Source organism: Aquimarina algiphila (assembly GCF_947494415.1).
Lineage (GTDB): Bacteria > Bacteroidota > Bacteroidia > Flavobacteriales > Flavobacteriaceae > Aquimarina > Aquimarina algiphila.
Map to the genome: position 1 here is coordinate 1,038,088 of NZ_CANLVC010000006.1, position 57,671 is coordinate 1,095,758.

General features: G+C 33.4%; 29 protein-coding genes and 1 tRNA gene (2 of these 30 only partly in view). 20 read left to right on the top strand and 10 right to left on the bottom strand.

The features are described from left to right. Window positions 1–236: the 3' portion of a 50S ribosomal protein L9 gene (gene rplI / locus PQF96_RS13865; protein WP_109437785.1), read on the top strand. 217 nt of this gene lie to the left of the window's left edge; 236 of the gene's 453 nt are visible here — the last part of the coding sequence; its start codon lies off the left edge, out of view; the stop codon is at window positions 234–236. 103 nt (window positions 237–339) lie between these two features. Further along, entirely contained in the window at window positions 340–3,561 is a 3,222-nt protein-coding gene (locus PQF96_RS13870) for a TonB-dependent receptor (protein ID WP_271766869.1), read from the top strand. 76 nt (window positions 3,562–3,637) lie between these two features. Here the strand turns inward: PQF96_RS13870 and PQF96_RS13875 are convergent, their stop codons facing one another. Beyond that, on the bottom strand, window positions 3,638–4,891 hold the full coding sequence (locus PQF96_RS13875; RefSeq protein ID WP_271767089.1) for a M20/M25/M40 family metallo-hydrolase: 1,254 nt from the start codon (window positions 4,889–4,891) through the stop codon (window positions 3,638–3,640). Between the two features lie 201 nt (window positions 4,892–5,092). On the opposite strand from PQF96_RS13875, the gene PQF96_RS13880 reads away from it, so the two are divergent. Then, window positions 5,093–5,572 carry a DUF6495 family protein gene (locus PQF96_RS13880; protein ID WP_271766871.1) on the top strand — a complete coding sequence of 160 codons (480 nt, stop codon included), beginning with the start codon at window positions 5,093–5,095 and terminating at the stop codon, window positions 5,570–5,572. A 30-nt stretch (window positions 5,573–5,602) separates the two neighbouring features. On the opposite strand, the gene PQF96_RS13885 is transcribed toward PQF96_RS13880, so the two are convergent. Beyond that, on the bottom strand, window positions 5,603–6,838 hold the full coding sequence (locus PQF96_RS13885) for an ABC transporter permease (protein WP_109437781.1): 1,236 nt from the start codon (window positions 6,836–6,838) through the stop codon (window positions 5,603–5,605). Window positions 6,839–7,064: 226 nt separating this feature from the next. Between PQF96_RS13885 and hisS the strand changes: the two genes are divergently transcribed. The 14 genes from hisS (at window position 7,065) to PQF96_RS13955 (ending at window position 34,783) form a co-directional block, all read left to right on the top strand. Continuing rightward, the gene (hisS, locus tag PQF96_RS13890) at window positions 7,065–8,435 is read left to right on the top strand and encodes a histidine--tRNA ligase (protein WP_271766872.1); all 1,371 of its coding nucleotides are present in this window, start codon (window positions 7,065–7,067) and stop codon (window positions 8,433–8,435) included. An 80-nt stretch (window positions 8,436–8,515) separates the two neighbouring features. Next, the gene (locus PQF96_RS13895; RefSeq protein WP_271766874.1) at window positions 8,516–9,022 is read left to right on the top strand and encodes a hypothetical protein; all 507 of its coding nucleotides are present in this window, start codon (window positions 8,516–8,518) and stop codon (window positions 9,020–9,022) included. A 526-nt stretch (window positions 9,023–9,548) separates the two neighbouring features. Beyond that, a complete protein-coding gene (locus tag PQF96_RS13900; RefSeq protein WP_271766876.1) occupies window positions 9,549–14,333 on the top strand; it encodes a hypothetical protein in 4,785 nt (1,594 codons plus the stop codon). Window positions 14,334–14,410: 77 nt separating this feature from the next. After that, window positions 14,411–16,465: a fibronectin type III domain-containing protein gene (locus PQF96_RS13905; protein WP_271766877.1), complete on the top strand. Its 2,055-nt coding sequence runs from the start codon at window positions 14,411–14,413 to the stop codon at window positions 16,463–16,465. 3 nt (window positions 16,466–16,468) lie between these two features. Then, entirely contained in the window at window positions 16,469–19,918 is a 3,450-nt protein-coding gene (locus tag PQF96_RS13910) for a T9SS type A sorting domain-containing protein (RefSeq protein ID WP_271766879.1), read from the top strand. 44 nt (window positions 19,919–19,962) lie between these two features. Then, window positions 19,963–21,312, top strand: coding sequence for a PKD domain-containing protein (locus PQF96_RS13915; RefSeq protein ID WP_271766880.1), 1,350 nt, complete (start codon window positions 19,963–19,965; stop codon window positions 21,310–21,312). 48 nt (window positions 21,313–21,360) lie between these two features. Next, on the top strand, window positions 21,361–23,559 hold the full coding sequence (locus PQF96_RS13920; protein WP_271766882.1) for a fibronectin type III domain-containing protein: 2,199 nt from the start codon (window positions 21,361–21,363) through the stop codon (window positions 23,557–23,559). A gap of 6 nt (window positions 23,560–23,565) precedes the next feature. Beyond that, the gene (locus PQF96_RS13925; protein WP_271766884.1) at window positions 23,566–24,006 is read left to right on the top strand and encodes a hypothetical protein; all 441 of its coding nucleotides are present in this window, start codon (window positions 23,566–23,568) and stop codon (window positions 24,004–24,006) included. A 66-nt stretch (window positions 24,007–24,072) separates the two neighbouring features. After that, entirely contained in the window at window positions 24,073–28,224 is a 4,152-nt protein-coding gene (locus tag PQF96_RS13930) for a hypothetical protein (RefSeq protein ID WP_271766886.1), read from the top strand. Further along, window positions 28,225–28,668 carry a hypothetical protein gene (locus PQF96_RS13935; RefSeq protein ID WP_271766888.1) on the top strand — a complete coding sequence of 148 codons (444 nt, stop codon included), beginning with the start codon at window positions 28,225–28,227 and terminating at the stop codon, window positions 28,666–28,668. Between the two features lie 13 nt (window positions 28,669–28,681). Continuing rightward, window positions 28,682–30,652: a hypothetical protein gene (locus PQF96_RS13940; protein WP_271766890.1), complete on the top strand. Its 1,971-nt coding sequence runs from the start codon at window positions 28,682–28,684 to the stop codon at window positions 30,650–30,652. 3 nt (window positions 30,653–30,655) lie between these two features. Next, window positions 30,656–31,384, top strand: a complete 729-nt coding sequence (locus PQF96_RS13945; protein WP_271766892.1) for a hypothetical protein — start codon at window positions 30,656–30,658, stop codon at window positions 31,382–31,384. Between the two features lie 176 nt (window positions 31,385–31,560). Then, on the top strand, window positions 31,561–31,995 hold the full coding sequence (locus PQF96_RS13950; RefSeq protein WP_143917947.1) for a lipocalin-like domain-containing protein: 435 nt from the start codon (window positions 31,561–31,563) through the stop codon (window positions 31,993–31,995). Between the two features lie 403 nt (window positions 31,996–32,398). After that, window positions 32,399–34,783, top strand: coding sequence for a porin family protein (locus PQF96_RS13955; protein WP_167571795.1), 2,385 nt, complete (start codon window positions 32,399–32,401; stop codon window positions 34,781–34,783). A gap of 102 nt (window positions 34,784–34,885) precedes the next feature. Here PQF96_RS13955 and PQF96_RS13960 read toward each other — a convergent pair whose 3' ends face one another. The 4 genes from PQF96_RS13960 to PQF96_RS13975 all read right to left on the bottom strand — a co-directional run bounded on the left by PQF96_RS13960 (window position 34,886) and on the right by PQF96_RS13975 (window position 52,437). Beyond that, window positions 34,886–47,014: a LysM peptidoglycan-binding domain-containing protein gene (locus tag PQF96_RS13960; protein ID WP_271766894.1), complete on the bottom strand. Its 12,129-nt coding sequence runs from the start codon at window positions 47,012–47,014 to the stop codon at window positions 34,886–34,888. A gap of 35 nt (window positions 47,015–47,049) precedes the next feature. Continuing rightward, the gene (locus PQF96_RS13965) at window positions 47,050–50,598 is read right to left on the bottom strand and encodes a hypothetical protein (protein ID WP_271766896.1); all 3,549 of its coding nucleotides are present in this window, start codon (window positions 50,596–50,598) and stop codon (window positions 47,050–47,052) included. A gap of 191 nt (window positions 50,599–50,789) precedes the next feature. Continuing rightward, on the bottom strand, window positions 50,790–51,485 hold the full coding sequence (locus tag PQF96_RS13970; protein WP_271766898.1) for a hypothetical protein: 696 nt from the start codon (window positions 51,483–51,485) through the stop codon (window positions 50,790–50,792). Between the two features lie 217 nt (window positions 51,486–51,702). Next, window positions 51,703–52,437, bottom strand: a complete 735-nt coding sequence (locus PQF96_RS13975) for a hypothetical protein (protein ID WP_143916506.1) — start codon at window positions 52,435–52,437, stop codon at window positions 51,703–51,705. Window positions 52,438–52,708: 271 nt separating this feature from the next. On the opposite strand from PQF96_RS13975, the gene PQF96_RS13980 reads away from it, so the two are divergent. Further along, window positions 52,709–54,379: an endonuclease/exonuclease/phosphatase family protein gene (locus PQF96_RS13980; RefSeq protein WP_271766900.1), complete on the top strand. Its 1,671-nt coding sequence runs from the start codon at window positions 52,709–52,711 to the stop codon at window positions 54,377–54,379. A gap of 279 nt (window positions 54,380–54,658) precedes the next feature. Here PQF96_RS13980 and PQF96_RS13985 read toward each other — a convergent pair. Continuing rightward, window positions 54,659–54,732, bottom strand: a tRNA-Met gene (locus tag PQF96_RS13985). Between the two features lie 146 nt (window positions 54,733–54,878). Here PQF96_RS13985 and PQF96_RS13990 point away from each other — a divergent pair. Continuing rightward, on the top strand, window positions 54,879–55,271 hold the full coding sequence (locus PQF96_RS13990) for an START-like domain-containing protein (protein WP_109437764.1): 393 nt from the start codon (window positions 54,879–54,881) through the stop codon (window positions 55,269–55,271). A 64-nt stretch (window positions 55,272–55,335) separates the two neighbouring features. Then, a complete protein-coding gene (locus PQF96_RS13995; RefSeq protein WP_271766902.1) occupies window positions 55,336–56,184 on the top strand; it encodes an aminotransferase class IV in 849 nt (282 codons plus the stop codon). Here the strand turns inward: PQF96_RS13995 and PQF96_RS14000 are convergent. The 3 genes from PQF96_RS14000 to fmt all read right to left on the bottom strand — a co-directional run. Beyond that, window positions 56,181–56,741 carry a YqgE/AlgH family protein gene (locus PQF96_RS14000; RefSeq protein WP_109437762.1) on the bottom strand — a complete coding sequence of 187 codons (561 nt, stop codon included), beginning with the start codon at window positions 56,739–56,741 and terminating at the stop codon, window positions 56,181–56,183. The genes PQF96_RS13995 and PQF96_RS14000 overlap by 4 nt on opposite strands. A gap of 141 nt (window positions 56,742–56,882) precedes the next feature. Beyond that, window positions 56,883–57,155 carry an HU family DNA-binding protein gene (locus PQF96_RS14005; RefSeq protein ID WP_027413194.1) on the bottom strand — a complete coding sequence of 91 codons (273 nt, stop codon included), beginning with the start codon at window positions 57,153–57,155 and terminating at the stop codon, window positions 56,883–56,885. A 188-nt stretch (window positions 57,156–57,343) separates the two neighbouring features. After that, on the bottom strand, window positions 57,344–57,671 hold the 3' portion of the coding sequence (gene fmt / locus PQF96_RS14010) for a methionyl-tRNA formyltransferase (protein WP_271766903.1). The gene runs 620 nt beyond the window's last position; 328 of the gene's 948 nt are visible here — the last part of the coding sequence; the start codon falls outside the window, past its right edge; it ends in the stop codon at window positions 57,344–57,346.

Here is a 57,671-nt window from a genome sequence, read left to right on the forward strand (position 1 = left end):
GTGGATTAGAAATCAAAATAGCAGCAAAAGTTGGATCTGGAGATAAATTATTCGGTTCTGTATCTAATGCTGATGTTGCTGAAGCATTTGCTAAGCAGGATGTAGAATTAGAAAAGAAATTTATTACTGTACCAGGTGGAACAATCAAACGTTTGGGTCAGTATGAGGCTTCTGTTCGACTTCATAGAGAAGTAATCGTTCCTGTTTCTTTTGAGGTAGTACCTCAAAATAAATAAGGTAGAAAACAGTTAATAACTGTTTTATAATATTTATAAAAATCGCTCTTATGAGCGATTTTTTTATTTTAAATTTATTTAATTAACATAAAGTTTTTGCTACATGAAACAAATTATCTTTTTTATTTTAGTATTAACAGGGGTTACAATCAATGCTCAGGTAACTACATCTAATATTTCGGGAGTAGTTTATGATAATAATAATCAATTGTTACCAGGTGTAAATGTAACTGCAGTTCATCAACCTACAGGAACAAATTATGGCGGAGTTACAAATTTTGATGGCCGTTTTGATTTGATTAACCTTAGAGTAGGTGGACCGTATCGAGTTACTATTAGTTATGTTGGGTTTAAAAAACATTTAGTAGATAATATTAATCTTCAGCTAGGTCAGACCTTTAATGTTGACGTAGTGATGGTTGAAGATGATAATCAATTAGAAGAAGTTGTTATTACTTCACAAAAGAGTACTACTTTTAGTAGTGAACGTACAGGTGCTGAAACGAGTATAGGCAGGAGAGAGTTAAAAGCCTTGCCAACAATTACGCGTTCTGCTGCTGATTTTTATAGATTAGAACCTACGGCTTCAAGTAATGGTTCTTTTGGAGGGAGGAATGACCAGTTTAACAATTTTAGCTTAGATGGTTCTATATTTAATAACCCTTTTGGATTGGATGCTGCTACTCCAGGTGGGCAGACTAATGCGCAACCTATTTCATTAGATGCGATCGATCAGATTCAGGTGTCTACAGCGCCATATGATGTTACACAGGCTGGATTTACAGGAGCTTCTGTAAATGCAGTAACAAAAAGTGGAACTAATCAGTGGAAAGGAACTGTATATGGGTTTTATAGAAATCAAGATATGACTGGTGATAAAGTTGGAGATGATGATATTATTGTACCTGATTTAATACAAGCTCAATATGGAGCTAGTATTGGTGGTCCTATCATTAAGAATAAATTATTTGTTTTTGGTAATTTTGAAAAAGATGACAGAGAGGATTTAGGTTCTAATTTTTTGGCATCAAGACCGGGTTTAACAGGAGCAAATGTATCTAGGGTATCTGCAGAAGACTTGGACTATGTGTCACAGCAATTAAGTGCTTTAGGATATGAGACCGGTGCATACGAGGGGTATACACACGATACAGAATCTATTAAAGGGATTCTTAAGCTAGATTGGAATATTAATGATAATCATCGTGCAGCTTTTATTTACAATTTTCTGGATGCTTCAAGAGATTTACCGGCAAACAGAGAAGCAATCGGACGTAGGGGACCAGATTTAACAACATTGCAATTTAGAAATTCTGGATATAGAATTAACAATAAAATTACTTCATTTCTAGTAGAATTAAACTCTAATTTTAAGGGTAATATTTCTAATAAGTTCCAGGCTGGTTACACTTTCTTTGATGATAGTAGGGATCCATTTTCTACTCCAGCTCCGCCAATCAACATCCAGCAAGATGGAGTACGGTATATTGTTGCGGGTCACGAACCTTTTTCAATCAATAATAGATTAGAGCAAAAAGTGTATCAAGTAACTAATAATTTAAATATAGTAACAGGTAATCATACAATCACGCTGGGAGGGTCTTTTGAGCGTTTTGAATTTGATAATTCATTTAATTTAGGTGTTTATGATTTTGGAGGAAATGATGCTTTAGGTCAGAGACCTGTTAGTACATTTTTTGATTCTTTTCAAAGTGTAAGAATTAATCCTGCATTACCAGTAGGGTCTAGTTTTGAAGAAGCTATAAATAATGGAACAATAGCAACGGCGTTGGCAAATGCTGAAATCGTATTTGGTACCAATAATGCTACAGATAATTGGGCTTTGGCTGAAACTAATGTAGGACAATTGGCTTTTTATGCTCAGGATAAATGGAAAATAAATGATAAACTAACATTAACATATGGTCTGAGGATAGATCAACCGTTATATTTTGATACCGAAGATAAAATTGCTGAGAATATAGAAAGAGGTGCTGGTGGAACATTCCCAGATGGAAATTATCAACCAGGAATTACCTACTTTGATGAAAATGGAAGTAGCTTACAGTTGAATAGTTTAGATCTCCCTACCAGAAGATTATTGGTGTCTCCAAGACTTGGGTTTAATTATGATGTAAAAGGCGATAAAACTTTTCAAATTCGAGGGGGAACAGGAATTTTTACAGGTCGTTTGCCTTTTGTTTGGATAGGGAATCAAGTGGCAAATCCTAATTTCTTTTTCTATACAACCTCTTCTCCAGACTTTAGATTTCCACAGGTATGGCGAAATAGTTTAGGTTTGGATTACAAGTTTAAAAATGGAATTGTAGCATCAACAGACCTTATTTATACAGAGGATGTGAATGCTCAAATGGTTAGGAATTATGGTCTTAGTACGCCATCAGGAACATTAAATGGGGTTGATAATAGACAAATCTATTTGCCATCTGATAGGGCTGTTAATGAATTTGGAGGACCTACAAATGCTTATGTGTTTACAAATACTAATGTAGGGTATTCTTTTAACTGGTCGTTTAAATTGCAAAAAAACTTTAGTAACGGAATATTTGCAAGTATTGCTTATAATTTCCTAGAAGCAGAAGATGCAAGTTCATTGGATGCAGAGATTTCTAGTGATGCATTTGATAGAAACCCGGCATTAGGAAATGTAAATCAGGCTGTAAGTTCTACTGCTCGTTATGGAGATAAACATAGGATAGTTGGTCAGATTAATAAAGCATTTAGTTATGGTAAAAACAAAGAATGGAGAACATCTATTGGTGCATTTTATGAATATGCTCAAGGAGGACGATTCTCATACACATATTCTGGAGATATAAATGGAGATGGTTCTCCTTTAAATGATTTAATCTATATTCCAACGCAAGATGATTTGGCAACTTATAATTTTAGCGGTACTTCTTTTAATGAAAGAGAAGCTCAAAGAGTTGCATTAGAAGCTTATATTCAACAAGACGAATATTTAAGAGAACGTCGAGGAAGTTATGCAGAAAAATATGGGATACTAAGTCCTTGGAGAGGACGTTGGGATGTAAAACTGCTTCAGGATTATGATATAAAGGTTGGTGATCGAACAAATACTATTCAGTTTAGTTTAGATATTTTGAATTTTGGAAACCTATTAAATTCTGATTGGGGAGTGATAGAGATTCCTGTTAATGATCAACCGATTGGAGTTAGTGTAGATAATACAGGTACTCCTACATATACTTTTGATGCTACACAAACCAGTACGTTTGCTAATGATTTTAGTTTAGATTCAAGATGGCAAGCACAAGTTGGATTGAGGTATATCTTTAACTAAAAAAAATAAAAATGATTTATAAAAAAGAGGCCTTATGTTAAGAGCCTCTTTTTTTATGATTAAACTACTTTAGTATCTATGGAGTAATTAATCGATAAATTAATAATGCTGTACGTTTAGTTAAGGCTTCAAAAGTAGTTAGGTCCAAAGTTTCTTTTGGAGTGTGCGCACCACTACCCATAGTACCTAGTCCATCTAAGCAATCTACATAATCTGCAACAAAGGAAGTGTCTGCAGCGCCACGTTTACCTGGGTCATATGCTTCAACAATACCTTGGTTAAGATCTTTACTCACTTCGTTTAAGAGTGTTAGTAGTTTTATGTTACCCTTAGTTGGTTGCATTGCAGGATAGCTGTCTTTAAACGAGATCGAAGCACTTGTATGAGGTAAGTTTTTTGATACTATTTCTTTCATTTTAGAACGTGTCTTTTCTTTTTGTTCTTCAGAAATAAATCGAAGCCCTCCTTTTACAAGAACAGTTTGAGATACTACATTACTTTTTCCAAAAGCAACTCCTTTTGCTGTGGAGTTGTTAAACTCTATATCAGTTCCTCCTAATATCACTCCTGGATTAAAAGTTAGAAACTTTTCTCCTCTTACGTCATTATAAAAAGAATTTAAAATTCTTGATGCTTCGAAAATAGCACCCGCTCCAACACGCTCATTAAATATTCCTGAAGAATGTGCTCTTTTGCCTTTAACCTGTAATTCCCATCCAGAAGACCCTCTTCTAGCTACAGTAGCATAATTGAAGCCTGTAGAAGTTTCAAAACCTAGCGCGATATCACTTTTTTTAGCGGCATCAATTAGATCTTTTCTGCTTATATCTAGAGGTTTGCCTGTGCTTTCTTCATCTCCCGTAAAAGCAACTATGATTTGTGAGTCTTTTAACAATTTATTTTCATAAAGAGCTTTTAGGGCATATAAAACAACTACGTCTCCGCCTTTCATGTCATTTGTACCGGGTCCGTAAGCAATATCTCCATCTCTTTTGTATTCTTGAAAAGGACTGTCTTTTTCAAACACGGTGTCTAAATGTCCAATAAGCAAGAGTTTCTTTCCTTTGGTCCCTGAGGTTTCTGCAAATAAATGCCCAGCACGATTTACTTCGGTTGGCATATCAATCCAACGGGTGTTGAAACCTATGTCATCAAATTCTTTTTTAAAGACCATTCCGACTTCTTTTACTCCCTCGTGATGCATTGTTCCGCTATTAATATTGACTACCTTTTCTAAAAACTTAATAGCAGATTCGTGATTTGTTTCTATAGTGGTAATTATCTTCTTTTCAGTTTTGGATAATTTTTGTGCGTTTATACTATTATACATGAATAGAAAAAGGCAGGTGTAAAAGGCGGAGATTACTCTTGATGAGTTCATTTTTTATGTAATATTTATGTGTTGATGTATAAATATAAGAACTTTACGATTTACTTATACATAAAGGTTGGATGAGTGTTATAAGGATTGGATTATTATTTAGTTTTTATCTTTTTATACTTATTTTTGCAGTCAATTTTTTTAGAATAGATGAAATATCAACGATTAAGTAAAGAGCAGTTAGAAGAACTGCATGTAGAGTTTATCAACTTTTTGGCAACACAATCTATTACTGCAGAAGAGTGGAATGAGATTAAAATCGATAAACCTCAGGTGGCAGAAGATGAAATCGATGTTTTTAGCGATCTGGTATGGGAAAAAGCACTGCAAAACGCAAAGTATCTTGAGCATTTTTCAAAAGATCAAATACATTTATTTGAGTTAACAGAAGATCAAATGCTTCTTATTGCTATAAAAATTAATAATGATGCAATTGATGTCACTACAAAAGAAGGGTATCAGTGGTTGCAACAAAATCTTTTAAATGACGAAGTGGTGTTTTATAATGCGTCCAAAGAGTATACAGGAGATAAAAACCTTGATAAGTTTAAACTGATACAAAAAGGAGCAAATATTACAAAAGGAGAATTGTATCATTACTTTGCTAAACTAGTTCAAGGTAGAGAGTAATTTTAAGATTCAACTGTTAGAGATAGGGTTTTATTCATAACGTAAAGACTCTATAGGATCTTGTTTTGCAGCTTTTACAGCAGGATATAGTCCAGATACTACAGCAATTACAAAAGAAATTGTAGTTGCTGCGATAATAGCTAACCAGGGTGTGCTAAATGAGAAATTTGCTAAGGATGATATTCCTCCTCCAATAAGTATTCCCAAGATAATACCAACAAGACCACCAATCTGGCCAATGATTATGGTTTCCATAAAAAATTGACCGGCTATAGTGTGTTTTTTAGCGCCTAATGCTTTTCTAACCCCAATTTCGCGTGTTCGCTCTGTTACAGAGACGAGCATGATATTCATTAAGGCAATAGAAGAACCAAAAATAGTAATAATACTTATTATCCATGCAGCATAATATAGATATACTGTAATGCTTGCAATACGATTAAGGAGGTCATCACTGCGTTCTAGACCAAAATTGTTTTCTTCAACAGGGTTAAGACCTCGAATGTTTCTAAAAGTAATAATAGCTTCATCCTGAGCGCCTTCAATAAATTGCTTGTCATCTACTTTTACACTGATTCCGTAATTAATATTAGGAAGTGTAAATATGGATCTTGCTATTTGCAAAGGAATAAGAACTCGTAAATCTTGATTGTTTCTAAAAGTAGCTCCTTTGCTTTCAAGAAGACCAATAACTTTAAATTTTACACCTCGAATACTAATCGTTTTACCAATCGGATTAATATTCTTGAATAAGTTTTTTTTAAAGTCGGACCCAATCAAACATACATGGTTATTGTTTTCAACATCAAAAAAAGTAAAATTTCGTCCATTGTCAATTTCAGTTCCGGTATTTTCAAGATAATTTTCGTTAATACCTACTACAGAAACCTCAGGATCTGTTTTTTCATTTTCATACTTTACTTCTGCATTACGAGTGCCTGTAAAATGAATAGAGGTTTTTGAAAAAGGATAGCTGAACCTATCTTTAAATTCCTTTACATTGCGATAACTGATAATCGGATTGATTTTTTCTCTATCTCTATTGTTTCGGGTATTGAATTCATAACGCTGAAGATTAAATGTATTTGCTCCCATAGAGGCAAAATCTCCAGAAATAGTGTTTTCTAAGGCTCCAACTAATGTAAGTATTCCTACCAATGATGTTATCCCAATTGCAATGATGAGTATGGTGAGGACAGTTCGTAAAACTTGACCTTTTATAGAATCCATTGCAATTCTGATATTTTCTCTAAAAAGTGAAAACATAATAGTTTTTAAAAGTGTGTTCTTGCTATAAGACTACAAAACATGATTAAAGTTACTCAAAAAAACTAGATTTTTTTGAGAGTATTAGTGATGGGCTTTATACTTTTTTTAGATATTTGCAGCTTCGATAGGTGGTAGTGGTAAATAAGATACATGCATTGAGGTATGTTTGTTTCTGATTATCAGTGTGCTGCCTTCTATTTATTATAGATCATAAACAAGTATAATGGCACAAAAACCGTCAATACCAAAGGGAACCAGGGATTTTTCACCTATAGAGGTGGCTAAGAGAAACTTTATTATAAATACAATCAAAGATCAATTTAAATTATTTGGTTTTCAGCCTATAGAAACACCAAGTTTTGAGAATAGTGAAACTTTGATGGGGAAATATGGAGAAGAAGGTGATCGATTGATTTTTAAGATATTGAATAGTGGTGATTATTTAAATAAAGTAGATGATGTTATATATGAAGCAAAAGATAGTTTTAGAATGACTTCTAAGATTAGTGAAAAAGCGCTTCGCTACGATCTAACTGTCCCTTTTGCAAGATATGTGGTACAACATCAAAATGAAATTGATTTTCCATTCAAAAGATTTCAAATTCAACCGGTTTGGCGAGCAGATAGACCTCAAAAAGGAAGGTTTAGAGAATTTTATCAATGTGATGCAGATGTAGTAGGAAGTAAATCGTTATTGCAAGAGGTTGATTTTATAACCTTGTATGATGCAGTTTTTACCAAATTAAACCTTAAGGGAGTTACTATTAAACTTAATAATCGAAAAATTCTTTCTGGTATTGCAGAAGTTATTGGTGCTAGTGATAAGTTAATCGATTTCACAGTAGCATTGGATAAGTTGGATAAAATTGGCGAAGATGGTGTAAAGAAAGAAATGCTTGGTAAAGGAATCTCTGAAGATGCAATTGAAAAGGTAAAACCTTTATTTCAGTTTACCGGAACGACATCAGAGAAGATAGAAAAATTGAGAAATATGCTAGCTTCTTCTCAAGAAGGGATGCAGGGAGTAGAAGAATTACAGTTTATTGTTGACGCGATTAATAAAATTCCTTTAAAAACTGCAATATTAGACTTGGATGTTACGTTAGCAAGAGGATTAAATTATTATACAGGTGCTATTTTTGAAGTGTCTGCACCGGATACTGTGAAAATGGGATCGATAGGAGGAGGAGGAAGATATGATGACCTTACGGGTATTTTTGGATTAAAGGATATGAGTGGTGTTGGAATTTCTTTTGGTCTCGATAGAATTTATTTGGTTCTGGAAGAATTACAACTATTTCCAGAAACGGTCGCACCATCAACACGAGCACTTTTTATAAATTTTGGTGAAGTTGAAGCATTATACTGTTTGAGTGCTGTAAATAAATTAAGAGCTGATGGTATTGTTGCCGAATTATATCCAGATAGTGCAAAAATGAAAAAGCAAATGGGGTATGCTAACAAAAGGACAATACCTTTTGTAGTGCTGGCGGGGACTTCTGAAATGAATACTAAAACATTTACTGTTAAAAATATGGAGTCGGGAACCCAAGAAGAGGTGGATTTTGAAGAATTAAAATTACTTTTGCAATAAAAAATTAGTATCTTAAAATTATAATAGAAAGTACCTATATAAAAAATACTTTAACCATTGATAGTCCTAAAATTGAAATTATGAAAAAAACCATTTTAACTATTTTTCTTAGTGCAGTACTACTATCTGCGTTTTCCTGTAAAAAAGATCCTAAATCAGATACTTTGGATACAGTAGAAGTTGCCAGAGGAGATACATCTGATTTTGTTGAAGAGGTTGATAAGGAAAAAGAACCCGAAGTTGAAAAAAAGAAAAAACCTAATAAGAAAAAGAAATCGGACTTAGATGGAAAAAAGGATTTTGAAAAAACGAACAAGTTAATCCCTATTCCAGGTACATCTGGTTATACCAAAAATTCTGCTGCAAAAAAATATATTAAAGACTATGAAAAATATGTAGCAAACTATAAAAAAGCGGTAGAAGCACATGATATGGAGTCTTTTTTAAAGTTAAACGAAGCGAGTAGTGATCTTACCAAACAGTATAATAGTTTAATGACAAAACTTTCTGGTGAAGAAATAGAAAATATAAGTAAGTACATGCAAGCAAAATCCAAACAATTAAATGCATTGTCTGCTAAAATGTAAAAACTACGGTAGTTTTAATCATAAGCCATCTTGACTCTGTTAAGATGGTTTTTTTGTTGACTAAAGTTTTTAAAGTTATTGTTTATGAGGTTTTTGGAGGGTTTGACTTTTTTGAAATGTACTCTAATTCTTTATTTGCGAATAAAAAGCAAATATTATCGAATATTGATTCAGATAAATCATATTTATGTTTCGTCTTCTGGTTAATCCTTATATGGTCTACTTTAGCAATATTAAATCAAACAAGCTTTGATAATGAAGATAGATCTTAGATATGAAATATTTAAGAATTAACGGTGGATTTCAACAAAAAATAAGTTCTGTATCTTAAACATGTTATATATTCAGAACTTTTCTTTGTTTTTTATGTACTATTATCGTACTTGAATAGGTGTCGAAAATACACTTTTTTTTAATGAAAACCTTACTAGAAAACTAGTCTTTTATGTGTTATGTTGATTGGTTTTCAGTTGTTAAGGTTGCATATTTTTCGTATTATTGCAATCCTGAATCTTAACATTGTTTTATGAAAATAAAATTATTACTACTTGTTATATGTTTTGTTAGTTTAAACTCTTTTAACCTTTATTCAAACGAAAAAGATTCTTTATCCTTAAAAAAGAATACTCATCCTACAAGTGAACAAAAGACAGCACAATTTGTCCAATTTCCAGAGTTGGATAAAAAATTCCCAATAGAAAATTTAGTTAATAAAATTACTTTGCCAGAGTTTACTTTTGCTAATCTCAAAAATGAATTTCCAGCTCCGGTTACTAGTGTTAACGATTCTAGATCAGAAGCTGAAAAAGGATTTAATGAGATTGATAGCACGGGTAGATGGATTTCTTCTTTTCGAAATGAAGATATTCAGGTATTACCAGTAGGAATTAAGCATAAACTTAATGAAGTTGAATATCAATTAGGGTTTACTAAAGCAAGATTTACCAAAGAGTATACAGAACTTACTGTTTTTGTAAAAATTATTTTACCTCAATCAGATGAAGAAGGGTTGCCAATAGAACTCTTTTTTGGAGCAAACAATGTTAAGTTATCTCATCAAGGAGGGATTATTGGAGAAGCTAATCTTGTTTTACTTGGAGATATATTTATACCTTTTAATGGAGGTAACTGGTTACTTATCCTCAAAGGAGGATTTGATTATAAAACTGGAGACACTCAAAACAGAACCTATGTTACTATAGATTGTGATGGTGTTAAAGAAATGGGAATAGAAGGAGAGGTGCAATTCTCTCGTAATATGATTTTACCAGTAGATGCTGCAGGAAAACCTTTACCAGAAACAGTTTCTTACCAAGGTGCTCTTAGAGAACCAATACAAATACCTAATAGAGTTAGAGGAGCTTTTAAAGCAGTTGCTTCAGACTGGAACGATATGATTGTCGAGATTAGTCTATCTCCATTTGTTATGGCTAGTCAACCTGATAAATTTATGTTTTCTGTAAATCAAGCAGTATTTGATTTTAGTGATTTAAGAACAGAAAATGTTAATTTCCCTCAGCATTATTATGATGAAGGGTTATTACTGCCCAACCCAGATACTTGGAGAGGAGTGTATGTACAATCATTAAAAGTAGGTCTCCCACAAGAATTCAAAACAGAAGAAAGTATATCACAAAAAAATAGAATAACTTTTGAAGCGGCTAATCTATTAATTGATAGTTATGGTGTTTCAGGGTATTTCTCTGCAGAAAATATAATTCCAATAAAATCAGGTAGAACTTCAGAATCCAAATCTTGGGCATATTCTGTAGATAAGATAGGTATTGAATTGGCATCAAACCGATTGATTGGTGCCGATTTTAATGGACGAATATTACTTCCTATTTCTGATAAAGGGGATAAAAATGGAACAACAGCAGAAGGTGAAGATGGTAGAATGGGACTAGGTTATGCTGGTATCATTTCTGAAAATGAATATGGATTAGTAGTTTCTACTTTGGATACCTTAAGTTTTGATGTATTTAAAGCAAAAGCAGAATTATTACCTAACTCATCGGTAGAACTAATGGTAATCGATGGAAACTTCCGTCCTAAAGCTGTTCTTAATGGTCGTATGGCCATTTCTGCTAGTCAGAAAGAATCTTTGGCTAATGAAGGGAGTACATATACAACTGGTGAAGGGGATAAAAAGGAAAAACATACGGTTCAGTTTAAAGGAATAGAGTTTCAAAATTTGGTATTACAAACCACATCTCCCGTTATTCAAGTCGATTATTTTGGTTATAAGGATGAGGTGAAGCTTGCTAATTTTCCGGTTTCTATTGCCAATATCGCTTTTATGTCTAATGAGTATGAAGCGGGGATTGAGTTTGATCTCATGCTTAACCTTATGGGTAAAGAAAGTAAAGGTTTTGCTGCAGATGCACGCTTAGGAATCTTCGGTAAATTTGAGGAAGAAAATTATAAGCAACGATGGAAATATGATCGGTTAGATCTATCTAGGATCAATATCGAAGCAAATATGGGTGCAATCCAGCTAAAAGGTGGATTGGAGCTTATGAATAATGACCCTGTATATGGAGATGGTTTTTCTGCAGAAATAGAAGGTACATTTGGTAGTTTTGGCCCTATTACCTGTAAAGCAATTTTTGGGAAGAATGAATTTAGATATTGGTATGTTGATGCAGCAGTAAGAGGGTTAAAGATACAAGTTGGGCCATTACAAATATCGGGATTTGCCGGAGGAGCATTTTATAAAATGACAAGAAGACCAAATGCGGGACCAGACTTTTCACCTTCTGGACTTTCGTATGTTCCTAGTGAAAATTCGAGTCTTGGTGTAAAAGCAATGGTTTTTGCCGCTATAGGAGATGAAAGTGCAATAGCAGTAGGGGCTGGTTTCGAAATAGAATTTAACAATAGCGGAGGAGTAAATAGGTTAGGATTATTTGGAGAAGCTCAACTGATGAAAGCATTTGATTTCCCTAATCCTGTAGGTAAGCTTACAGATAAGCTAAGCGGAATGGTTGATAGTGAGTTGATCAATGGAGTGATGGATAGTAAAGCAGGTAAAACATTTTTGGATAAGGCCGATTTAGAATATGAACCAGAAATAGTTGGAGAAGCTGCTATTAGTGCAAAAATGGGAATGGAGTTTGATTTTGTTAATGATTCATTCCATGCAACTTTTGATCTATATGTAAACGTAGCTGGAGGTATTGTACAAGGAAGGGCTTCTGGTGGACGTGCTGGTTGGGGTGTAGTACATATATCTAAAGAAGAATGGTATGTACATATGGGTACACCGACAGATCGACTAGGTCTCAAGATGGGAGTAGGTAGTTTTTCTATTGAGACAGGAGGGTATTTTATGATGGGAGATCGTATCCCAGGTAGTCCGCCACCACCTGCAATTGTCGCAGAAATATTAGGAGTAGACGCTGAAGAATTGAATTATATGCGTGATGAAAATGCGTTGGGAGAAGGTCGAGGATTTGCTTTTGGTGCTGATTTTAGTATCGACACAGGTGATCTCCGGTTTTTGATATTGTATGCACGTTTTCAAGCAGGAGTAGGTTTTGATATTATGCTTAAGGATTATGGAGATGCTCGATGTGTAAATACAGGAGATGAGGTTGGTATTAATGGATGGTATGCTAATGGACAGTCCTATGCCTACCTGCAAGGAGAATTGGGTATAAATATTAAGTTATTTTTTATAAAGAAAAAGATCCCGATTATAAAAGGAGGAGCAGCTGTATTATTACAAGGAAAAGGGCCAAATCCATTTTGGTTTAGAGGATATGCCGGTGGATATTATAATTTACTTGGAGGGTTAATAAAAGGAAGTTTTAGATTTAAACTAACCATAGGAAAAGAGTGTGAACTTGAGAATACAGCTCCAATGGGTGGTATTAAGATGATTACCGATGTAACTCCAAAAGAAGGTGATGGGGATATTGACGTTTTTGCCGCACCTCAAGCAGCATTTGCAATGAAAATTAATCAACCTATTGTTATTCCCGAAGATAGTGGAGATAATGTGTACAAGGTAATTTTAGAAAAATTTAATGTCACCGATGAGTCTGGAAAAGAAATTGTAGGGACATTAGAATGGGGACAAATGAATGATCGTGCTACTTTTATATCAGATGATATTCTACCTCCAGCAACAAAACTAAAAGTTACTGTAGAAGTTAGTTTTCAGGAAAAAGTTAATGGTTCGTTCCAGACAATTTTAGAAGATGGTCAAAAGGCCATTGAAGTAGAAGAAAGAAATTTTACTACGGGAACTGCTCCAGATCACATTCCTTTGCATAATATTCAATATTCTTATCCTGTTGTAGATCAGCAACTATTCTATCCTGATGAACATAATAATGGATATATTCAATTACAAAGAGGTCAAGATTACCTTTTTGATAATAGTCAATGGGAGAGTGTTGTTAAGTACATAGATGAAAATGGAGACGTTTCTACAGCAGATTTTAACTATAGTAATAGTGATAATAAGGTAAGTTATAAATTTCCAAAAGTAAAAAATGATTTTGGTTATAATATGTCAATTATAAGTAGTACAAAATCTTCTGGAGATTCTTCTAGTAATGAAACAAGTTCTGAAACTACAGATTATGGAGATGATAATACTTTAGAAGTAAGAACAAATAACGCAGAAAATGTTTTAAAAGAAGGAGAAATAGAACGATTGGCTTATGAGTTTAAATCAAGTCAATACAAAACCTTTGCCGATAAAATAAAGAGTATAAAAGTAAATGACGACAATTGGGGTAAAATAAACTCTGTTGTAATTTATTTAACATCACAGATAAAATACAATGAAGGATTTGATATCGTAGAACTTCTTGGTAATTCTTATTCTGATAATAAAGCATTGGTAGAAGTAGAGTCTGATTTACAAGATGATTATTTCAAAAAAGATATTAATCCTATACTTTATCAAAAATATACTCAAGGTTCACGATATAGTATTAGTAGAGATGCTTCTGAATATGGATACACACCTAAAAGAGCACTACCTATTTTAAGTAATTATATAACCAGTTTAGAAAATAACGTAGATTTAAATTGGAGGGCTACACGTTTTCCATTTCGTTACAATCTTCCAGATATATATTTTATTGATTATTTGGACGTTAGAGATCGAGTGATTAATGATTATGCAAATGGATTGATCTCAAGTGGCTCACAAGAATTAAGTATTATATCAGAGGAGTATAAATTTATGTTGTATGGTAAATACAATATAAAACTACAATATAATTTGCCAGGAGGAATAAAAGGAACTTCTGCCAATTATAAGTATAAAAACCCAATTTTGGGAAGACAGTAAAGAAATAAAATTAACAACATAAATTAATAGAATTGATTATAATCAATAAAATAGATTTTAGATACATTTTTAAATGTGTGATCGTATTATTTACATACGGCATATCCATTACTGGTTTTAGTCAAGAGGATAATGAAAAAAATGAAATAAAAGTTATTGCCAGAGTCCAAACAGATAAAGTTCTATTGAGATGGGCTGCTACAACACCTTCTTCATGGTTAAGAGGAAATAAATATGGATATTTAATTGAAAGATATACTGTTCTTCGTGATGGAAATTTATTAAATCCTCCAGAAAAAAAGAGTTTAGCTACTGCAATACCGATGCCACTTGAACAATGGAAGGAAGCAGTGGAAAAAAATGATTATGCTGCAATTATGGCACAAGCTTTATATGGAGAAACTTTTGAAGTTGAAGAAACTCAAGGCGGACTCGCGCAGATTATCAATAAATCCAGAGAAATAGAGCAACGATTCTCATTTGCATTATTTGCAGCAGATTTAAACTTTGAAGCTTCAAAAATGGCAGCTCTTGGTTATGAAGATGTGGATATTAAAAATAATGAAGAATATTTATATAAGGTAATTTCTTTAGTTCCAGAAGAATTAATGAAGATAGAACCAGGTATAGTAACTATAAAAATTAAAGAAGCAGAACCTTTACCTGCTCCTATTGATCTAATTGCTGTTCCTGATGATAAAAACATACTACTTACATGGGAGTATGCAATGTTTAAGTCTATCTATAATGCTTATTTTGTAGAACGTTCTGAAAATGGAATAGATTTTAAAAGATTAGGTGGAGATACGCCATTAGTGAATTTAAATGATAAACCAGGCGCTCCTGCGCGTAGAATGTTTTATGTAGATACGTTATCTCAAAATAATAAAACATTTCATTATAGAGTAATAGGGGTTTCCCCTTTTGGAGAGCAAGGAACACCTTCAGAGGTGGTTTCTGCTCAGGGAATTAAAAAATTATCTTCTGTGCCTCATATATCTCGTCATGAATTTGATAACAATGGAGGTGTAATTATAAATTGGGATTTTGCAAAAGAAACTGAAAATGAAATAACAGGTTTTGAACTAAATTGGGCTGCACAGGAAAAAGGGCCTTATAAAGTGGTTAAAACAGGAATTCCAGCAAGTAGTAGAAAAACAACCTATGCAGAACCAGAACCTTCTAATTACTTTAGAGTTACTGCTCTGGGGAAAAACAACCAAAAGACAACATCACTAACAGCATTTGTGCAAACTATTGATTCAATACCACCCGCCGCACCAATAGGTCTATTAGGTACCGTAGATACATTGGGTTTGGTGAAATTACAATGGGAAGCAAATCTAGAAAAGGATATGTTAGGGTATAGGGTGTTTAGAGGAAATTTAGATAAAGAAGAACTTTCTCAAATTACAATTGATCCAATAAATAGAACTACGTTTATAGATACGGTACAGGTTAAGTCATTGAATAGTAGTGTGTTTTATCAAATAGTTGCTGTGGATAAGCGATTTAATATGTCTGACTATTCTGAAAAATTGCGTTTGAAAAAACCGGATGTAGTTCCTCCTTCATCACCAGTTTTTAAGGGGTATAAAGTTGATCCTAAAGGCATATATTTAAAATGGATAAATAGTACAAGTGATGATGTTGTAGCTCATAAGCTTTTTAGACAACGTATGGATCAATCAGAAAAAGGTTGGCTTCCAATTTTTGAAACAGACACGATAACCCAATATATTGATAGTAGTATAGAATCAGGAATTAAATATAGATATGCGATTTTTGCTGAAGATGATAGCGGTTTGCAATCCGTTCCATCAACACCAATAACGATAACAAGTCAGACCTCTACAGATGAAGATTTAATAAAAGGTTTTTCATTGGTTGCGGATAGAGTAAATAAAAATATTTCAATTTCTTGGAGAAAGTTGCCTGAAGATGTCCTTGAAATTACGATATATAAGTCAAAAAAGGATGAGAAACCTATTTTGTTTAAACAGATGCCGAATTCAACGAATAAAGTTATAGATAATTCGATATCTCCTGGTAATACCTATGTGTATAGCCTTAAGGTGATTACAAAACAAGGAAATCATTCTAAAATGAAAACAAAAGAAGTAATTTTCTAGAATATGAAAAGGATTTTAACCATAGTATTTGTAATATTCTTCTGTTCAATGTCTTTTGGACAGCAGACTATAATTAAAATTAATGAGTACGAATATGATTCTTATTATAGAGATCGTCGATGTGGAGAAGAATTACGCCTTACAGCATATTATCAAGGAGGAGGTTCAGATGATTTCTTATACTTAACAAATGGCCAACCTAAGGCATTTGAAGGGTCTAGTACAGCTGAAAGAACTTTTACATTAAATGGAATTGTAAACAGGGTAGAACTATATGTTTTTTCCAGCGATGCTAGGGATCAAGTATTTGGTGATACTTGTGATGGAGCAAGAGTAGCACAGGATACAGATGATAGAAATGTACCTCTTAATCCTTGTAATGCAAGAGTTTTAAATGTTTCTGCTTCTAATAGTAGTGATGTTTCTGTTAGTAGTCGCGTTGTAGTTGAGCTTATATCTTTACCTTCAATTGCGAGAGCACCGGGTGCTTCAAATATTGCTGGTTTTGAAGATCCAATTAATATTATAGCTTCTCCTGGTTTTGATAATAGTGTATATAATTGGCAATATGGCTTTCAAACAGGAACAGTTTCTGTACTTTGTGGAATTTTACCTATTCGATTTTGTGATGTTCCTGTTTACGAATGGTTTGAATTACCTATCGCAAACACTGCAAATGCTTCGGTAGTTTTAGAAGATTTTTTAACAGAAGATGTTATAGGAAGAGAGATTTTCTTTAGAATTCAATCCTGTGGTCAAGAAGCATCAAATCTAGTAGGATATCAAGTTAGGAAATCGGCACCTCATATTACTGGAATAAGTACTAAAGATGTCACATGTTATGACTCAATAGACGACAGTGGTAATGGAGATGGATCAATTACCTTAACTTTTGACAGACCATTAGACCCTGCTAGAGATCAAGTTAACTTTTCTGTCATTGATCTTAGAACTAATAGTGTAGTTAAAAATGATAATAATATTACTTCATTTGGACCTGGGAATACACATACCATTTCAGGGCTTCCTGCTAGTGCAGTTGGTTTTGGGTTTCGTGTAGACGTTTTAGGATTCTATAATGGCAGTAATTATTACACCGAAGGTGTAGATCATTTTAGAGATTTTAATATTAACAGACCTTCTCCAGTGGCATTTGTTGGAGAACCTAATGATGATGCAAATAAAGTAGATGTTTGGTGTATCAATGGAAGTGATGGGACTATAGATCTTAGAGCAGAAGGAGGAGTAGGAGGTTATAGATATATTATTCGAAAACCGGGAGAACCTTGGAATGACAACGATGATACCCAATGGATACCGTTCTCAACGCAATTTACTCATACGATAACAGGACTATCCGCAGATACCTATGAAATAAAAATACGGGATGCTAATAAATGTGTTGCAAAAGAACAAGTAGATGTAGCAGGAGAAATTAAACTCGGTCCTGAAATTGTAAAGACTGTAATAATAGATGAACCTGATGCGCCTCTTGATTTTGAGTTAACATTAATTAATGAACCAAGAGCTTTTGGATTTGAAGATGGTAGAATAAGAGCAAGAATTTTTGGAGGTACTGCAGAAAGTGATGATACTTATAGATTTGAATGGAGGGATGCTGTAGGAACACTTTTAACAACAACGATTACAAATGTTTTGCCAGGTGATCAAGGATATGAGGTAATACTTCATTCTATTGGAAAAGGAGTGTATAGTTTAAGTGCTTGGGATGCTAATTTTGATTCTGCAACAGATAAAAATGGTTGTTTCTTCATCAACGCGGATTATAATTTAGGAGAACCTAATCCCCTAGAAGTAACTATTAATATTGATAACCCTATTTCATGTCATATAGAGAATGAATATAGTGATGGTGTTGATTTTAATGCTCCTTTTGGTATACCAGATCAATTTCAGGATGGAGCATTAATTGCTACAGTAACAGGTGGAGTTCCTTTTGATAAAACAAGTGGTAATACTACAGGGCAATGTAGAACACCATTTAGAAGGTATTGCTATCGATGGAAAAAGAATGTGGGAGGTGTATGGCAAGATATTCCTGTGAATGATAGTATTATAACCTATCAAAGCGTAGGTACATATGCACTTAATATTGAAGATAGTAATGGAATTGTCTTAGGAAGATATGAGTCATTTACAGATACTGACGGTTCGCGAGAGTATAGAATTGTAGAAGAAATTGATAGTACTAGATATTTGCCACAACCAGATAAATTAGGAATTTCATTTACTAGTTCTGTTGTTACCTGTGCAAATGGAGACGATGCGCAAGCTACAGCATTGGTTGTAGGAGGAACAACACCATATACTTATGAATGGAGTAATGGCGAAACAACGGCGACAATTGATAACCTTATTGCGGGTACATATATAGTTTTTGTAACCGATGGTAAAGGATGTCAAATAGAAGGTAGTATCAAGATAGAACAGCCTAATGGGCTGGAAATAACCGCAACGACTGCAGTCTCACCTACTTGTTTTGAAGGAGATGACGGTAGAATAGAAGTAGATATTACAGGAGGTAATCCACCTTATACTTATAAATGGAATACAGGAACAGAATCAACTTCTATTAATGGTTTATCATCAGGTACATATAGAATAGAAGTAATTGATAGGAAGGGGTGTAAAGCTTTTTATGAAGAAACACTTGTTGATCCGGATCCAGTTGTGGTAAATATGGAGGATAAGCGTTCCCTTTGTGGTAACCAATCACTTAATCTAGATATTGCTATTGATGATTCTGGAGCTGTATATTCATGGTCTAGTGAAAATGGATTTACAAGCTCAGATAGTAGTGTCGAGATTACCGAATCAGGCAGATATATTGCTACAATTACTAGTAGTCTTGGCTGTATTGGAATTGGAGAAATAGATGTTGAAGTCTTTGATGTTCCAATTGATTCAGATTTTTTATTAACTACACAAGCCTATAGTAAGGAAGAGGTGATATTAGTCAATGTAAGTGAGCCTATGGGAGAAAAAGTAGAGTGGACCATACCAGAAGGAGTTGAAATCGTTTCTGAAAGTGATGAGAAATTGGTGCTTAAATTTGAACAAGAAGGCGCTTATGATATTAATTTGAGATCGTTTCAATTAGATTGTTATGAGGATTTTACAAAAACAATTTTGGTGCAACCGGCATTAGAAAGCCCAGAAGTATTTGCATCTCAAGGAGAATTTATAGAAGAATTTATAGTGTATCCTAACCCAAATAATGGAACTTTTCAAACAAAAATAAGTCTAGCTGAGGAATCTAATATCAAATTAAAAATTGTGAATCTTATATCGGGAGCAACGATGGATGAAAGAACAGAAAAGAATAATATAGACTTTTTATTAGATTATTCTCTTGCATTACCAACGGGCGTATATTTAATGTTATTAGAAACACCCAAAGGATCAGAAACACGTAAATTGGTATTTGAATGATTTTTTCAATTTTTTTACACTTAATATAAGAGATCTTTTATACGATGAATAAAATAGGATTTATATTAATGATACTAGTGCTTACTCTCTATGGCTGTGCCAAAGAAGAGGCAGTACCTGTCATTGTAGATTTCGAATTTGATGTGTTTAATGATGATTTTTCAATTCCGGTGCAAGTAGTGTTCTTTAATAAAACAGAAGGAGGAGAGGATTATGAATGGACTTTTGAAGGAGGAGTGCCATCAAGATCAGTGAACCGTAATCCAGGAGTGATACAATATGAGGCAAAAGGAACATATACTATAGAATTAACAGCTAGTAATCAGGATGGGTCAATGGATACCAAGATATTAGAAATTCAAATAGATGATCCTGTATTAATTGATTTTGAAGTAACAAATTTGGTGGATAATTTTTCTCCAGCAACATTTAGTATTCAAAATAATTCTTCAGGAGCCGACAGTTTTTCTTGGACATTCGAAGGAGGAACTCCGGCAAATTCTTCTAGTGAAAACCCAGGTGAAGTTGTATTTACAGAACCAGGTGATCATGAAATAACTTTGGAGATAAGTAATGGAAGAGAGACATATAGTCAACAAAAAACAATTACAGTAGCGCCATTTTTAGTTCCTGATTTTGATTTTGAAATAGCTTTTGATGATGATGATCTTCAAATACCCGTACGAATACAGTTTGAAAATAAGTCAATAAGTGCAACCTCATATCAATGGAATTTTGAGGGAGCTAATATATCAACATCTAATGAAGAAAACCCCGAGGTTGTTTTTAATCAAACGGGGGCAAAGACCATTCTTTTGACAGCTTCAAATGGAAAAGAGACTAAAAGACTTAGTAAAGGGATTTTATTTTTTGCGAATACTAACCTTAGAGAATTAAATGATATTAGGTTAGGAATAAATACAGCGCATACTTCTAATACTACAGGTAGTTTTTATAGTATAGCGGATCGAACAGTGTACACAGCAGAAGAAATTACTTCGGCGATATCAGAACGTATTGATATTGTGTTTTTTGGACTAAGTAGTACATTTGTACGTAATCGTTTTGTGAGCCCTGATGAGTTGTCAGGAACAACATTTGATGCTTTGCAAAATCCTAAGAATACAATTTTTATAAATTCTCAAGAACTATGTGGTTGTTCTGCTTCATTATCGGTTGCTCAATTTGATGCGATGCAAGATGATACTTTATTAAGCAGCTTGCTGATAGAAGAAACTCCAGGGGGACTTCAGGATTTTGATAATAGTGTATTGCCAAGAATTGTTCTTTTTCAGACTCAAGAAGGAAAAAAAGGAGCAATAAAGATTAAGAACTTTGTCAATGATGGACAAAACTCTTTCATCTCCGTAGATATTAAAGTCCAAAAAGAATAATTGATTTTTATGGATCTAAGTATAATAAATAGGATAAAAAAATCATGTATGTTTACAAAATATAGATGCATAATAGCACTTGTTGTTTTAATGTTTTCCTATGTGGCACAGGCGCAAGTTTTTCCTGTAAATGTTACTCCTCAAGTAATACCACCATATAGTTTAAAACTATCAGAGTACAGTACTTCTGTTACAGATAAGTTAATACTTAATTTATTATTGACTGATATTACAGAATCTAATCGTCAGGTTAATCTTAAATTCTATGTAGAAAATAATGCAGGACTATCTATCCAAAGTAACGATGTTGTTATTGGAGCAAATCCAATATTTTTAGATGGGGGAGTGCCATTACGTCTTAGTAATATTGATCTACAACCCTATTTTCAGCTTCAAAACCTGAGAGGAATTAATCCACAACAATATAGTATTCCTTTGCCAGAAGGATTATATCGTTTTTGTTTTGAAGTATACGATGCACAATCTGGACAACAAATTTCACGAAAAAGTTGTACCGCAGTTTATTTGGTACTAAATGATCCGCCTTTTTTAAATATTCCTAATAGAGGGGAACAAGTATTAATGCGAGATCCTCAAAATATTATTTTTCAATGGACTCCTCGCCATCTTAACGCAACTAATGTAGAATATGAATTTACTTTAGCAGAAATTTGGGATAACCAGATGGATCCTCAGGCAGCTTTTTTAGCAAGCCGACCATTGTATCAGACGAATACTTTTGCTACGACATTGTTGTATGGGCCAGGGGAAACGCCACTTTTGCCAGATAAGACATATGGATGGCGCGTAAGGGCAATGGTTAGTGATGGAATTAGTGAAACTTCGATTTTTAAAAATGATGGATATAGTGAAATATACTATTTTACATATACTGGCAGTTGTGGAGAGCCAGAATATATTCTTGCAGAGGCTAAAAGCACTACTTCAGAAAAAATTCTTTGGCAAGGTGTAGAACATTTAAGATATAATGTGCAATACCGTAAAAAAGATACAGAAAATGCAATTTGGTTTGAAAATGGAACTATAAATGAAAATACTACGATTTATAATCTCGAACCAGGTACTACTTATGAATTTAGAGTAGGAGGGCAATGTCTTGATAATGGTCCATATACCTATTCCCAAATTTATCAATTTACAACTACAATTACCTCTGATGAAACATCTACTTATAATTGTGGTATAACCCCTGAGATTGTAATTACTAATCAAGACCCTTTAGAGCAACTAGTAGTAAATGAAGTGTTTACTGCAGGGGATTTTCCAGTAAAAGTTAAAGAAGTAGAAGGGACAAATGGCTCTTTCTCTGGTTGGGGATATATCGTTGTTCCTTATTTGCAAGATACCAGACTTAAAGTAAGTTTTGACGGTATTCGCATTAATACAGATTACCAGTTAATGGATGGTGTAGTTGTGACTGATTATGATGAAAATTGGGGAGGGGTAGACGATATTCAGAATGAAATTGATGCGGTTATAGATCTTACTGAAAGTATTTTGGATGTGTTAGAAGATGTTGCAGATAAAATTAGAGAAGGAGAATTGACTGGAGAAGATATTGATGCTTTATTGGATAAGATAAATGGAGATTTACCAGCAGACGAGATAGCAGATGTAAGAGAGTTGAGTGATCAGGTAAGTACTCTTGAAGATGATTTGGCAGCGGCAGAAACAGAAGAAGAAAAAGAAGAAATACAAAATCAAATCGATGCTTTAAATGAAGAGATAGCCGATAAACTGGATGAGGTTAAGGATAAGATTTCTGATTTAATTATTAAGGCAATAGAAAAGTACTACAGACAAAATAAATCACAAGAATCAAATTTATTAAGTGCATATGAAGAAATTTATAATTTAGGAGCTTCTTCATCTGATACAACAACACAAGAAGAAGATAATGTAGATGGCGAGTTTGAATTTGAATTCGAAGGAGAGGCTGAAATCAGCAATGTTCCAGAAGAGTTTGCTCAAGCGTTTGATGTTCAGGAGAAGTTTCATCTTTACTTCTTTTCTAAAGCTATAGCTGAAAATAAAGAGGATAAAGAAACGGTTAAAGAGTTTATAACCAAAGCTCTAGAGACAGATATTGACTTACCTAAAATTTTGAAGAAATCTCAAGATGATGGAGATTCTGAAATTGAGACAATTGATACTCTTATGGAATCTGTAGAAAAAGCACTAAAAGGCTTAATCAATAAGTATAAATATAATTATTTGGAACAGTAGGAGATTATGCAGATACATAACAATAAAGAATATTCATTACCAAATAATTTGAAACTTATCATTTATGGTAGGAACTCTGAGCGTAAACATCCAAAAAATGCTGCAGTCTATTATGAAGATAATACTTTGAAATCTTGGATAGAAGCACCATATTTTAAATCAGATAAAATGATACATGGTATTAAAAATGAAGAACATTCAAGACAAGGAAGAGATGTTTGGATTATTCATCCGCATAAGGAAAAAGTGAAAAATTTTTTGGGAAAGGTTCTTGAAGAAAAGCCTCAACAAGGGTTTTTGGATACTCTTACCGGAATGAAAACAATAGAAGGGAAGGAATATGCAGAAATGATGATTTCTGATGGCGGAATGTATTTTGAATTACAATATTTAGATCTTGAGACCTGTCAGTTTATAGAGTTGGCAAATTGGGGAGGAAGATTTTAAAATTAAGGTTTTTAGAAAACTATGATATATAAAAAGTTTACTATGTCTATATACTATACGAAAACAATGATTAGGTTTTTTTGCACAGTATTATTCTTTTTGGGGATACAGTCAACTGTTTTTGCAAACGATAAAACTCCATCTGCTAATACTGTTGATTTTAAAACTATAGAAGAAGTAAATGTTGGTATTTCCAATCAATTAGAGTTTTTAATAAACTACAATAAAAAAAACGAAGCAAATAATAAAAGTGATAAAAATTGGTATGTTTATATTGTAGGAGATGATACCTTTAATCCGGCACTCCTTTCTGGTTATGTAGAAAACCAATTAGATTTAACCGATATTGGAGTAAGTAATACTCCATTAAAAATAGAAGAACTTAATCAAAAACTTATTGAAGTCAATGAAAAATTGACAAATGTTGGCAAACCGGTAATCTATTATGGGGTAGCAAATCGAAAAAAAGCTATTGCGGCGCCTTTTTTTCCATTTAGAGATAAATACAAAGTTTCATCTTCTTCCACAACAGAACTTAGGGATTATTACAAAAAGGCATTTGACAGTCCGGTAAAGACAGATAATTCTGAAGCCGCAGGAAAAACGTATGAAACGCTAAAGGAGTTTTTTAAGAAAAATGGAGAAGCTGATAAAAACAAAAAAGCTCTTATACAACAAACTTTAAGTAAAGGAGGGGCAAAGGCTATTGCATTATCACGATATTATTTTGCTATCTTAAAAGGAGGTAAAGGGAAAGAAGGTAGTAAAGCAAATATTTCCTGGTGGTCATTTAAAAACTACTTACTTGGGGATGATGTCAAAAAAATAGATGGGGATTTACTTAAGGCTCATTTTGCAAACCTTTCAAGTACGAGTGGTGATAAAAATCATAAAAGAATTAATGCCTGGTATAATTACCTAACAGATGCAGATCTTCCAGAATCTCAATTTTTAGAAGAGATTCTCAAAGGAATGATTAATAACAGTAAATGCAGTAGCCTGAGCAGTGAAGAAGGAAAAAGTCAAAAAGCTAAGTTTATTGCAGCTGTTAATACCGAAAATATTGATGAAATTGTTGATGCGACCAGACGCTTATGTTCTAACGTATTAAAGGATGTCGAATATTCGGTAGTAATAAAAGCAATTAGAAGTATTGCTAAAGAAACCATAAAAGAGAAACAAGAGGCAGTTGTATTATATCTTTTACATAATATAAAGAGTGCTAATTATAAAAGTTTGTTTGCGGATTTTAAAGAAGATAACAATAAACTTTTTTTAACGCTCATAGAGGAGATGGATGATAGATCCATTAATCCTTTTGATGGAGATAACTATACTTCGTTTTTAGGAGAGCTTATGTATATATGCTCCCAAAATAGCAGTGCTTATTTGAAATCTGAAAGAGCGTTTCTTGTTGATGTTTTGTATGAGTATTTTAAGAAGACTGCAGGAGAAACGATTAGACCATATTATGTAGTTCCTACGTTGAAGAAAATTATATCTTTCAATCCAAATGAAGTAGATGCCAATTTTCATAATTATTTGAAAGGAACGAATAATGATTATAGTAATTTATTAAAAATTGTAGATGTTGTTACCTCAAACGTTAATTCAAATCATATTAAAGAAGATTTAAGGATATTTGGAGACAGCTTAGGAGAATTGTTTGCGACTAGAGATGATCCGGAAGCGTTTAAAAAAATGCTGGATATATCCTTCTTTAGTACACCAACCTTTCTAAATCTAGATCCTGGACAAAGAGAAATAGTTAGGGCTTTAACGTTTAGAATGTTTAATTATATTCCTGAAAATAACAAGGCGATTTATGATTTTTTAATTGCTGGTGATGAACCTCTCGGAAACTTCAAGAAAATAATTAAAAATTCTAATGACAATGATTATAATTTATATTCTGACATATTTTATGATGGAGTAACTAAAATTCTTGATAAAAACAATGCGGTAGATATAAGAATCGAGCTTGCTAAATGGGCAATTGATAAAGATGCAAGTGTTCTGGCATTAACAGATATCGAAGAACAATTAGTTGTAAATATTTTTAACAATCTTTCTTCAAAAGAAGACAAAAAAACTGTTTATAATTTTCTTACGTATGATGATGGTGATGTTAATACAGGTGTAAAGAATTTTGAATATTTAAAAAAATGTACAGATCAAGGAGTGTTAAGTTCTAGTAGTTTAATGAGCTCTTTTATTTCTGATTATGCTAAACTATTAAGTGAAGATGGTATTGGTGTAGTACAAGATAGATTAGATTTATTACAATATGCTTTAGATAAAGGAGATGATAGTATATTTTTAAATGATACAGAAAGTCTTATAGGTTATATTTTTGACAATCTCCATGATAATTTTGAAGATGCAGAAACCATTCTTAATGCATTAAAAGGGACAGATAATAATTATACTCTTTTTTCCAAAATATGGACAGTCCTTAAAGGTTCAAGTATTACAGAAATTTGGAACACAGATAATCGGTACGCAACAAATTTCATTTTACAACTATCAAAAATTATGCAAAAAGCATATGGTGATCCTAACAAAGAATTGTCAAATGATATAAAAGACCATATGATGGCTGAAGTAGATTATCTATCGGCCAAAACGAGTAAGATTCCAAAAATAGATATAGACAATGCTACAGAGCGATATTTCCCTATGGCGCGTAATGGAAATTTTACAGACAATGTAGGAAATAGTCTCAATGATTATGAATATAGTTCTAACATTGTACTTACCTCTAATTCTGCTTCTGTAAGTGTAAATCTAGCAATCCAGAATGAAGGTAAAAATAGTAAGACAATAATTGAAACTGATAAATTAAAACCATTAGATTTTGTAATTGTCGAGTTTCTTGCTGATACAGAAATCACGAGGGAGGTTGAGTTTAAAAAAGGCACAGTCATAGCAGTACCTGCAATGTACTTGGCATGGATGAGCAATAATATAGATGCCCAACAAAATGGAGTTTTAGGTAGAGTTATTCTAGATGCAGTTGTTATAGCTGGTTCTGCGGCCACTTTTATACCTTCTGGAGGTACTTCTGTTGCTTTTGCAGCAAAGTTTTTGGCAGGAGCCGAAATTGTTTTTGCCACAACAGACATTGTTATCGCCGTTAATGAAAAAGATTTAAAAGAAGCTATGGGAGATGATTTTGTAGAGGGTGTAGAAACTGCAAACATGATTTTTGGAATAGCTACATTACCAGCAGCAGTTCCAGGTATTGTTAAAATAGCTCAGAAAACGACAAGTGGTATCAAAAATATAAGTTTGGCTAGTAAAAGTGCTCTTACAAAGTTTGTAAACGATATCCCATCTTTCAAAGGACATAAGATAGATTTTAATGGAGCAAAGCTTATAGAATCACTTAAAAATATAAAAACACAAACTCCAGCAAAATTTAATGAGGAGTTGAAGAAGGTAAAAGATTTATTAGCAAGACAAAGAATTAAACTTAATAATATTCCTTCCGCTGCCAGACAAAAATATCAGAAGATTTATGATCAGGCCTTGGCATTGAAAAAGGCTTTTGATGCCGTAGATAATACAGCAGATTTTGTAAGAGGTGTTACAAAAGAAAAATTCTTAGCTTCAGTTGATGAATTCGCTCAAAACCCCACATTAGGAGATGAGGCTTGGGTACATTTTAGTAATAGTGATTGGACAAAGCTAGAGAACTTGATGACCTCTAATAATTTAAATGGGGGATGGCCTCCTTTTAATGGATCAAAGGGAGATGTTATTGCCAAAACTGGTTCTGATATTGCTCAAGAAACTAAATTTTATGATAGATTTCAAGGTCCTGGGGATATAAGTGGAGAATTTGCAAGCCCTGTGTATGGAAATGAAAAAATAGGAGATTTATCATTTACATACGATTCTAGAGCACTGAAATATGATATTGGAGAAGGGACTCACTATATCAAATTTGAATTTGTACAAGCTCCACCACCAAACCTTAAATTTGAATTTTCTGAAGTGATGCCGTGGTTTGGTAAAACAGGACTTGGAGATCAGGTCAAATCATCGATGTCTCTTAAAGAATTGGCAGATAGAAATATTATAAAAATCGTAGAACGCATGGAATTTAAAGGTGGTAAATGGGTTAAGGTAATAGATAATACATCTTCTGCTGCTCGCGCAGATAATATTATTAACAAAATCAAACAAGTCGTTAATTTACCAGATTGTAATTAAATGAAAATCTTAAATAATATAAATTCTTATACGTATTATGATCAGGATGATAAGATAGATCAAGCGTTAGTTAAAGAAAGATTTATTGCTCCTAACCCTATTGGTTGGGTTAGTAAACAATTGATCAGTTTTAGTATTGGACAAAATGAAATTACCCTCGATCTCACTGGAAATTTTGATACAGAAAACTTTGTATTAAACAATACGGCTTTTGATGAAGATGTGCTCACTTTGTTTTCTAAGATATTTGATTTAGAGCTGTTTAAAGATCCAATTTCTGGTTATGTAAGTTTGGGAATCGAAAAACACCAAACATTAAAGGTAATTATTAAGGAGATAAATGATATCACTGTTGCAACTGTATTTGACTATACAGATGGTGGAGGAAGACAACCAGCATCTATGTATGTTCATGGTATTTGGCAAGTGATGTTGGATCATTAAAAGTATAAAACAAATGAAAAGATTAATCAAATCAATAGTAGTATTTTGTCTAATTGGAATAATTGGATTAGGAAATACGTATGCTTCTACAGAGGATTGCTTAAGTAACGATTGTTTATCCGCGTTACTTAAATCTGATTTGCTTGGGGCAAATTCTGATGAGGTTTTTAAATATTTTGATGATTTCCCAGAACAAGCATTTAAGTCCTGGAAATCGATGAAAGATTTTCCTGGTGTTAGAATTGATTTAGATCATTTACAAACCTTATCAAAAGTGAGTGATAGATTTACTTTTGCTAATAAAACAGGGTATGAAGGTTTAACAGAACTTTTTAAAATAGCTAAAACATCTAATGTAGATGCTGTACTGGAAGGACTTAAAAAGGCTGATGAAATTTTTGATACTTCTTTACCTGTAATCATTGGTGCAAAAAAGTCAGGATCTCAAATTTTTGCAAATGTAACAGATGGAGATGGTAATCTAGTGTGTAGAATTGTTGGCGGTAAACTATCAAAAAAACAAATTATTCCTGATGGAACAAAAGTGGGGAAATATGACGGTCTTGATATCGTACAAAGTGGCAACAGAGTTGGTTTCCTAGAGGAAGTGAATTGGGCTACTACTGGTGATTTATATAAAGACGCAAAATTAGGAGCTGAAATAGGTGGCGGAGCAGGAGCGAATAAAAAAGTATTTGTCATAGATGACGGTAATAATGATAAGGTAATTGCTCTTTTACGAGAAGGTAAAAATGTAAATGTACTTAATAGTGAAGTGGAAGCGCTTCAACAATTATCAAATAGAGGGTTTCCAGTAGTCGAAATCATTGAGAAAACGGTCCATATTAATCCAACGACAAAAATAGGGACGCCCGCTATCGTGATGAAAAAGTATGCAAAGGGTTCAGAACAAATTGTAGATGTTTTTGGAGATGAGATTAAAATAATAGCCGATGCAGATGCCTTAAAAGTAGTTACGGATAAGAGTATCGATGATCTCAATGCTATAAAGCAAATGATGATTGATAAAAATGTATCAATCGATGATTTACAATTTTTAATTGGTTCTGATGGTCGTTTCGTTATAGCAGATCCTGTTGGAGCTAATTTTGCGAGCACACCATCGAAAGTTAATTTAGATCTTATAGACGAATTGATTAATCAGGTTAGAAAAGTTGTGGGTAGTACCTCTAGTACTGGGGTTAAGTTAATAGATAAGATTGATGATTCGTATGCTTCTTTAAAAGGTTGGATTGGGAGTCTGGATGATGTGACGGATGCTAACTTATTAAATAAACTAGATGAAATTGGAAGTGATTATTGGAAACTCCTGGATAAAGATTTACTTTCAGCAAGTAATGGGTCTGAATTAAGAGGCTTGCTTAAAACAGCAGAGGATATTGATGCATGGAAATTGTTAAAGGAAAATCCAGCTTATGCTTTTGAAATTTCTAAAAATGGAGGATCTCTATGGACAAAATGGTCAAAAGCTAATTTCTTTAAGGTGGTAACTAAAAAAGGAAAAGATTTCGAAGCACTTATTACAGGGCTAATAAAAACAAAAGAACCATTTAAAACCTTATTTCAAAATGGCTATAAGCATCTAACCCAGATATATATAAAAGGAACTTCTAAAGTAGTTATTGCAGATGATTTATTTGTTACAAAGCAGTTTGATGAAATTTTAGAAATAGACTATTTTAGGGCTGTGATTAATGATAGTAAATTAAGTAAAGGTTCCCCTTGGACACCTAACCAAAAAAGTGAATTGATAGATGTGTTTAAAAACAATCCTAACAAAAAGTATATTAAATTTGAAGTAAGAAGTACTAAAGGAGAGTTAAATAAGTTTGATTTACCTGATGAATCTTTTGTTCAGGGAGTTGAGATTAGAATTTATAGAGAAGATGTATTTAAAATTATTAGTGATGGAAATGATAGTTTTGGAGAAGTTTTAGATATGAATAAATTAAATTTTAAATAAATAATGAATTCAGAAGTTGTATACAAGGAGTTGTTAAACCTTTTTGAAGAACAAAAAATAAATGATTTTCAAGGTAGTTTTGATAAACATGGAGGAGAATTTATAAAAAAAAATAATAAACATTTTTTTACGTTTGGATACAGTATTACAGAGGATTATAAAGTAGTGAACAATGATGCTAAAGATTTTGTTGTTATTCATAGGTTTTGGCTTCATACCGCTTTCCCGGAATTAGAAAAAATAGTTCATCCTATTCTGTCTAAAAATGGTCTTTTCGGAACAGAGATTACTTATCAGGAGGTTTATAGTTCTTTTAGTGTTGAAACTAATTTCAGAAATATTCTTCCTAACGAAGGTGTACAAATAGAAAAAATAGAAGAACTAGAGAAAATAAAAGAAAGTTTTATGAAGTTTTTTCATGAAGATGCGCTTCCTTTTTTTAACCATTGGCATAGTTTACCTGTTCTTAATGAATATATGCAACAAGATTCTTCTAGGGAGTTTTTGAGTAATTTATTAGGAACTCTTCATCAATTTAAAAAAGCTGCGATTCTTAAATTATGTAATGACCCATCTTATTACGAATTTATGGATTCTTTTTACAACAAAAGAAAAATGATTTTTGAAGAATATCCTGAAGAAAAAGTTGCTGAACAATATTATAAAGCTTCAAAAGAACTTAAAGAAGTATTAGATAATACAGAACCTATTTATAATATGAGTAATTCCTGATTTCTGGTTTTTATTATATAAAACATTATAAATGAACACTATAATTTAAAGATTAATATAAAAAAAATACCAACAGGAGTATATTTAATGAATACAATAAAATACTATTAGAAGACGTTCTTTTTTTTTACTTTTGACCCACTAATTAAATACGTAAACTTAAAACCTTATTAAATATGAAAAAGCCTTTTTTATTATGTATCCTACTTGTAGCAATAGCATTTACTTCTTGTAAAAATGACGATGATGATAAGATCAATAACTCTATAGTAGGTGCTTGGAAATTAGCCAATGCAACTGATACTGATGGTGCTCCAATTAATCTGCTGGATTGCGAGAAAAATACAATATATACATTTACTGATAATACTTTTAGTCAAAGAAATTTTGAAGCAAATCAGGATAGAACAGATTGTTTGCCTGTAGTAGAAAGTTCTGCTAGTTATAGAACTAATGGGGATAAAATTGAGTTTCTTGATGCCCAAGGTGCAGTAATTACATCAACTGAATCACAATTTACTTTTTCTGTAGCAGCAGATAAATTAGAAATAATAGACACAGATCCTTCGACTGGAAATGTCGTTATAGAAAGGTCTTTTGATAGACAATAATCATATTGATTTTTGTTACTAATAAAGTATCTGTCAAAATAAAAAACCACTCTATAATAGAGTGGTTTTTTATTTTGACTTTTGAGAGATAGAGTTTATCGTTCTAATATATACGAAATCAAAGCGAATATAAATTGATTCTATAATAAATATATAGAATCAAATACTTTTGATATCATGACTTGTTCATAGAAATAAACAAGAAATGTTTTTAGTAATATAATAAAGAAAAACAGGATTCATTTATAGGCATTTAAGTTGAAAAAATCAATTATAAAAGCATAAGATTTTGTTATTATTATATGTTTTTTTTAGTAAATTCGCGCCTGCAATTTCTTTGTAATGAAGAGATTGAAGGGATTAAGCCTAAATTATTTTGAGTACACCTGCTAATGTTAAGTATTTGAAAAAACTGCTACTAGTATTCTTCGGATTACCTTTTTTGACTATCGGTCAAACATTAGACTATGAATCTATAACTCAAAGTAAACCGCTTAAAGTTAGTGGACAAGTATCTGCTACAGGAGTGTATTATAATTCTAATCAAAATAATAACAGAGAACCTTTTACCTATTTTTTACAAGGAGCACTTAATATCAATATCTATAGCTTCTCTATTCCTATTTCCTATAGTTTCTCTAATCAAGGAGAAGATTTAGGATATCAAATACCTTTTGATTTTAATCGTATAAGTATACATCCAAAGTATAAATGGGTGACAGGACATATAGGTAATGTAAATATGACTTTTTCTCCTTATACATTAAGCGGTCATCAGTTTACAGGAGGTGGAGTGGACCTTACACCACCTGGCCCGTTAAAGGTTAGTGCCATGGCTGGTCGTTTGCTCAAAGCAACAAATGATGATGATGACCCCAGAACCATCCCGGCTTTTAATCGAATGGGTTATGGATTGAAAACAAGCTTTGAAAAGGAACGATATAAAATTGGAGTAATAGGGTTTTATGCAAAAGATGATCAAAATTCTATTGATTCAATACCAGAAGTTAAAGGAGTTTTACCACAAGAAAACCTGGTGATAAGTCTGGAAGGAGAGGTTAAACTAGGAAAAAGTTTTAGCCTACAGGCAGAATATGCATCTACAGCGATAACCAAAGATACCAGAGCAGAAGAAGCAGATAATTCAGGGATTTCACCAATAGCAGCAATTTTTAATAACCGTGCCTCTACAGAATATTATAATGCGGTAAAAACTCGCTTAGGATATGCTTTTGGCCGGGTAAATCTAGGTGTGGGATATGAGCGAATCGATCCAGGTTATGAGACGCTTGGAGCATATTTTTTCAATAATGATTTCGAAAATATCACTTTGGATGCTTCTAATACTTTTTTTAGAGATAGATTAACCTTGGCTCTTAATATAGGCTACCAAAGAGATGATCTAGATAATTTAAAAGCTAATAATACAAATCGCACTGTAGGATCATTAAATGCTACACTCTCAGTATCAGAACGATTAAATATTTCTGGATCGTATTCTAATTTTAGTACGTTTACTAATATTAAACCCAATCAATTTGATGAGATTAATGATGGAGATCTTTTAGACGAACAGATTGAAGAGTTGGATTATAAACAGTTGTCTCAAACTGCTACCCTTACCGTTAGTTATGTTCTTTCAAATAAGAAAACCTCACGACAAAACCTTATTACTAATTATACGTTAAATGATGTATCTAATGAACAAGGAGGTATTGTAAGACTTGGAGATGCTTCTACTTTTCATAATATGAATATAGGGCATACCATAGATTTTTCAGAAAGAAACCTTAATATTAGTACTTCTGTAAATGGTACATATAATACCATTGGTAGAGAAGAATCTACTACGTGGGGACCTACCATAAGCGTTGGGAAAAGGTATTTTGAAAAAACCTTAAACACCAGACTTTCTGCAGGATACAATAGTTCAAATAGTGCAACAGCAAATACTAATGTCACCAATTTTAGGGGATCGGTAACTTATACTTTGAAAGAAAGGCACAATTTTAATCTTAACGCTGTTCAACTGTTTAGAAATGGCGGGAATAGTGGTGGTTTAAGTGAGTTTACTGCTACTTTTGGATACAACTATGCTTTCGGACTTAAGAAACCAAAAATTAACTTCAAGAAGAGAGAAAAGAAGGAGAAAAAACCGAAGGAAGATAATGATTCGATTAAAATTCAATATAGAAAATATCGCTACGAAGGTTTACCAAAAGATATTACCCCTCAACTGTTAAATTTACCAGAAAAAGAGGGATTTGCACATATTATTAAAGATAAAAAAGGAAGGCTAAGTGAATTAGGAGAGCAACTTAAAGAAACTGAAGAAAAAGATAAAAGAGTATATAAAGAAATAGCTATTAGTTATCTTAAAGCGATGGACGAATATCTTGATTTTGCAGAATTTTATAATAAAAAAATCTATGAATCTTACGTTAAACTGGTTAATGAAGCAAGAGAAATAGATCGCCAAATACGAGATGAGTTTACAGTATTGAGTGCCAGAATTAATAGTGCAGAAGAGAAAGATCCAGAAGATCTTGAAAAACAGAAAATACTCGAAAAACGATATGAATCGCATACAGAACTTTTACAATCGTTGTTAAAATGGAATTTGAAGCTTGAGGATATCGAGAACCCAGAAGGTGATATTAAACTGCTCAAAAAGCGTAATGCTTCAAAAGTGTTTACAATGTATCAGAATGAAGTTTCCGAAGAAAAGATCATAAAATTTATTGAAATACGATTAGCGGATTTATTTCATAAAGTGCTCAAAGAATAAGAGTAATTATAATTACTTCTTATTTTCCTATAAGATGTAGGTATACTGTATTGAAGCAAATACCCTATGCGCTTATTAGCATAGGGTGTTTTTATGTTCAGGTTATCCTAATGCTGGTTTGATATAGTTTAAATTTAAAACCAAATTCGTCAAATGTAATAATGGATATGGTTGTTGAGTCAAATTAGAAAAAATAACTAAATCAAAGTTTAGAATACCACTTACTCTGCTAGGGTTATTGGATTTAAACCAATCATTAATGGCATCTGCCCAACTTTGTAACATTGGATCTAATTCACTTGTCAATTCTACCAAAATAAGGGATTGCATTAATATTGGTAAATTAATCGGGTTTAATCCACTATTAATTTGATAATCATAACTACAAGTCATCTGAAACCGTAAAGATGGTTCTGTGTTTTCTTTTAATAGTGCTTGCATTAATACCTGTAATTGCTCGTATAATGATCTTACCGTAGGAGAACCTTGGTTATTAGGTAAATTAGCAATCTTAATAGTTTGCATATTCGTTATTGTGGGTAACAATGGATTAGAGAATGATAATTCTCCTGTAGTATATACAAACTGTGAATTAATGGTTTTACCAGGAATTAACCCCTCATTACGTGTTAAATACATAGATGTCATCGCATCCTGACGTTGTAAGATATTTAGTTTTGGTAATATAACAGTTCGTTTCTGTATACTTTGTGCCTCATCACTTAATAGCGGTTTCCCATCAGAATCAGTATAATAATAACAAACAATACCATCACAAGTACCTTGTGTCCATAGATGCATAGTGTAATTATCAATATGTATCTCAGGAATACCGACACCACTAGGTGGTTTACCATATACTGTAATGACCTGTACCTGCTCTATGTTTTCTCCAACTTTTAGGCTTTGGCCGGCTTCTCGGATCTGGAAGTCATAAGATAAATCCTCATTTCCTGCTTTGTAGATACGATTGGTGTTGTTAATTAACAATCCACCAGCTTTATTAGCAGATTGAGTGACATTATCGATGAGTTCTGTGAATGAACTAATGGCGATACCGGCATTTGTAAAGAGTTCCTCAGAACTTGAGTTGCTCTCATTATATACCTGGGCATCAATCTTGGTAACCAAAGATTTTAGATCTTTATCTACAGAAGGGTATACCATAATAAACTCTGCAAGAGCATCAAATATATCCATTTCTAGTGCCATTGCCCTGAGATCATTTGTTTTTATATTGAATGCTACGGTACAATAAAGCGTATCCTGGGGATAGTGGAATGGTTGGGAATATTCGAATTCATAATTCCATTCTAACAATTTACTAATATCGGTTGATTCTGGGTTGTTGGCCTCACCTAATTGGTTTACTAAAGAAGGATTTTGAGGGAAAGCTCTTAAAATCATTGGCACTTCAAACCCTCCTAATTCATTTTCTAATGGCATATTTTTGTCTGGTATGACAAAATTTAACCAGGTAGAAGGTGTAAATCCATTAATAGGAGTTGCAATCTGATGTTCTATATTCGTTCCCTTATAATTCAGGTTCAGGTTTATTTTGGATAATACCTCTCCACCTTCACTACGTACAATTTCCGGAGTATTCAATAGAAAAGCTAATGATTGATCATCATTATTCAGCTCAATTTTTGCTGAAGTTATGGTTAACTGGTCTGGTTTGGAGTAACTTACGAAATTAGTTGTTATAGTTAAGGTTTTAGTTCCTTCGATGGGTCTTAAATTAACATCAAGTAAACCATCGCCAATAGTTACGCTGGTATTATTTAGTACAACATTACCAGAAATGGTTAGTACCACACTCTTGGCATCATCATCAAGAATTGCTGATTTTACTGTTAATGGATCTGTAATTGTATAGTTGACGATATTGGTTGCACTAGTTTTATCCAATGGAGCACTAAAATACAAGCTTACTATAGTCAATTTATCTTCAGAAGAAACTGCACCTTCAAACACAGTATTTTGAATGACATTACCAAATAAGTTAGGTGCAGTGTCCACAGGTTTATCTGCCTTAACATTAACATCAAACTGGATACCAGAACTGGTATTGTATAAATTTGATAATTGTGATAGTAATGATTGTAAGAAAGCTTCTTGTATAGCAGAAGCGCTTCCTGTTTCATCTTTGAAAACATGGACCATTAGCATTTTTGTAATTTCTGCCAACGATTCCTTTGTATCTTGTATATTTTTTAGGTTAGTAGCGCCTAATTTTTTATCAATTAACTGTATTGGACCGGTAAATTCGGGTGTGAGAATATCATCAATCGCAGTAAATAACTGACTTACCCACTGATCCATATCAATCTCTGTGAAATCCTTTTGAGAATCTGGTTCAGTACTGATTCCTTTTCCGGTAGTATAGTTATAGATTGAAACTCCATTTCTACTTTCAAGTTTATTAGAAACAGGTCTAGGCGCAAATAACTGAGGTACTCCAGGAGTATTTACCTGATATGAAATAGGTTGTTTATGATCTATTCCTAATCGCACCGCCCATATGGTTCGATCTGATTTTTGTTGGTTGTTGTTCTCTCTATTGGCTCCTGTTGCTATTTTTAGATAATATTGGTTGTCTATAGTCATTATCTCTTCAAAAGCCTCTGCAAATGCATTCAATGCTCTAGAGTTATTGTTACTATCATTAGATGATGGTGCAATTTCAGTTATTACTTTTTTGATACCTCCAGTAGTTTCAAATTCACCCATAACTGCACCTCCAACTCTAGAAATGCTCATATCAAGTGTCAATTCTATAATTTGATCACTAATTACCTGAGTGGGGTCAATAGCAAATTTGAATGTAAAGACCGGAGATGGAGGAGCAACGCTTGTTCCTCCTTGTTTTCGATCTTGTAAGAAATTATAAATAGATGCAATCCAGTCATATACCAAATCAGAATACATAGCATCCCCAACTTCAAAAACCGAATCAAACAAACTGGTTCGCATATTTATAATTATCCCGTTGGGATCTGTAAGTTGATATGCTAATTTTTCATAAACTATAAAGTCGTTTGTTGCTCGTGACAATACTGTAGAGCTAGATTCTTCGCTCATATCAGGGTAGCTGTATGTAGCTTGACCATTAAACGTGGTTTTCTTTGATTCGTTTTGAATGTTTCCTATACCCAAGGTATATTTTACACCTTCAGACATCTCATCTACAGTGAGTACTACCGTTTTTGTATCAGCACCTAATTTTGCATTGTTGATGACCAGGTTTGGACCGATTTCATAATTACCTAAAGAAGTTGCTGTAGTAGCATCTAAAGTTTCTGTGAAGGTCAATAGTATCGTGGTGTTATCTGTTGCCTTTGCAGAAAGTAATCCATTATACGCAGAGATATCAAAAGTCAACGGAATCTGAATTTCTGCAGTAGTATCTTTGGCTACGATCCATTGCGAAGATACCGAAGGCCATTGGTTAATTCCTAAAATAGCATCAGTATACCCTGTTAATATTGGAGTTTTGTTACTAATATCATCCGACGTACGAGGTGGTTCTGAAATAGTAGTTAATGCAGTATTTCCATAAATATCCATCCACATGAAGTCTGGTTGTACAAGATATCCAATGCCTTTATATGGGCTATTAGAAGTATCTGGTAATCCATTCCTTCCTTTATTTTGCAGTGTATTGGCAAATTTGCTGTATGGCACGGATTGCTGGAACATCCATTTTCCACTAGTATCGGGTTGTTTACCACAACTGTCACCATCATTTGATTTAGGAGCTGTTGGTCCAGTTGGTAAACTTGGTTTACTGGCTTTGAACCAATCATTGTTGATCAATTGAAAACTCAATATAGAAAAATCATTTTGCAAGAAGATTTTTGCATAATCAGGGTCACTATACTTATCTGGTACTTCAGCTGGTTCTATACGTTTACCTTCTAGAGATACTACTCCTGCAGGTACAGCGGCAACACGTGTAATAGGACCACCAATCATTGTTAATTGAGTACCATTAGAAAATAAATTAACCAATGTACTGTTATAATGTGCCAGAGCAGCTAAATCCATGCCATAATACGTAGCAATATCTAGTAATGTTTTACTATTGTCTTCGCCCGAAGTTATTGTTAATAAAGGTAACCTAAGCCCAAAATATAAGGGTAGTACATCCGGCCAGTTAGTCACTAAAGGATTTGCTTTTTTGATAGCATCTGTTGTAGTTCCAAACTTAATTGCAATAGCCTCTAGAGATTCCCCTTGTCCACTACCATCTTGTCCAACCTGATAAGTTCCTTCAGGCACGTCTATTGATAATCCTGCCGTTAGTATAGCGGTTAAATTGTCTTCTACGACGTCTGCAATATTAGTATAGTATTGGTACGCCAAATCACTTAGCGTATCTCCCGTATTAAAAACTACTGTTTTACTTACCGGGTTAGCCTTGGCGTATACAGAACTATTATTAACATTAATAGCTTCTCCTGTAACAAAGGTATTCATATATGGTTGTAATATATTCTGCTCGTCTCTTAGTACAGGAGCAGTATACAATACTATCAATGATAGACTGGCCTCTCCTTTATCATTAAAAATATGATCTGGTAAACCGGTACCATTTTCACTATTATAATAGTATAAATAATATCCTCCATCCCTAGTAATACTGGCTTGCCATAACAAAGTAATCAAGTCTGTTGGTTTGTTTAAAAGATTACTAGCCTCACTATTAATTTGTAATGTTTTCAAAAAAGCTTGTATTGTTGCCGTATCTGGTCTTGTAAAGGTAGATAAATTGGCCTGTGCAACACCTATTGTCAGATCATTTATTGGATCTGTTTGAACACCCGGATTATCGCCATTAGACTGGTTTGGAATATATCCAAAAGCTAATTGATTGATCAGGTTATCATTGTTCTCTAAATAAGTAACCATTTGTTCTAACAATAAAGCATTATTACCATCTGCACCACTAATCTCATAGGTAGTTAATGAAGCTGGACTGTTGTCTACCGGAGGTACTTTTTTGATTGTAAAAGTTACTTGTGTTCCCCAACCATAATTAGTAACTGGCGTCGATTTCATCGCATTCGTTGTAGGATCTACAGCACCTGTTACTACTTCAAATCGGGGTTGCACAGCTCTTCCTGATGGATTTGCGATCTCCATCAAGTTTGCTGGTAATGACCAAATATTTAAAATTTGTGATTCATTTGTCGATCCGTTATAAGGTAACGCAATGGCCGAACCAGCTTTCCATGGACTTACCGTACTAAAGGTATAATGTCCACAGCTATTACTAAACATATCACCTAATCCCAGATGTTGAATTTCCAAATCCAGATAATTCTTAGTTGCATAACTTCTAACCGTATTGATTTGTTCGTAAGATGAAGAATCATCAGTAATCTCTATGATTAAGGTATCTCCCGTTTTCTCAAAACTTATCCATGTAATATCAGATGGGATTGTAAAGGTAATATCATAAGATTCTTTATCAGCTAACGTAGGTAGAGGGAATTGCTGCCCTGTCAAGGCAAATAAACCTGCAGTATCTTGTTCATAAACCAATGTGTCATCTAACCACATCCCCTGATATTTTGGTGTAATACCCGAAGTTGGTAATCGTAAACCTGAAAGATAATAACGTGATGCCATACCAGATAATTGTTGTAATCCACTATCAGCTTGAATCTCTGCAATCAATTTACCAACTTCAAACTGCGGCAGGTCATTTAAGACTAATTGTCCATTATTATCACTACTATTAAATAAATCAATGATAGTATCATTACTTGTAATTGCCAAAGAAATAATACTTACTCCGTATCTTGCAGAGAAAGTAATCAAGGTATCTCCGTCTTGAGTCATCCCTTTAAAATCTGATACTATTAATACCGAAGATGGCATTAACAACCCTTCTTTTGTTAATATATCTGTGTTCGTTAGTAATTCATCTAAAGTAACATCAAAATCTTTTGCTAAACTATTCAATGAATTACCGGACTGCACGACAATAGAATCTTTGCCTGCATAATCAACGATAATACCTTCCTGAAGAATTGTGGTATCATTGGCATTTGTGGTTGCCAAAGCTGATGCCGTAACTTGATCGTTATACATCGATTTTTTACTAATATCATCAAAAGTATCACCGGCAATGGTACCATAGGTCGCTTTGTTTACTTCAATTAATTTTCCGGGATTTAAGGTATGTGATTTATTGCTTTCAAATAAATAATCTATTGTGTACCTATAACCAGAACTGAAGTGCCCATGAGTATTGATCCAACTTATTATCTCGGCAATGGTTTGCCCTTCCAGGATTTGGTATTGGAATGCACGTAATGCATTTTGCGCATTTTCTACCATTTGTTTAGCTAGTAAAAGGAAATAATCCGAATATATAAAAGTAGCCATCGATTCGGTATCGTTAGTTACAGCGATAGCATTCTCCAGAGAGGAGTCGTTACTTTGCTTCAACTGAACTGCCAAATCATCAAAATAAATACGTAATTCATCTATATACGTATCACTTAAACTATTATAATCGGCAAAAGCATATTCTAACGATTTATGGCCTTCAAAGGCAGGTAATGTAATAGATAGTTGTGGAATCATAGGAAAGTACGCTGCGTCAGATTCTGTTTCTTGATCAGAAGGATGAGATACAGTCATACTTACTTGTGTATTCAATAGACTATTGATTGCGTTTAATGGTATAGGTGCAGTATTATTAGTATTATTTAGATAATCATAAATTTCTTGTAAACGTGTTTCGCTAATAGCTAATTTATCCACATCTTCGGCACTAATACTTCCATTATAGAAAGCTGCAATTACCCATCTAAATACCAATTTCCCAATATATTCAAACGAAGTATCAGGAGCAGTACCCAATGCTTTTTGTTTAGCCGAATTTGGATCATCTACTGCAGATGCTGTAGATTCTAGGAATAGCATAGCTGAATATACAGCTAATTGATCTGATGGTTTCTTGGCTAAATCACCAGCGATACTAAGTCCAAACCCAATATAACCTGTTAATGGTTGTTTCGTAGCCGGAGCGGTCAAATTGCTCCAGTCCGGATGATCGTTGAAGTTGTCTGTAATTGAGATCAGGAAGGCGTCTGCATTGAATCTAGCCATACGTCTCGGTGATGCATTCATTTTGAGCATAGTCATACTTTCTTTGGTACCTTCGGTAACCACATGCCATGGTGATGATCCACCTCCGACTTTGATTTCGAATGATTCTCTTAAAGTGAGATCGAAACTGAAACTGATCTTGATTTTGAACAATCCTAAATTGATCTTCACAGAAACAGCTACACTTACTCTGGCAGTAATTCCCAGTAATATGGGTTCGTATGCAGTAATGGTAATATCGGCCAAAATACTCAATAAGACATTTACTTCAGCTTTGATAATCTTGAAGTCAACATAACCATATAGTTTCCCTTGAATACCTACTACTCCTTTAATGCTATAATAATAAGCAGGTGCAATATCAGCTTGATTTCCGTTCTCGGTATTTTCCTCTTGATAAGGATTGAATTTGGCCAAGACTCCTTCTATGATTGTGACTATGGTCAAACTGAATCCGGCAGATAAAATTCCTGCATTAAAATCGTACCCCAATCCAAACTGAATTCCAACACCCAATAATATTACAGGGTTGAATGTCCCATTGTCTATTTGGGGCACTTCTGTTGAAGTTGCACTTGATTTTTTACCAAAATACAATCCAGCAGATCCCATTACCGGAATTGGAAACGGAACATAAATAATGGTTTGTAAGGTGAATGATCTTGTAAAATCGGCATCGTACGGAAATCCTAAATCAGCTAGAAAATCACCATTGGTATAGATTTCCATACCAAACACGGGCAAAGTAATATTTACTTGTCCTAACTGTATTTTTCTCATAGCATCAGGAAGCGTAATCTGTGCTTGATATACTCCGACTGAATCACTTATTTTCCTATATAAAATCTGAAAATCCAATCCTTTGAAAATTCTCGCAGGTCCTCCGTTTAATGCTATACGTAAAGCATATAAATTAGGATCATTAAACACGATTTGCATGTCTATAAAATAATCTTTACCCGAATCATCTACCTTGACTACTTCTTTTCCTGAACTTTTCTTATCATCAGATTGTAATTTTAATATTCCAAAATCCATGCCTATCAGCCAAGAACTATTGGGATCAAAAACAATGTTTGGAATTTCTCCAGATTTTGTATCTGGTAGGTCAGCCATTAATTTGATCGTATCCTGAACACTACTCACGTCATTAATACCCGGTATTGTGACATGTTGTCCCATGGCTAGCAATCTAAGGTCGAGGTAGTTGTTCCCTTGCCCTGATGGCGATGGCGTATCTTCAGGTTTGGCAGCATCCCATTTGATTTGATTTGGTGATAATCCTTCTGCTTTATTCTCATCAGTAATCCAGAAGAAATTACCGTCTATAGTGATAAAAACACCATTCTCTGCGGTATCTTTTTTTCCTGCCTGATAATTCAATCCAATTTTTTTGATCTTACAGAATCCGAGATTAATTTCCCCAATATCTATAGCAAAAGAAACTGTTTCGGCTGTAAAATCATATATCAATTCTAGTTTGTTGAGTGGTAAACTATTTAACAAACTCCAAGGAGCACCTAGTCCAAATTTATATCCTGTTGCCCAATTGATAGCATCTTCAATAATAGATCCCAGACTTACTGATTCGGTAAACTTTAAAGTACCTATCCAATGTTTGGGCTTACCTTTTTCAACTTCTTTTTCGACAATAGTACCTGTAAGATAACCCCATGTAAAACCAAATGTGAGTACATCTGGATTATAATCATAGAATAGCTTCATTTTTATACCGATCCATTCGATGTCGGCATTAAGAGTACAATAATAGCCTACTTTATCATCTGTAGCATCAATGGTAGTAATTGCTTTTTGAGAGCTGATCAATTGTTCGGTTTTCGAATCCGCATTGTTATCACCATAAATTCCATAACCAAATTTTAAATCGGCTTTTATGTTAAGGTTTATAAATGGGATTTTCCAATACCCATCTGTTGCACCACCTATTTCATAATATTTTTTGGTTTCTGAGAAAGAGAAGTTTAACCCTACTAATGAATAATTGTATTCACTTGGAATCTGCCAGTTTGATGGTAATAACTGGTTGGCTAAAGCAGTAAGCTGTAATGGTGTTTCGGTATTCTGCTCTCCTTTAAATATCCACCCACCATCGCTACTATAATTCGCTGATAATGAGATGGAAAAAGCAGTAGCTCCTTCTCCAAAAGTAAATCCACCAGATAATCCTCCTTGTAATTGAGTGTTTTCGCTTTGTACTTGTACTCCTACCTCGTTAATGGTAATAGATGGTGCACCAGATATAATCTGGAACGTCCAGTCAAAGTTTAAATTAGAAGTCACACTATAATTACCAGTGGTTCCTTCAAAAGAAGCATTAAATTCTGTAATTTCTGGACTATACCCCTGCGGATTGAATACTGTGCCGGGTAAGAACAAGTTAAATAGATCGGTTACTTTGATTACTCCACTGGCAAGTTGTCCTCGGAAAATAGTGTCTGGATAATTCATACTCGTAATAATTACTCCAGCATTGTCACCCGTACCAATAGTAAACTTCCCTTTAGTACTCCATGATGTACTTCGTTTAGCCAATATACCTGGTTCTTGAATTAATACGTTTAGTGTAACACTATCCATATCCAAGCCAGTCATTAATGTTACTTTTTCTGCAGTAGCCATTACAAAACTGACATACTGTATTTTGTTTTCTTTGGTGTTATAAGCCAATTGTAAGTCGGTAACACCAATAGCTGTAAAAGCGTTGAATGGACTAGGTAATGACTGAACAAGATTTACGCCACCTGCCAATTGATAGAATTTTGAAATACTTGCTGGTTCGTCGAAGTGACCTGTTAATTGCCATAATCCATCATTAATAGGTAGTGTAATATCCAAATCCAGATCAAGGCCTTGTAGCATTCCGCCAACACTACCTTGAGCAGGAAGTAAAGAATCTGCTACCTGTAAGGAAATGTAAGGGTTTTCAAATTGTAACCATGGCAATTGTTCTGTTAGCCAATCACCGGTATATTTCATTTTCCAATCAGACACCACATTACCTTCAGGAGCAGTGAATGTTATGGTAAATTCTAATGGAGTATCCTCTAATACACTACTTTTACCATTAACAATGATTTCTGTTGGATTTACAGTCCCTTTGGCTGGAGTTATTGTTGTATTCGTTAAGGTCACTTTTACACCTAATAACCCAGAGATAAAATCAAAGATTGGTCCGGCACTATATACTCCCGGAAACAAATTAAGAATCGTATCAGCATCCAGATTTTCATATAATTTAGTTAATAACGTATCCAAAGGTGTCGAGTCATCCCCATTTTTATTACCAATACTATCATTATTATCGTAAGAACCCTGTTCTAATTGGCTTACACCAGTTGCATATGCTGACTTTGCTATTACTGAAGCCTTAAGAGAGCTGTTAGCTTCAATAATGCCTTCTGCTTGCAAAATATACCCCAAATAACTACTTGCAATTCTAAACTTATCATTAGCAGGGTTCTGGTAAAAACTTTTAATAGTATTATAATAGGTTTGATATTCGCCTTCTGCCGATTCTTTATATTCTCGAATAAACGCTCCAATAATTTCAGAAGGGTTTTCATTGATTTTGCTTGGCCATGTATAAATTGGAAAATTAATTTTATTGGCGATTTGTTGCATTTTATATACAATAGTAGGGACATACACCACTGGCATATAAATATTGCTATAATCTTCGTATACATCAAAATCAGAATAGCCCAAAAGTGTTGTTGGGTATTGTACATTGCCAGAGTTAGGACGTGCAACATGAAAATAAGGTTGTCCAAATTGTAAGGCCAGATTCCCGGTATTTTGCCCTTCAAAAACAGGAGGCATAGCAGATTTATAAAGTAAATAATTAAATATTGGAGCTGGGACTCTTCCTAGTTGCACAAATAATATTCTGTTTTTGGCACCATTTAGCCATGAATACTTAGCCTTAACATTTATATCAGTGGCTTCCCATACATATTCTATACGTTCACTGGCCTTAACAGAACTTAGATAATTTGAGCGATAAGTATGTGGTTTTAATAATTGTATGATTTGATTACGTTCTTTATCAGATAAGGTTTCGGGTTTGATATTGAACTTTTTGAGCCTATCTAAATCTGGATTTAACTGTGAATTCCAAGTGCTTTCCTGAGAACTAAAATCACCTTCAATCAATTGTGATATTGGAGTTTCTCCTCCACCTGTTCGGTTAGAGAAATTATCCATCGATAATACTACAATTGGTTTTGCCCCTGAACGAATAGAAGTACCTTTCATTTGTGAGGCCATATACCCTGTAATTACTTCAAACATGCGCTCTTCTGGAGGTGGTGCCAGTTCATAATTTCCTTTAGTTCGTATGCTATAGACAGCACCTAAATCATAATTGCCCGTTTTTGAAAGTAAACTTTGCAAGACAGCCACTTGATTAGCATAACCATTTTCCTTATAATAGTTCCAGTCTGGTTCTGGTACGGGTATTTCTTCCCAATATGCTCGTTGCTTAAATGCCCCATAATTCAATAATTTCTGATGGGTTAAGTTGACTGTTTTTTTAGTAGTATTCAGAAATTGAATTTCTTCGGGAGTGGTCCATAAATAAGGTTCAAGTCTTAAAAAATAGTTGGTATTTAAGCGTTTTGCTAATTCTGGTGATTTGATGGTACCGTTATCATCTATTTGATCTTCTGCTCCAGTGAAACCTAAATTCACCACAGGATTAGGTGGTGTTTCTTCAGGTTTCCATTCAATAAGTTTTACGGTTGCATTATTAACCTCTCCTTCTGGTTTATTATCCAGTTCTGGTAGTAATTGATATAGTTTTGTAAGTACAGTTTTATCTTTGTCTTCCAGATAATAAACTTCAATTGATCCCTGATATCCATAACCGTTTTTTTCACTACTATTTGTTAATTGATATAATAGGTTTACAGTATTGGTTTGATGCCCATAACCAGGAGCATCTGAAACCCACATCCTAATAGTTGTATTATCCGAACCGTTAAGGTATTTGGTAAACAGTGATAATGAACCTGATAACTGATCTTCTTGCTCGGCTGTTGTGAAGTAGTCTATAATTGCCTTAAATATACTTGAGAAACCCATTAGTGTTGCGTTAAGATGAAACAATCAGTCTTTTATTATTTTGAATCTTTATTATACATTGCATACCAACCCAATCCGGATGCTTTACCATTTGATTTTGGATTACCAAAAAGATAGAATAGTGAGGATCCGTTAGGTGGTATTTTTAACAATCCTAAAAACTTCAGTGCGATTTCTGTAAACATCAATAAGAAGGAGGATTTATTAGTGTCATATGTTAGGCGTATTTGCCCGATAGATAATTTTAGTACTGTTTGCAGACTTATTAATTTAGCACCTCCGCCTGTTCCGGGTAGTGTAATTCCCATAAGTACTGCAGGAGCTGACCCATCGTTTGTCGCTGTGGGATTCCATGCAATGAGTAAGGTAGAAGTTAAACCCACATTACCTGCTAGTTCTCCTGGAGTTCCCATATTGAGTTTATACGTTAATCCTACCCATGAAGAGCCATCGATTGGACTAACTTTTAAATCTGTAATTACGGTAAGGTATCCATTTTGAGAAGGTGGTGAATCTGAACTTCCTTGGGTGAGCCCTTGCAGATTGAGTGCAAAATTCACATAAATGCTATTTGAACGTGGTGTACTTCGCCCTTGATCAAAAGTCATTTGAGAAGTAACAAATGTCATTGTTTTTGGTAATTGTTCTGTTTGTCCTGGAACATATGGTGGAGACACCATATTGATTAATAGATTGTTAAAAATCAATCCCTTATTTGATACATCTGCCCCTTCTACATTTCCAAAAGACAAAATATCAAAATCGGTTGCAGGGTCATCATCACTTGCAGGAATCATCAATTCTTTAAAATCCCAATAACCATTAATAGAAAAATTACTAATAATATTTCCACTAGGATCATTTTGTAGGGTACTGAAATTGACATTTGATATTTCAATTTTATTAATCGCAGGATTATCAAAATAGAATGTATTTACACCATCAGTATTTAGACTGTACAAAGCTTCATTTCCTTTGAACTGAAGCGATCCTTTGAGAATCATGGTGTTGTATTTGTTTCCTCCCGTACCCATATGGTCTACTGGAGTTCCAAAATAATTATTAGTGGTTAACTGTGCATAACTTTGAAAGCTTTTGACAGCTGTATTTTCAAAAAGTACTTTTAGGTTGAGTAAAACAAAATCGTAAGTTTCAGATAAATTAGGCTGTATGGGTTGAGGTGATTCTTGTTGGATAAAATCTGGATCGTTATAATAAATAAGTCCGAACATAGAACTCGGATTATTAATTTCTGGACCGTTACTACCTTTCTCAACAGGTGTAATATTGATTCCTAAATGATGTGCTCTAAATCCAGCCGGATCTCGTACCCCAGATAAGATCCCGGTAAGGTTATCTGGTAATCCCGAAATATCCATTCGCAATACCAGAATACCAGTCCAATTTTCATCCTGAGCTATAGTATTAAAATTACCGAAATATGCTGTGTCTGTTTGATTATAAGCATCTTCGAAATAAGACTGTATCCATTGTGAAACAATGACCAGTTGAGCGTCATCGGGTGGTAAAAGGGTGCCATTATTATCAAGTGTTGATGGTGCGGCAAATGTATCCTTGGCAGTCCATTTTTGCCAGTTTGTAACTAAACTATTTTCAATATCGTTTGGATCATAAAGTTTTCCTTTCTTTCCTTTGACAATAATGATGTTATTATAATCATTATATTTATTTTCTGTACCTGTGTTAGCTTCCATAGTCCAATCTCCTATGAACATTTTATTATGAAATTTAGCACCGGTAGCATCAACATCTGTTGTGCCTAGTTTTTCATTATTGGTAACAACCAAAAACAAATCACTGGTTTGAAAAGCCTGAACTAGGTCTTCAACAGGATCTTCAAAATACATTTTCTCAAAAGAACTTTGGGAAGTTTTTTGATTTTGTGCCAGATAAATAGCGTTCCATATAGGATTATTATTTGACCCTAATAAATTGGCAATAAGACCAGATGGTGTAGTTACATTATTACCGATATCGCTAGCTGCATCTGTTGATTTTAGATACTCTTGTTTAGCTTTAATCTGAGCATCAATAAGTATAGAATTAATATTTTGTTTTCTAATCTGAGAGACAAATAGTTTTTCAAAATTTTCAATTTCTGTTTTACTGAACCCTTCATTATCATCATCAGGCTGAATCGCAGCATATGGGAGCATAGGAAACAACACTGCATCATTGGATTCAAAAGTAAAATTTGGTGTACTATGCTCTAAAAGAGTTGACGCAGCTATTTGCATATTAGAAAATAACGCTGATCCCTTAGGTTGTGCTACATATGATGGAGTATTGTTTTGATCTCCCGGAGTTATGGTACACCAGGATGTTTGATAATTTGTATTTAGTAAAGAAGCATTTGGGTCTACAGGAGCGGTAACGGGAGAAGATATGGGTAATGGATATACTGGTGCATAGGCTGGCTGATTTGTAATGAATCGTAGTCTGTCACCCATATTCCCATTAACCCTAGGTTGCACATTAAAAAATTCTGTCCCTTGTAATCCGCATTGTAAAGGAATGGCAGTATCTGAAGAGGCTCCATCAATAGTAACAATAAAATCACCTTCGGGAGCAAAATGTTTTTGATGTGCATTGGCACTATACAGTTCACCATTGGTAAAGGTGAGTCTTGCTTGTAACGATCCGTTATTATTATTTCCTACTGGAATTAACTGAATAGTACTTCCCAAAGTAGTAAAATAAAATGCATTTAAAACAGTTTCACTTTGATCTTTATTTGTTCCTGTAAAATTAAATACTGTTCTTCTTGAGTTGTATTGTTCTATTATAGAATGAGAATCTATACGATTGAAAGCCTGATTAAAAACATCGGTAGGATCAATAAAAATATCAAAGCCTATTTGATCTGTTGTTGAAGGAAATTGTCCACTTGCAAAAGGAAAATATTCTGATTTAGCAGTTTGGTTAGGGTTGTTTTCTAATGGAATCAGCATCTGAAACCCCCAGTTAAAATCATTGGATAAAGATCCTCGCTCTATAAATGATGAAAAATTGATATCCCCACGATATTTTCCCGTGAGTGGAATGTTTCCCTCTATAGCATAGGTTATATTTGAATCGGGAGCATCTGGTCCAACAAACAAAATTTTAGCGCTTCCATCTTTAATTCCCAAACTAATAGAGTCATCTGTAGCTGTTAGTTTCATTCCACTTTGAATCTGTAATGAAATGTTGTGAACCAAAGGAATTGGAACCCCTTTAATAATAGAAGAACCATCACCCGCAATAGTCATGAAAATAGTATTTTCAATATAACTAAAGTCGGTAATATCTAATATCCAAATAATATACCGACCAGTTCCCAATAACTTTAAAGCTTCTTTGACAAATTCATCTGTTTTCTCCTTAGTCTCCAGATCAGGAGTATAAGCAGAAAGGATAAAACTTCCATTTAAAGTACTATCTGTTAAGGCTTGAGAAATATCATATCCTTCTAGTTGATTTGAAGGTGGTTGTGGTAGCAAAAACGCAGCAAAACCTTGGTCTGTGTCAGTTGTTTCGGCAACATATAATTGATCATTCAAAGTTGCATTAAAAAAAGCCATATATGCTATTTATATCGGTGAGAAGAGTTCTTAAGGAGATGACAATATGTATTGAACATAATATATCCAATGGATTGCGAATAAAAATTTATTTCACAACATCATAAAACTTTATTGATATTGAGTGCAAAAAGGTGTTGATATTAGATAACACCTTTTTGACTCATTATTATATGTATAATAATATAATATCAGGTAGTTATAGTAGCAGTACAAGACATTGTTGTTTGTACATTTGTCCCACCAGGTCCTGCTTTCCAACCACTTGTGAATAACGCAACAGTGTATATTTGGCCTATTAATATTTGAACACCGTTAATTGCTGCACCTCCTTGACTACTAGGGTTCTGTATAGAGTTTGCAGCGATCGGAGCTTGATCATAAGAAGCATTTCCTGTTTGCCAAATTCCAACCCAAGCTCCATTTTCTTTAGGACTTGCTCCACTTGGTAATTTATAGTTCATAGTTACAGAATCTGTTGCTGCTACCAAATCAGTTAATTCTGGAGTTATGTAAGAAGTCTTTTGATCTGTTGTGATAAAACAAGTAGTACATACATTACCCCATTCTTGACCAGGAGATAATTTGGGACCAACTGCATACCCAACTACATAAGTAACTCCTGGTTGTACAGTAATATTCTCAAATACTTGTGAGCCCTGAGAAGTATCTCCTGTAATTTCAACAAAACCATCTGGATTGGGATCATTGTAAGGAATTGAATTTTGATTTCTCCATACAACAAGATAATTTCCATAAGTATCTGGTCGATTACCGGGTAAACCTGTATATTGAACAGAAAGTTGATTACCTACTATTGCATTAATTTCGATTTGTGTTGTTGGATTTTGCACTGCTGTAGCGTTTTGCGCTTCTTTTGTTGACATAATTTATGGTTTTTAGAATATTAATTTGAAGTTAATTATCTCATTTTCAGTGATTATTCACGTGAAAATAGGGGTAGGAGTTGTTTGCTTTTCAGGCTATTGATCTTTAACTGTATTAAATTTATCAATATGATATGAAAAAAAATATTTCATCATATTTCATCAGATAAAATTGATGCTAAGCATATACTAAAAAAAGTTTCGATGTACAATTGGTCTACCGCATTGTAAACCTAATGATAGAAGCCGCTTGTGATTCTTCACTGCCAACAAAATAGATGAATGTATAGGTCTGACCAATATCCATGGATAAGTTCGTAAGACTTCCCTGATTGATATTAGAATCATCACTTGGTGTTCCTTTTGCTAATGCTTTAGTTAGGTTATATGGAGAGGCTTCACCTTCCCATACACCAAACCAATTATTATAAGTTTTTGGAAGATATCCAGAGAGAGTTTCATACGTAAAACTTATAGAATTCTGATTTACCTCTATCAATTTGATGGAGACCCATCGTTTTTCGAGGGATTTGGTATTTCCATCTAGAGTAGTGCAAGTACAGATTTGTGTTACTTCGGCGCCTACAGAATAACAAACTATATATTTTGTATCAATTGCTATCTTCAAATTTTCTATAACATATGATCCACTTTCTGTAGCATCCTTGGGTAGAAATTGTTCTGCCATTGGAGCGTATTTCCATGGTACTTCAGAGGCTCTCCAAACCCATAATTTGTTTTGAAGCTGTCCAGACTGATTACCTGGCAAGGTTTTGTAAGTAACGGATAAAAGATTGCCTGAGATTTCTGTGATGTCAAGAGATGTGTGATAAGTAGTGTCAGATATTATATTTTTTAATAGTTTTTCTTGAGCGCTTCCTTCTATATTCAATAATAAAAATATCGAAACCAATACTCTATACAATTTTTTATATCGAAGGAAATACTTCACTGATAATGGTATTACTAGTTAGTTATATTGGTAATAGTTTATTCAATAAGAAGCATTGAAGTGTTACTAAAATACTAAAAGATTATATATAGTCTTGTTTGTTTTCTTTTTTAAATACTATACGAATGGTATCGGTATGCCACAATTAGAACAATTTTAACTTAACATAAGCTTAATTGAAGCTTAGTATGTATAAGAATTAAATAAAATAATTTCACTTCAATATAACAGAAGAACTGTTATGCTTAAAACCTAATTAACAATAACAAAAATGAAAAAAAACTATCTATTATTTGGTTTAATAGCATTCTGCTTTTTAGGAGTAGTGGAAGCACAGAATACATTAAAAGTAATGACTTTTAACAAATTGTTTACTACTAGTAACAATGCTGTGTTAGATGTTATACAATCTTCTGGAGCAGATATTATTGGTATACAAGAATCGTATGGAGCGGCACAAAGTGTAGCTAACTCTTTAGGGTTTTATTATTATAGTTATAGCCGTAGTGAGGTTATTATTTCTCGTTACCCTATTACATCTACAAATTCTTCTGGTATCCAGGTAACATTACCCAGCGGTTTAAAAATTTATGTGTTTAATGCACATTTGACACCTTATCCATACGGACCTTATGATATTCGAGATAGAGAAATTACATCAGAATCACAAGCTATTAACTCGTCTAATAGAGCTCGTTCTTCTGAAATGATCGGGATAGTCAATACTATTCAAAGTTGGGTACCTGCGGGGGCTCCTGTTTTTTTTACTGGTGATTTTAATGAGCCAAGTCATTTGGATTGGACTCAACGTGCTGTAGATGCTGGAATTCATGCGATGAAAATAGCTTGGCCTACGAGTAAACGAGCGACTATTATTGGAATGAAAGATTCATGGCGCTCATTGTACCCAAATGAAGTGTCGAAACCTGGAAATACCTGGACTCCAAACAAGTCTTCTAATGAGGTATATGATCGAATTGATATCATTTACCACCGAGGGAACGATATTACGGTTACAAAAGCTGTGCGATTTGGTCCAACAGGGGATGAGGCAGAATTAAATTTAAATGGTTATGCTAGTGACCATCGTGCAATGATGGCGACATATACCTTGCCAGAACCAGTCGGAAGCGATGTGAGTTATGGTGATAATCTACTTCAGCAGTCTAGTGCTGAACAAAATAACCTAGATGCCTGGACTCAGATATCAGGTAATCAAAAACGTGTTCAAGGTGGACAAAATGGTTATCCAAATGCTAAGAATGGAAGCTATATCTTTTGGTTAGGTAATTCAAGTACAGGGGAAATCTATCAAGATGTTAATGTAGAACAATATGCAGATTCTATAGATGCTGGTAGACAGTTTTTCTTATTCAATGGTTTTGTGAGGTCATATAGTGGCAATGATAGAAGCAGAATTAAAGTAGAATATAGAAATGATAATAATAAAGTATTAAGTTTTTTTGATAGTGATTGGAAAAGGAATAGCAATAACTGGGAGCAAATAAATGAAGAAAGAATTGCTCCTTTTGGTACACGTAAAGTTAGAGTGATTTTATTGAGTCAACGAAATAGTGGAAGGTCAAATGATGGTTATTTTGATGATTTAAGTCTTAAAACAGGAACTAATAATAGTAATACTTTTGCCATTTTAAATAATAAACAGGATAATCAAAAAGGAGATGTTGTAAATTCTCAGGAAAAAATAATATATAACTTTTGGCCTAACCCAACCACCGATTATATTTATTTGACCTCAAAGGACAAAATTAGTGGAGAACTGTCAATTATAAATATGAACGGTAGAATTATGAAAAAAGCTTATTTAGGTACTGAATCAAATTTTAAGATACCAATTTTAGATCTTCCAAAAGGACTTTATATGCTTCAATTGAAAGATAAAACAAGCTCTATTTATACGAAGCGAATCATGATTGAATAGCGATATGAAGCATACAAACTAACTTTTATTTACAAACAGTCTCATTTGAGACTGTTATTTTTTGTAATAGTATAACAAAATTGATAGGTAGATTTTTAATAAATTCTTCTTTATTGCAAGAATTTCTACAAAGAATTCTTCCTGTTTTGATTTATTAGAATGTTTAAAAATATAGAAAAACCACACTTAATTGATTAAAACTCTTTTGGTGGCATTGAGTATAAAAAGTGTTTAAAAAAAAATAAGCCCTTTAAAATAAAGGGCTTAAGTGAATTAGTGTAGCGAGAGGGGGGCACGATCCCCCGACCTCTGGGTTATGAATCCAACGCTCTAACCAGCTGAGCTACCTCGCCAAATAGATGCTACATCATTTTAATTCGGGTGCAAATATAAAAACAAAAAACATTGGTGCAAACAATTATGCATAATTAATTTTTTTTTCAATGTACTTTTAAAGTCGACAATTAATCTATATATTGGCTTACCAACAATTAATGATATGTCTGAAAAAACAAAATATGAAATTGAATTTGTGGTACAGTCATCACCGCAACTATTATATCAATATATATCTACACCTTCTGGGCTTTCAGAGTGGTTTGCTGATAATGTAAATTCCAGAGGAGAACTATTTACATTTATTTGGGATGATTCTGAAGAAGAAGCAAAACTTTTAAGTAGAAAAAGTGGCGAAAGAATTAAATTTAGGTGGGTAGAAGATGAAGAGGAAGGAAATGATTATTTTTTTGAATTACGAATTCAAGTAGATGAAATAACCAAAGATGTTTCCCTAATGGTTACTGATTATTCTGAAGATGATGAAATGGATGAAAATAAGATGCTTTGGGATAACATGATCGGTAATTTAAAACATGTTTTAGGTTCTGCATAAATCTTTATTTTTATAATACAAATTTTATACACCCATAAAAAATCAAATTTATGGGACTTTTTTTATGGTTAATATAGATGGACAATTGGTAGAGGATGATAAGGCCGTATTGGCTATTAGTAATAGAGGGTATGCGTATGGAGATGCTCTATTTGAAACCATTAGGGTTAATTCTGGAGTAATTTTATTTTGGGAAGATCACTATTTTAGATTAATGGCTTCAATGCGCATCTTGAGAATGCAAATACCAATGCAGTTTACCCCAGAATTTCTAGAAAAAGAAATTATTAATCTGGTGACAGAAAATGGATTAATGAATTCTTCTGTAAGAGTGAAACTTATTGTAAATAGAGTTTCTGGAGGGTTATATACTCCTTCATCCAATGAGATAGAATATAATATTTCTGTAGTTAAGTTAAACTCCAATTTTTATACTTTAGCTGATCAGAAATATGAAGTTACACTTTTTAAAGATCACCATGTAGTAACAGATCTTCTCTCAACGTTAAAATCAAATAATAAATTGGTCAATATTCTTGGCGGAATTTTTGCGGAAGAGAACGGTTTTGATAATTGTTTATTAATAAACTCTAATAAAATGATTATTGAAGCTTTAAATGGAAATTTATTTTTGGTAAAAGGAAATGTGATAAAGACACCTCCTTTATCTGATGGATGCTTAAGAGGAATTCTTAGGACTCAACTAATACGTATCCTTGAAAAATTACCAGAATATACTGTAGAAGAATCTTCTATTTCACCTTTTGAACTTCAAAAAGCAGATGAATTATTTATTACTAATGTAATTACAGGAATTTTACCAATAACGAAGTTCAGAAAAAAAGAGTATGATTCAAAGATTAGTAAAAGATTATTGGGGATATTAAATACCAGAATTAGATTAGGAGATTAATTATAGGTAGGATTTTCTGGAGCATTAGACCAAAGCATATACTCCCCACCAAGTTCAATCATTTTTTCTTTCCAGAAAGTGTCATAAGATTTTCCAAAAATATTTTTCTGATAACTATTCTCAACAATTACCCATGAATTAGCTTCAAGTTCTTGATTAAGTTGTTTAGAATCCCAACCAGAATATCCTAGAAAAAATCGAATTTCATTAGGTGTAATTTTGTCTTTGGCGATAAGTTCAGACACAATGGTAAAATCTCCTCCCCAATAAATACCACAGGATATCTCAACACTGTTAGGAATTAAGTCGGGTACTTTATGAATAAAATATAGATTATCTTGTTCTACAGGACCTCCATTATAGATCTTAAAATCTACTTCGATCTCTGGAACGAGATCGGCAAGTAAATAATCAAGAGGTTTATTCATTATAAAACCAATTGATCCTTGCTCACTATGATCCGCTAAAAGTACAACCGAACGGTTAAAGGAAACATCTCCAATAATAGAAGGCTCAGCAATTAATAAATGTCCTTTAGAGGGTTGAAGGGATATCATACAATAGATTTTCTTTATCTTAAAGCTAAATAATTATTTCTAATAATCAAAGTAGTTATGTCTTTTTTGCCAAAAAAAACTTAAAAAAAGCATAAAAAAAGCCCCCATGTGGGAGCTTTTAAATGATATCGAAAGAACTGATTAGTTAACTGAACTTGATAAATCAGCACCAGCCTTAAACTTCACAACGTTTTTAGCAGCGATTTTGATAGTTTTACCAGTTTGAGGATTTCTACCTTCTCTTGCAGCTCTTTTAGAAACTGACCAAGATCCAAATCCAACTAAAGAAACACGTCCTCCTTTTTTAAGAGTACCTTCAACGTTTCCTAAGAAAGATTCTAAGGCTTTTTTAGCCGCTGCTTTAGTAATTCCAGCATCAGCTGCCATTGCATCGATTAATTCTGTTTTGTTCATAATTCTGTTTTTAAATTAATTGTTGGTTAAACCAATCTTTTATGTTAAACGCTCTACAAATTTATACGGATTTATGATTCATGCAAGGATTAGCCCAGTAAATACAGGGATTTGTTGATAACTAAGGGTGATTGTTAATAAACAATGTTGTTTTCTATGAATTTTCAAACCCCTACTATACTTAGGCTCTAGCACATTTTTGCATCTCTATAAAAAACATAACCATTTAATAGTGCTTTAGATTCCATTGCTTTTTTACCAGGAAGTTGAAGTTTATTTATAATAATATAACCTCCTTTTACAGATACTTTAATATCAGAATCTTCTACAATGATTTTTCCTATATCATTATTGTGAACCTCTTCTACAGGATTTGCATCGTATATTTTTATGTTTTCAGAAATTCCTTTATTATATAGTTGACACCAGGCAGAAGGATAAGGGCTTAATCCCCTTATAAGGTTATTAATGGTGTATATATCTTTTTCCCAGTTAATCTTTGTGTTTTCTCGATTT

Bases quoted from the DNA above. Each gene is read 5' to 3' on its own strand.
- PQF96_RS13980 (WP_271766900.1), top strand. From the start codon at position 52,709: ATGAAAAAAAACTATCTATTATTTGGTTTAATAGCATTCTGCTTTTTA.
- PQF96_RS13970 (WP_271766898.1), bottom strand. From the start codon at position 51,485: ATGTCAACAAAAGAAGCGCAAAACGCTACAGCAGTGCAAAATCCAACA.
- PQF96_RS13940 (WP_271766890.1), top strand. From the start codon at position 28,682: ATGAAAAGATTAATCAAATCAATAGTAGTATTTTGTCTAATTGGAATA.
- PQF96_RS13895 (WP_271766874.1), top strand. From the start codon at position 8,516: ATGAAAAAAACCATTTTAACTATTTTTCTTAGTGCAGTACTACTATCT.
- PQF96_RS13880 (WP_271766871.1), top strand. From the start codon at position 5,093: ATGAAATATCAACGATTAAGTAAAGAGCAGTTAGAAGAACTGCATGTA.
- PQF96_RS13945 (WP_271766892.1), top strand. From the start codon at position 30,656: ATGAATTCAGAAGTTGTATACAAGGAGTTGTTAAACCTTTTTGAAGAA.
- PQF96_RS13925 (WP_271766884.1), top strand. From the start codon at position 23,566: ATGCAGATACATAACAATAAAGAATATTCATTACCAAATAATTTGAAA.
- PQF96_RS13930 (WP_271766886.1), top strand. From the start codon at position 24,073: ATGATTAGGTTTTTTTGCACAGTATTATTCTTTTTGGGGATACAGTCA.
- PQF96_RS13960 (WP_271766894.1), bottom strand. From the start codon at position 47,014: ATGGGTTTCTCAAGTATATTTAAGGCAATTATAGACTACTTCACAACA.
- PQF96_RS13995 (WP_271766902.1), top strand. From the start codon at position 55,336: ATGGTTAATATAGATGGACAATTGGTAGAGGATGATAAGGCCGTATTG.
- hisS (WP_271766872.1), top strand. From the start codon at position 7,065: ATGGCACAAAAACCGTCAATACCAAAGGGAACCAGGGATTTTTCACCT.
- PQF96_RS13915 (WP_271766880.1), top strand. From the start codon at position 19,963: ATGAATAAAATAGGATTTATATTAATGATACTAGTGCTTACTCTCTAT.
- PQF96_RS13965 (WP_271766896.1), bottom strand. From the start codon at position 50,598: ATGGCTTTTTTTAATGCAACTTTGAATGATCAATTATATGTTGCCGAA.
- PQF96_RS13870 (WP_271766869.1), top strand. From the start codon at position 340: ATGAAACAAATTATCTTTTTTATTTTAGTATTAACAGGGGTTACAATC.
- PQF96_RS13900 (WP_271766876.1), top strand. From the start codon at position 9,549: ATGAAAATAAAATTATTACTACTTGTTATATGTTTTGTTAGTTTAAAC.
- PQF96_RS13950 (WP_143917947.1), top strand. From the start codon at position 31,561: ATGAAAAAGCCTTTTTTATTATGTATCCTACTTGTAGCAATAGCATTT.
- PQF96_RS13875 (WP_271767089.1), bottom strand. From the start codon at position 4,891: ATGTATAATAGTATAAACGCACAAAAATTATCCAAAACTGAAAAGAAG.
- PQF96_RS13885 (WP_109437781.1), bottom strand. From the start codon at position 6,838: ATGTTTTCACTTTTTAGAGAAAATATCAGAATTGCAATGGATTCTATA.
- PQF96_RS13935 (WP_271766888.1), top strand. From the start codon at position 28,225: ATGAAAATCTTAAATAATATAAATTCTTATACGTATTATGATCAGGAT.
- PQF96_RS14005 (WP_027413194.1), bottom strand. From the start codon at position 57,155: ATGAACAAAACAGAATTAATCGATGCAATGGCAGCTGATGCTGGAATT.
- PQF96_RS14000 (WP_109437762.1), bottom strand. From the start codon at position 56,741: ATGATATCCCTTCAACCCTCTAAAGGACATTTATTAATTGCTGAGCCT.
- PQF96_RS13910 (WP_271766879.1), top strand. From the start codon at position 16,469: ATGAAAAGGATTTTAACCATAGTATTTGTAATATTCTTCTGTTCAATG.
- PQF96_RS13920 (WP_271766882.1), top strand. From the start codon at position 21,361: ATGTTTACAAAATATAGATGCATAATAGCACTTGTTGTTTTAATGTTT.
- PQF96_RS13990 (WP_109437764.1), top strand. From the start codon at position 54,879: ATGTCTGAAAAAACAAAATATGAAATTGAATTTGTGGTACAGTCATCA.